We start from the raw sequence: 57,472 nt of genomic DNA, 5'->3' as shown, positions 1-57,472 counted from the left end.
TTTGGCCTTCCACGCCCGGAATCAGGCAGGAAATACCCCGAATCAGCAGCTCGATACGCACGCCGGCCTGGCTGGCTTCATAGAGCTTCAGAATCATGCGTTCATCCTGCAAGGCGTTCAGCTTCAGAATGATGTAAGCGTCTTTGCCAGCTTTGGCTAGCTTTATCTCGCGGTCAATCAAGGCATTCAGCTTTTCGCGCAGCTCGAAAGGCGCAACTAGCAGGTGCTCGAACGACCTAGGTTGCCGGTCGAGAAAATAGCCGAATACCTGTTCTACTTCCGCGGTCAGGCCCGTATCGGCCGTAAACAGGCCATAGTCGGCGTAAATCTGGCTAGTCACCTCGTTGAAGTTGCCGGTGCTGAGGTAGGCGTACTGGCGGTTCTGGCCGTTCTCCACGCGCGTCACCAAAGCTAGCTTGCTGTGCACCTTCAGCTCCGGAATGCCGAAGATGACGTTGGCGCCCGCCTTTTGCAGCTTCTCTGCCCAATGAATGTTCGACTCCTCATCGAAGCGCGCCTTTAGCTCGACCACTACCGTCACCTGCTTGCCGCTTTTCACGGCTTTTAGCAGGGCTTTGGCCACTTCACTTTTCTCAGCTACGCGGTAAAGCGTAATGCTCACGCTAGTTACGGCCGGGTCGTGGGCGGCTTCGGTCAGGAAGCGCGTTACGTAGTCGAAGGACTGGTAAGGCGGATTCAGCAGGTGGTCGCGCTCAGCAATGGCATCCAGCATCTTGCCGCTTAGGCGCGGCAGCGTCGGGTGGGGCAGGGGCAGAAAATCTGGGTATTTCAGCTCGGGCTGACCTAGGCCCGGAAACCCGAAAAAGTCGCGGAAGTTGTGGTAGCGGCTGCCTTCCACCAGCTCCTCTTTGCCGATGCCGGTTTTCTGCATAATGGCTTTCAGCACCTGCTTAGGCATGGCCGGGTCATAGAGCAAACGGGCCGGGTAGCCGGTGGCGCGCTTCTGCAAGCTGCTCTTGATCTTGGCCATCAGGTTGCCCGACACTTCCTCCTGAATGTCCAGCTCAGCGTCGCGGGAGAGCTTAATGGCATTCACCTGCACGCGGCCGTAGTTCGGAAACAGCGTGCGCACGCAGCACCGAATCACGTCGTCCAGAAACATCACGTAATGCTCCTCGCCTTCAGCGGGCAGTTGCACGAAGCGGCTGCCATGGCGCTTGGAGGGCAGCTCCAGGGCCATGATGCGCTCATCGTCTTCGTGCTTTTTCTGCTTCACCGGCTCGCTCAGTAGCAGGGTCAGGTATACCGTCTGGTCCTTCAGGAACAGGTGGTGCAGGTTGTCGTCCAGCACAATCGGCGAAAGCAGATCCTGCACGCGGCTCTGAAAATACTCGTGTACCCATGTGCGCTGCGTATCGGTCAGGTCGTGCTCCGACACCAGATGGATGTGCTGGCGACGCAGCTCGGGCATAATCTGGTTGCGGAAGGTTTCGCCGAATTCCTGCTGCTGCCGCCCGACCTCTTCCAGCAAGTCGTGGAGCTGCTTGCCGGGGTCTTCCCCTAGCTTGGCGCGGGTTTTCTTCTTGAGCTTTTCCAGGCGCCGCAGCGTGGCCACTCGCACCTTGAAATACTCATCGAGGTTGGAAGAGAATATAGCCATGAACTTGATGCGTTCCAGCAGCGGCACTTCCGGGTTCTGCGCTTCCTGCAACACCCGCTCGTTAAATGTGAGCCAGCTCAGCTCGCGGTTCAATAAGCTAGGTTGCGTTTTTTTAGTCGATTCCATTATTGAAATGTTGAATGCTGAATTTTAAGTGTTGAATGATTATATCCTTAATCATCATATTGTTACCTAGGTATTTGGCTTTATACTATTCAATAATTCAGAACTCAACATTCAAAATTTAACACTTCTTCACTGCTTGCGGGGGTAATCGTAGAAGTAGAACTCCGCGTTGGCGCGGTCGACCTCGGCCCAATGGTCACAGCCGAACTTCAGGCACACGATGGCCGCCGTCGGCATTTCGTTGAGTTGGCTCGGTGAGAGCAGGTTGGCAAAGTCGGTGATGGTGTTGTTGTGGCCTAGCAGCAGCACCGAGTCGGCCGCATCGGGCAGGCCGCGCACGATGGCCAGCAGATCCAGAACTTCGGCCCGGTAGATGCCTTCTATCACCTCAATGCGGGCCGGTGGATAGTCTACCTCGTGGGCAACCAGCGCCGCGGTACTCATGGCGCGCACGGCCGGCGAGCTGACCATCAGGTCCAGGTGGATGTTGCGTTTAGCCAGTGCCTGGCCCATCTGGGGGGCGTCGTCGCGGCCCCGGTCGTTGAGGGGGCGCTCCTTATCGGTCAGGTCATCGAAGCTCCAGCTCGACTTAGCGTGGCGCATCAAATACAGCGTTTTCATGAGGTAAGGGGCTAGGGAACAGGGAAGTTTCTTTACTGTCGACTTCTTGAAATGGTTATGTGGAGCAGGTAGTGGCGAAGATTAAGCCAGTCACAAAAAAGCCGCGTCCAGAGCAGTCACAGATTTGAAAAGTAAGTGGCGCCAAAACCAAGGCTGAAAAGTCTGAATAAAAGCAGCCGAAAAGCTAGGTGCCTGGGTCCAGCGGTCAGTTTTATGCGCTATTTTCCCCACTTGTGTAAGCCGCCAAAAGCCTAATAAGCTAGTTTATTGGCTTCGTTTTCCTCGCTCTTGTGCCTAGCATTGCCTATCAATTCAACAGCAACTAACTCTAGTGCTGCTCCTCAATTACTGGTATTCTATGAAACCTATACTCCTGCTGTTTATCCCGCTACTACTTACAACCGGTTGCAAGAAAGAGAAAACCGAACTCGAACGCCTGCCTGTTGCTACGCAAGAAGGCAAGAATTCCGCAGGCTTTCTGCTGGATGGAAAAGCTTGGCTGCCTGCACAGTGCTACGTCTGTTCTGATTCTCCCATCAGAGGTTATTCCATTAATACTAGCAGAGACGGTCGAATTCTAAGCTTAACATTCGTTCGTTTTCCAAAGGACGGTAAGGAAGGGGAAAGTCTCTCGTTCTACCTGCCTCACATTACTAAGCCAGATTATTTCGCTTTAGATAAAGTAGCCGTTCCCCTTGCTCGTACGAACCCAGCTAATGCTACGCTAGGCATACTTAAATCTAGTTCAAGGTACCCTGTTGTTTTCGACACCGGCCCGGATGCAGTCAGCAGCGTGACTATCACCCGCTTTGACACGGTAGCTCATATAGTCTCGGGCACCTTCGACTTGACGGTGCAGGAAGAGAATGGCTCGGAAACGCACCAACTCACTGACGGCCGTTTCGATCTAACATTGCAATGAGCCTAGGTGAGCTCACTTAGTGTCTTTTGTTCTTCTTCCTCCTCCTCTCGAATTTTCAACTCTCATGAAGCTGCCTCTTTTCCTAGCTACTCTACTGCTACTCACCACCAGCTGCAAGAAAGAAAAGACAGAACTCGAACGTCTACCTGCTGCCACGCAAGAAGGCAAGAATTCCGCAGGCTTTCTGCTCGACGGCAAAGCCTGGCTGCCTGTAAGTAGTTACCTGTCTTCGCGCTCTTCTATAGATGCCTATTCTGTCCGAACTACTAGAGATGGACGAATTGTAAGAATTGGTTTTGAGCGCTTCCCTGAGAGAGGCCAAGAGGGAGAAAGTCTCTCCTTGTATATTCCTCATATCACCAAGCCAAGTTACTTTCCCTTGATAAAAACAGCTGATCCACTTGCTCGAAGTAGGCCAGCTTACGCCTCATTTTCCGTGTTAAAATCAGGTTCTAGGCAGCCAACTGATTTCTTCACTGGTCCCAATGCGGTAGGCAGCGTGACCATCACCCGCTTCGATACAGTGGCGCACGTTGTCTCCGGCACCTTCGAACTGACTGTACGGGAAGAAAACGGGCTGGAAACGCATCAGCTCACCGACGGTCGTTTCGATCTGACACTGGAGTGAGCCTGGCCTATGAATGTTTACACGCTTTCCAGCATCATTGTTCGTGAAATTGCTACTTCCTCTCTCCGTCTTGGCACTGCTTACAGCTAGCTGCAAGAAAGAAAAAACCGAGCTCGACCGTTTGCCCCCTGCCACGCAAGCAGGCAAGAATACGTTTGGATTTTTGCTCGATGATAAAGCATGGTTGCCGCGTCGGGGGCCTCTTGGTACAAGTAATTCTATAAACGCGTATTCAATTCGCAGTAACCGAGATGGGCGTATTCTTCATATAGCGTTTAGTCGTGCAAACCAAGAAAACAATGGGGGAGAAAGTATAGAAATATACATCCCTCGCATAAACAAGCCGAACCTATTTCACTTAGACAGACAGGCCGTCCCTCTTGCGCGCACGAATCCAGCTTATGCCGCCTTCGGCATAGTCAAACCCGATTCGCGGTACCCGACCATCTTCTATACCGGTCCGGATGCAGTGGGCAACGTGACCATTACGCGCTTCGACACGGTGGCGCACGTCGTCTCCGGCACCTTCGATCTGATCGTGCGGGAAGAAAGCGGGACCGAAACGCACCAGCTTACCGATGGTCGCTTTGATCTGACACTGGAGTGAGCCGAGCTGTGGAGAATAAAAGTCGAGCCTTCTAACAGGCACAAAAAAGCCCCACCAACTTGGCGGGGCTAGGTTTGCATCGTGCTTCAAAGCTCAGCTACTTACTCCACATCCTGCGGCTGCTGGTTGGGGTAGCGCTTATAGTGAATGGCCGCTACGTGACGCACCAGCAGTGCCCGCAACTCATCGATATTCTCGCGTTCCTGGGCCGAGATGAAGATCACCGGATCGTGCATTTGAGCCATGTAGGTAGCTTTGAGCTGCTCTAGCGTCGGGCGCGGCGTGTGACCTTCCTCGGGGTTCATGCCCTCGAAACCGTCATGGTTTTCGTTGTGCGCTTCCGGGTTGTAGAGGTCGATTTTGTTGAAGACCAGCAGCATCGGCTTGTCGGCGGCCTCGATGTCCTTGAGTGTATCATTCACCACCTCAATCTGCTCCTCGAAGCCAGGGTGAGAAATATCCACGACGTGTACCAGCAGGTCGGCTTCCCGAATCTCATCGAGCGTGCTCTTAAAGCTTTCAATCAGGCGGGTGGGCAGCTTGCGGATAAATCCTACCGTATCGGAGAGCAGGAACGGGATGTTGTCGAGCACCACCTTGCGCACCGTCGAGTCGACGGTGGCGAAAAGCTTGTTTTCGGCAAACACGTCGGAGCGGCTCAGCATATTCATGATGGTGCTCTTGCCCACGTTGGTGTAGCCCACCAGCGCCACGCGCACCACGCCCTCGCGCGACTTACGCTGGGTGTTGCTCTGCTTATCGAGATCTTCTAGCTTTTCTTTCAGAAATGCTATCCGGTCGCGCACCACGCGGCGGTCGGTTTCAATCTCCGTCTCCCCCGGACCGCGCTGCGACACGCCCCCACCACGCTGCCGGCTCAAGTGAGTCCAGAGGCCGGTGAGGCGGGGCAGTAAATATTGATACTGAGCTAGCTCCACCTGCGTGCGCGCCGTCGCTGACTTCGCCCGCCGGGCGAAAATATCGATGATCAGCAGCGAGCGGTCCACAATTTTTACTTCTAGCTCCGCTTCCAGGTTGCGCAGCTGCGAAGGAGAAAGGTCGTCGTCGAAGATGACCATGCTCGTCTTCGAATGCTTCACGTAGGCCCTGATTTCGGCCAATTTACCTTCCCCCACGAAGGTGCGGGTGTCGGGCTTTTCGAGCCGCTGCACAAAGCGCTTCGTGACTTGCGCACCCGCGGTTTCGGCCAGAAAAGCTAGCTCATCGAGGTATTCCTGGGTTTTCTCGTCGGCCTGGCGCTTATCGGGCACGGCTACCAACACGGCGGTTTCCTGCTCGGTGCCGGTTTCGTAGGTGCCGTCGGCGTTGCGCTTGGGCTGCGGAGTTTTGTTTTTGCCGTCGTCCTGGTTGGGGTGGCGAGTGCCACTGCTGTTGAAGCCCCAGTCGTTATTTTTTGCCATGTAGGTTTAATTCTAGGTTGCGAAACGCGCCATTCGGCGGCGAAACAGATTGAGCGTCAAATCCTAGCGAAGCGTCAGTGAATAGGCTACCACCTGCTCAATTTCCTCTTCGGTAAGGGTGTTTTTGAACGCGGGCATCTTGCCCAAACCGTTCGTTACAATGTACACGCGCCCCGTGGTAGTAAGGTTACTCTTTGTTAAATCGTGGGCGCCGTTAGCGCCGAGCTTGCCATTGCTGCCGTGGCAAACAACACAGTTCTGCTGAAACAAGGCTTTGCCTGCCGCCACCGCGTCGTTTTCTAGAGTGTTCATGATGGCACTCTGCGCCGCACCCTTGGCCGCTTCGCCCGTGGGTTCGTCCGATTCGATGTGCGTCGTATCAACAGAGCTGCAACTCAGCAGCAGAAGCGAAACCGTCAGGCTGCCCAGAAAGCTAGCTTGGCGTGATAAAGGAGAGTATTTCATAGGCTCAGACAGAACACCCAAACGGGCCGCAAAGTAACCAAAGAGTCTATTGGTTTTGAGGTTTGCTCCCTGGTCGGACACCTTCGGCGTCCGGCCGGGGAGCAAACCTAGCTCAGCAGGTCAGGATAGCACAGGAGCCGTGGCTATAGCTTTCGGCGGCTTCAAAGTAGATCTATCCTGATCAGCCCGCTCCGGCGACAAAGTAGTTGAGCTGCAATTCGGAGCCGGGTCAAACGCGTAAGCTGAACGGCAACGTGGCTTTGTAGCCGGTGCCCCACGAAAAAGGGATTGATGAGGTTGCGGATTGGGCGCCTATCTGCCAAAAAATTACCTACATATAGGTATTTACAGGAGTGCGCCTAGGGCCTAATATTGCCACAATATAAAGGATACTTGATAACAGACTATTAGCAGCCAGGGAGTTGGTCACGCGTCTGCCTGAACGCTGGAGTGCTTAGAAGCTTATTGATAGCGAGCCTGTAAACTATACAACACGCTGGTACTGATTAATGTGAGCTATAGCACCTGCTAGCTGGTTTCGGCCGGCTAGCAGGTCTTTTATTGCCGAATATCTTCCTTCCTGCGCCACTTCTGCCGCGTACTTAGGCTTGGGCCCTAGGTGCCGGCTCACTACCTGTTTGCACATGCTAAAAAATTACTGTTTAACGGCAGCGGCCCACTGCTTGTGTTGCTTACCCACGTCGTATCCGCCCAGCACTCTTTACCAGCTCACACAGCAACTACGTAGGCCTCAATGAGGTAAGCTGGAACCCAGGGACAATTGCCGATAGCCGCTAAGGCTTCCAGCTGCACCTGCTCTCGCTCGATGGGCACGCCACTAACTCGGCTTACCGCTATACCGGGCCCTGGAACCTAGGTGACCTGGACCAGAAATTCAACGTTTCGCCCCGCTACTTTACGCTGCAAGAAAACGACCGCCCCAAGCTGCTGAGCACGGGAGTGAGCCTACGTGGCCCCGGCCTGATGGTGCGCCTAGGCGAGAAGCAAAGCGTAGCCGTCAGCTCCAGAGTGCGCTCTGCTTTGCAGGGGAATAACATCTCACAGGAGCTGATTCGCAATACGTTAGCTAAATTCGACGTCAAGGGGCGGGCCGCTAACAATACCTTCAACCTGAACCTCAACGCCTTCGCCGAGTGGGACGTGACCTACGCCCGGGTGCTGACCGAGGAAGGGCCACATTTCCTGAAAGCGGGCGTCACGGTGAAGCGGTTGATGGAGGCGGGCTCGGCTTATCTACAAGCCAAAACTGTTGATTATGAGATTATCGACAAGGCGACAGCCGTCAACGACACGACGGTGCGGCTGCACAACCTGGACGCGACCTTTGGCTACTCCAACCCGGATGCCTTCGATGACCTCGACGCGAAAACTGCCGCTAAGTGGCTTACCTCGGGTGGCGCGCCCGGCACCGGCTGGGGCGCTGACTTCGGGGTGGTGTACGAATACCGGCCCGATGCCGAGCAGTACCGCTACCGTGACGCGAAAGGAAAAGAGCACGCCGACCATGGTCGTAATAAATACCATTTCCGGGTTTCGGCGGCCATCACCGATCTAGGTTCTATTCGCTACGATAAGCAGGCTGTGGCTTATAACGCCACTAAAGTCAGGAACCTAGGTGTGAGCGAGTCCGACATAAACGGCGGCAACATCGGCAACTTCTACCAGCGGGTGAGTGATATTGTACGCGCCCAGCAGCAAGCCAAGGAAGACCATTTCAGGGCCGGGCTGCCCACGGCCCTGAATGTGGATGTAGACTACCACGTAGGCTGGAAACTCTACGCCAACGCGGCTGTTAGTCAGGGGCTGCGTGGGCGCTACGCCGTGGGCATGCGCACCTTTTCCTACGTCGCTTTCACGCCCCGCTTTGAAACCCGCTGGCTTGAGCTGGCAGCCCCGTTTTCGCTGATCAACAACTACCGGATACCGGCCTATGGCCTGGCGGCGCGGCTAGGTCCGTTAACCGTTGGCACCAACAACCTGCCTGCGCTTTTCAGCTCCAGCAATCCTTACGGTGCCAACGTCTTCGCGGAGCTTTCCCTGCTGACCTGGGCAAGCAAAAGCCATAAGAACAGGCCGGCCAAACCAGCCCGCGCCCCTAAAGCCCCCAAATCGTAAGCTGACCTAGGTCTTTGTATTACTTGCTCTTAAACTGCTGAATAGCCTGGCGGGTGAATTCCGACAGCACCAGCCGGCCGCTGATGGCGGCACGCTCCACCAGCAGCGCTTCCCAGTGCGCCGTGCCTTCCCAAAGCACTTGCTTCAAGGCAGTTAAAGCGTCGGGATTGTAGCGGGCTAGCTTTTCGGCGAAGACTTGCACGGCGGCATCTAGCTCGGCAGTGGTGTCGAATAGCTCGGCGTACAAGCCCCGGTCTTTGGCCCAGGTAGCCGGGCGGAATTCGGCGGCATCGAGGGCTAGCTGGGCGTAGGCGGCCGGCCCGATCTTTCGCTCCACGGCCGGACCTACCACAAACGGGCCGATGCCCACCACTAACTCGCTGAGCTTCACAGCTGCCTGAGTGCTGGCAAAGCAGTAGTCGGTAGCCGCGGCCACGCCCACGCCGCCGCCAATAGCCTTGCCTTGCACCCTTCCGATGATGATTTTGGGGCAGGTCCGGCAGGCGTTAATCACCTTTGCGAAGCCGGAGAAAAAAGCTAGGCCCTGCGCTTCATCCTGAATAGCAATGAGTTCATCGAAGCTAGCTCCGGCGCAAAATGTCCGCTCGCCTTCGCTGCGCAGGATGATGACTTTCGTTTGCGGGTCCTGACCGGTGGCGGTGATGGAGTTGGCTAGTTCTGTTAATAAGGTGCTCGGGAGAGAGTTGTGCGCTGGATGGAAGAAGGAGACGGTGGTAATACCTAGGTCGTCGGTGGTGGTTTCTACTTTGGGGGTCATGGGGTGCATACGGTTTTAGCCCGCAGAGGGCGCAGTGTTCGCGCAGAAGACGCTGAGGTCCGTTGAACGACTCAGCGTCCTCTGCGCGAACACTGCGCCCTCTGCGGGAAATCTATTCCTGATTCTTTTTCTTCACCATCGTCAAGATAGTAGCTACGGCCACCGTTTCGCCGGTTTCGTCGGATACATCTACGAGCCAGCGCACAATGCCTTTCGCTACATCTTCTTCCGAGCGTTTTTCCTGGGCGATTTTCTCCTTCACCGTCAGCTTCACGCCGATGGTCATGCCGGGGTACACGGGCTTGGTGAAGCGGCACTCGTCGAGGCCGTAGTTCAGCAGCACCGGACCTTTGCGCGGGTCCACGAACATGCCGGCCGCCTTCGAAAGAATGTAGTACCCGTGCGCCACGCGCCCCGTGAACAACGTGCCTTCCAGCGAAGTAGCATCGACGTGGGCGTAGAAATTGTCGCCCGACACCTGCGCGAAGTTGGTGATGTCGGCTTCCGTAACGGTGTGGCGGTGCGTGGTGTACGTCTGCCCGATTTCCAACTCCTCGAAGTAGTGTTGAAACGGGTGTTTATCGCGCTCAAACTGCTTAGCGCCTTGCTGATACACGTCTGTGATGGCCGTAATCATGGTGGGTGAGCCTTGAATGGCCACGCGCTGCATGAAGTGCTCCACGCCACGCACGCCACCTAGCTCTTGGCCGCCGCCCGCGCGGCCCGGACCGCCATGAATCAGCAGGGGCAGGGGCGAGCCGTGGCCGGTGCTTTCCTTGGCTACTTCGTGGTTGAGCACCAGAATGCGGCCGTGGTGCGTGGCAGCCCCGAGCACAAACTCCTGCGCCACCATTGGGTCGTTCGTGGCCACCGAGCAGACGAGCGAGCCTTTGCCTAGGTTAGCGAGCTTAATGGCCTCATCCACATCTTTATATGGCATGAGCGTACTGACCGGCCCAAATGCTTCTACCTCGTGCGTATCGGTGAAGCGAAAAGGCTCAGAGTTGAGCAGCACGATAGGGGAGAAGAAGGCGCCCACTTTGCAGTCGCCGCCAATCACCTGCACGTTTTCCAGGTCGCCGTACACGATGGGCGTGTTCTTGGCGAGTTGCCGCACCTGTTCGCGCACCCGCTTCACTTGATCCATACCCGCGAGGGCGCCCATGCGCACGCCTTCTGCGAGCGGGTGCCCAATGGTGGTTTGCGCCAAGGCTTTGCCAAGGGCAATCTGCACATCTTCCAGCAGGTTTTCGGGCACAATCACGCGGCGGATGGCGGTGCATTTCTGCCCAGCCTTGGTCGTCATTTCCTTGCGCACCTCCTTGATAAACAAGTCGAACTCCGGCGTACCTGGCACCGCATCCGGACCTAGCACGGCTGCGTTCAGCGAATCGGCTTCCAGATTGAACGGCACCGATTCGGCGATGATGCGCGGATGGCCCCGCAGCTTGCGCCCAGTTTCGGCCGAGCCGGTGAACGTCACCACGTCCTGGTACGTGACGTGGTCGAGGATGCCTTGCCCCGAGCCGCACACCAATTGCAGCGCGCCTTCGGGCAGAATGTTGGAGGCAATAACTTCCCGCACTACGGCTTCGGTGAGGTAAGCTGTAGGCACAGCCGGCTTCACGATGGCCGGCATACCGGCCAGCAGGTTCACCGCAATCTTCTCCAACATGCCCCAAATGGGGAAGTTGTAGGCGTTGATATGCACCGCCACGCCTTCTTTCGGCACCATCAGGTGCTGGCCCATAAACGAGCCCGCCTTCGACAACCCAATTGGGTCGCCATCGACGTAGAACGGCTTGTCGGGAAACTTGCGGCGCAGCGAGGCATTGGCGAACAGGTTGCCGATACCGCCTTCAATGTCAATCCAGCTATCCGCCCGCGTGGCACCGCTGCGGTAGCTCAGGGTATAGAAATCTTCCTTTTTCTCGGTGAGGTGCAGGGCCAAGGCTTTGATCATGCGGCCGCGCTCATGGAAGGTCATGCGGCGCAGCGCCGGGTTGCCCACGCGGCGACCGTAGTCGAGCATGGCGGCAAAGTCGAGGCCTTCGCCATCGGCCAGCGCAATGACTTCGCCGGTGGAGGCATCGTAGAGCTCTTGCTTATGGCCTGAGCCAGGCATCCAGCGGCCCAGGGCGTAGTTTTCGAGGGTGGCAGGCATCGTGAGTTGGGTGGGTTTTAAGAGCCTAGGTTAGTGATTCGCGAAGGCTTCTTGCGGAAAGAACGTTTGTGCCGTCCGCACCATGCGGCGCAGCAAGGCGCTGGCGCGGTAACGGTCTTCGCGGTAGTCGTCGTAAAGCTGATCGAGCGTGTTCAGCACGTTTGCCAAACCTAGCTCATCGGCCCAGACGAGCAGACCTTTCGGGTAGTTCACCCCTTTGGTCATGGCTAGCTCCAGGTCTTCTTTGGTAGCAACCTGGAAGGATAGGGCATCCACAGCTTCGTTGATGAGCATGGCCAAGATGCGGTGCAGCACCATGCGACCTAGCTCCGGGTCGCGGGTCGGCTCGGGTGGCGTAGCGCCTTCCCGGTAATCGTAGAAGCCGCGGCCCGACTTGCGTCCCAAGTAACCTGCTTCGAAGAGCCGCTTCTGGGTGAACGACGGCTTGTAGCGCGGGTCGTAGAAGAAGGCCGTAAACACGGATTCCGTCACGCGGTAGTTCACGTCGTGCCCAATGAAATCCATGAGGGCGAACGGCCCCATGCGGAAGCCACCTAGCTCCGTCATGGCCCAATCGATAGTAGCGGCGTCAGCTAGGCCTTCTTCCAGCATGCGAATCGCTTCGCCGTAGAACAGCCGCGCCACGCGGTTGACGATGAAGCCGGGCGTGTCCTGGGCTAGCACGGGCAGTTTGCCCCACTGCTGCATGAGTTGTTTAATTTCGTCGGTTAGGCCAAGGCGTGTCTGCACGGCCGGAATGACCTCCACCAACTGCATCAAGGGCGCTGGGTTGAAGAAGTGAATGCCAATAAAGCGCTCCGGCCGCTGGCAAGCCGCCGCCAGCGACGTAATCAAGAGCGACGAGGTGTTGCTGGCTAGTACGCACTCGGCGCTTACCACGCTTTCTACTTGCTTGAAAACCTGCTGCTTAGTTGCTAGGTCTTCCACAATGGCTTCCAGCACCAATTCGCAACCAGCGAAATCCTGGTAGTCTTTGGTGAACTGCAAGTTGGTCATAGTAGCTCCCACCGCTTCGGCTGTTAGTTTGCCTTTCTCAGCTAGCTTGTTGAGGCTGAGCTGAATACCTTGCTCGGCGCGCACCAAGGCTTCCGCGGTTTGGTCGAGTAGGTGCACCGTGTGGCCCGCCGTGGCAGCTACCTGTGCGATGCCCGCACCCATGGCCCCGCTCCCGATAATTCCGATAATCATTGGCCGGTGAAGCTAGGTTGACGTTTTTCCAAAAAAGCCGCCACTCCTTCGCGGTAGTCGGCGGTGTGGCCCGCGCGGAGCTGGTAGTCGCCTTCGGCGCGGAGCTGCTGCTCCAAGTCGTGGCTGAAGGTGCTGTTCAGGAGCTGCTTGGTGTAAGCTAGGCCTTTGGTGGGCATGGAAGCTAGCTTTTTTGCCAGCGCAGCTACTTCACTGTCAAACTGTTCATCAGCAAACGCCTTGTAGATCATGCCCATCTGAGCGGCTTCGGCGGCGCTTACTTTGTCGCCGGTCATCATAAGAGCCGAGGCGCGCTGCATGCCGACCAGGCGCGGCAGAAAGTAGGTGCCGCCGCTGTCCGGAATCAGCCCGATCTTACTGAAGGCTTGAATGAAAGAAGCCGATTCTTTCGCCACTACGATGTCGCAGGCGAGGGCAATGTTGGCGCCCGCGCCGGCCGCAACGCCGTTCACGGCCGCTATTACCGGTTTTTCTAACTCCCTGATCAGCTTAATGATCGGGTTATAATGCTTTTCCACAATCTCCGAAACTTCCGGGCTGTTTGGGCCGGTTATCTCGGCTAGGTCTTGGCCCGCGCAGAAGGCTTTGCCGGTTCCCGTGAGCACGACGGCGCGCACAGAAGCGTCCTGCTGACAATCACGCAGGTGCTGTTGCAGCGCTAGTGCTAGCGGCTTAGTAACACTATTGAAGACTTCCGGCCGGTTGAGGCACAGGGTGGCAACGCCAGCTTCGAGGGAGAAAAGAAGAGTGGGAGTTTCAGGCATTGAGAGAGGCTGAAAAGAAGAATAAGAAACGTCATGATGAGCTTGCTGAACCGAAGGAAGGCGTAAGCCAAGCATCTCTACCGCTTCGTTGCTACGTTATTGGTTAGCATTGCACGCGAGATGCTTCGGCAAGCTCAGCATGACCGTTCTGATGAGTGCCGTTATTAGTGGCATTTGAAATAATCGAACGGCTCGCGGCAGTCGTTGCACTGGTACAGCGCTTTGCAGGAAGTAGAACCAAACTGGCTGACTAAGTGCGTGTTAGTAGAGTTGCAGAGCGGACACGGCACGGCGGTATCTTGCCCAAACAGCTTCAGCACATGCCCCATAGCTGTGTCATTCTGTGGCGGTGCGATGCCGTAGGCAGCTAGCTTTTCGCGCCCTGCCTGCGACAGCCACTGGGTCGTCCAGGCCGGGCTGAGTTGATTGTGAATGGTGAGCTTGCTGATACCTTCTGCCAGCAGCCGCAGCCGGATTTCGGTGGCAATGGTGTTCATGGCCGGGCAGCCCGAGTACGTGGGCGTGATGGTGATGTGCACCTCATTGTCTGCGATACGCACGCCACGCACGATACCTAGGTCCAGGATGCTGAGCACCGGCACCTCGGGATCCGAAACTTCTTCGAGCAGCTGCCAAATCTTAGCAGTTAGCTGTTGGCTGTTGGCTATTAGCTCGTTCATTATTAGTGTCTCGCAGTCAGGTATATCCAATATCACTTTGCAAACCAGCGGGTTGCAGTAACAGCTAACAGCTCAGGAGAAAGCTACCATTGCATACCGGGATAGGTGCGCTGCATGTATTGCAGCTCCGCCAGAATGTAGCCTAGGTGTTCGGAGTGACGGCCTTGCTTGCCGCCGAGCTGCACGGCTATTTGCTGCGGAACGGGTAGCGTAGCTTCGGCAAATACCTGCGCCACGTAAGCATCCAGGGTGGGCTGCAACGCGGTGTAGTTTGGAATAAGACCTAGGTCTTGCAAAGCTTTTTCAGTGGGCGTAGGCGTCGTAAGCTCGCCAGCATAGCGCCATAGTTTACTGATAGCCTTATCGATACGCTGTCGGCTCTCTTCGGTGCCGTCGCCGAGGCGGATGATCCACTCGGCGCTCCACTTGAGGTGGTACGCGGCTTCCTTCACCGATTTCTCCGCAATGGCGGCTAAGTGCTCATTGGGACTAGTTTGGAGCTGTTGGAGAAAATGGTAGTGAAAGTTATCAAACAAGAACTGACGCACCACCGTGTGCGCGAAGTCGCCATTAGGTTGCTCCACCAGCAGAGGGTTGCGGTAGTCGGTGGCTACGCGCAGGAAAGCTAGGTCGTCTTCAGTACGTCTGCGGCCTTCCAACTCAGCGGCGTATTGGTAGAGGCTGCGCGTTTCTCCCAACAAGTCTAGGGCAATGTTGGCCAAGGCTAGGTCTTGCTCCAGAATCGGCCCGTGTCCGCACCACTCCGACAGCCGGTGGCCCAGCAACAGACTCGTGTCGGCGAGTTGCAGAACGTAGTCAAACAGAAGTTGTCGCACTTCAGGCGAGTAGGCCGGCGCAACGGCTGCGTTAAGAGTAGCTTGCATAAGCATCAGATTTACATATGCTTAATGGAGTCCGGGACTTGGTAGAAAGTCGGATGCCGATACACTTTGTCGTTTGCCGGGTCGAAGAAGGCTGCGGCGTCATCCGGGTTTGAGGCGTGAATGTGCCGGGACTCTACCACCCAAATGCTAACGCCTTCCATGCGGCGCGTGTACACGTCGCGAGCGTTCTGGATAGCCATAGCTGCATCAGCAGCGTGCAGGCTGCCAACGTGCTTGTGGTCAAGGCCTTGCTTGCTGCGAATGAAGACTTCCCACAGCGGCCATTCGGATTGAGACATAAAGTGAGTTAGGCTGTAGAGACGCAATATCTTGCGTCTCGTCGTTGCTGATGTTGTTTATTTAGGCTGTTCCAGGCAGCTCGTTCAACAATGAGACGCAAAATATTGCGTCTCTACATTGTTCCGGTTAGCTAATCCTGGGGCAACTCTGCTTTCCGGGTTGGCCCGCTTTTGTGGATAGGTTCCTGGCGCTGTCGGCGCTTTTCAGCGTGGGCCAAGGCGGCTTCACGCACCCAGGCGCCTTCTTCCCAGGCGTCGACGCGGGCTTGGAGCCGATCGTGGTTGCAGAGGCCGTTGCCGTTTACCACTTGCCAGAACTCTTCCCAATTGACCTCGCCGAAATCATAGCCTTGCTTGGTTTCATTCCATTGCAAAGCTAGGTCGGGCACCGTGAGGCCCAGAAACTCGGCTTGCGGCACCATCATGTCCACAAATTTTTGGCGCAGCTCGTCGTTGGTGAAGCGCTTGATGCGCCACTGCATCGACCTAGCTGTGTTTGGCGATTCGTCGTCTTTGGGGCCAAACATCATCAGCGTGGGCCACCACCAGCGGTTCAGCGCCTCCTGGGCCATGGCTTTTTGCTCGGGTGCACCCTCGCACAGCGTCTGCATGATCTCGAAGCCCTGGCGCTGGTGGAAGCTTTCTTCCTTGCACACGCGCACCATGGCACGGGCGTAGGGGCCGAAAGAGGTACGGCACAGTGGCACCTGGTTCAGGATGGCCGCGCCATCGACCAGCCAACCTACGCAGCCAATGTCGGCCCAACTCAGGGTCGGGTAGTTAAAGATGCTGGAATACTTGGCTTTACCCGCGTGCAAGTCGGCCAGCATTTGGTCGCGGGAAGCACCTAGGGTTTCGGCTGCGCTGTAGAGGTAAAGGCCGTGGCCGGCTTCATCCTGCACTTTGGCCAGCAAGATAGATTTGCGCTTCAGCGACGGCGCCCGCGTAATCCAGTTGCCTTCCGGCAGCATACCCACAATTTCGGAGTGCGCGTGCTGCGAAATCTGCCGGATCAGCGTCTTGCGATACGCGTCCGGCATCCAGTCTTTCGGCTCAATGCGTTGGTCAGCATCAATGCGTTGCTGAAATAGCTCTTCCTGGGTGAGTTCTGCCGTTTCCATGCTGTGTTAACGAATTGCTACTAACAAACGTTAGTTAAAGGTAGGGAAAAGTTCTGGTAAGAGGCGCACACTGAGCGCCTCACCCCCTAGCCCCTCTCCGAAAAGGAGAGGGGCAACTAGCTTTTAGTTTTTAGAGCTAGCTATTTAAACTTAGACTAAATGCTAGTACTAGTTCCCCCTCTCCTTTTCGGAGAGGGGCTAGGGGTGAGGCGCCCGTAAGGTTCTCCTTTACTGGTCAAAATCCACGCACACCTTCTCCGACAGCGGCCTGGCTTGGCACGTAAGCACGTAGCCTTTCGCCACTTCTGTGTCCGACAAAGAGTAGTTCACGTCCATTTCCACCTTCCCTTCCGTCACGCGGGCTCGGCAAGTGCTGCACATACCATTTTTGCAGGAGTAAGGCGCATCGGTGCCGCTTTCCAGCAGCGCATCCAGGATGGTATCGCCGTAGTACGACATTTCCAGCACGCGCGTACTGCCGTCGAGCTGCACCGTTACTTGGCTATGCTTGTCGTCGTGGTTAGCCGGGCGTTGCGCCTGGCGTTCGGCCGACCTTTGCGTGGCGCTAGCCGAGGTAAACAGCTCAAAGTGAATATTTTCCGGCGCTACGCCAGTCTCCAGCAACGCGTCTTTTACCCCAAAAATCATCTCCTCCGGCCCGCAGATGAAGGCCTCATCAATCTCGTGAGGCGGAATGATCTTGTCGAGAAATAACCTAGCTTTTTGCTTGTCTAAGCGGCCGAAGAGCAGATCGGTGTCGCCTTGCTCGCGGCTCAGGACATGGTGCACACTCAGCCGGGCTAAGAACTTGTTCTTCAGCGCCTCAAGCGCTTCCTTGAAGATAATCGAGTTGCGGCCGCGGTTGCCGTAAACCAGCGTAACCTGACTATTGGGCTCGGTCAGCAGCACGGTTTTGATGATAGAAAACACCGGCGTAATGCCGCTGCCCGCCGCAAAAGCCACGTAGTGTTTGGCGTGTTCCGGGTGCAGCTCGGTGTAGAAACGACCCGCCGGCGGCATTACTTCCAGCTCTTCCCCAATACGCAAGCCACTGATTGCCAAAGCAGAAAAGCGACCTTCGGGCACTTTCTTGATAGCCACTTGCCACTCGCCATCCAATGGGCTGCTGCAAATGGAGTACGAGCGGCGTAACTCCTCGCCTTCGTGGTGGCGGCGAAACGTAAGATACTGCCCCTGCGTGAACCGGAACGTGTCGCGCAGCTCGGCGGGCACGTCCAAAGCTAGGGTCACGCAGTCAGGCGTTTCCTTGGCAATGCGCTTGATTCTAACCTTATAAAAGCGGCTCATGCTTTGTTCGTTTTTCGTTGCTCGTTGTTGGTTGGTTGTGCCTGCAAATGGTTGATAAGAACGTTGAGAACAGCTAGCTGACACGAACAACGAACAACCAAAAACGAACAACGAACCTGCTACCTGGCTAACCCATTCAGCAGAATGGTCATGATGTTTTCTTCCAGCTCCTCGGGCGAAACGCCACGGCCGGGGCGGTACCACAGCTCCACCCAGCGCACCGCCGACAGAATCGTGAACAGCGCCACCGACACGTTCACGGGCTGAAACTCGCCGGCCGCAATGCCTTGCTCGATGAGCGCCGCGAAGCCGCGCTCGTAGCGCTTGCGGGCTTCTTTGAATTCAGCCAACTTGTCGCCGGTCAGGTACTTCCAGTCGTTGTTGCCTACCGAAACGGCCGCGCCATCTTCCACCATCAGGTGGATGTGCAACTGAATCAGGGCTTTGAGCTTGTCGACGTAAGTGGCCTCAGTGTTTTCGATTTCCGTGAGGTGCGAGATGTAGGTGTTGGCCACGTAAAAACAGATCGTCTCCAGAATCTCGTCTTTGGAGCTGATGTGATTGTACATGCTGGCCGCTTCCATGCCCACCTGCGCCCCTAGGTCGCGCATCGAGGTGCCGGAAAAACCCCTCTCTTTGAACAACTTAGCTGCCTCATCCAGAATCAGCTGGCGTTTATTCGTTTTGACCTTTTTGACCATTTTCAAAGAAGTTAGGCAATGGGCGTTGTGGAGCACAGACCATTAAGCGCCGCAGATTTTTACCTGCCAATCGCGCCAGGTACTTGCTATATAAGACCAAAACGAGGTTAAATGTATCAGCTTTTACAAAACTAACAAACATTCGTTTAGTAGTAAGAAGTCGGTGAATCCACGCGCTGATAGCAGGCAACAAGCTGGTGTACCTAGGTTTGGGCGAGTAGCTAAAAGCTAGGTAACAGCACACCGTTAGATACTTTGTGCTGCTTTATAGGATTTATTTGTAAACAAAAAGGGTTATTTGTGAAATAAATGCAATTAATTTGTTGTTTAATAATAAACATATAAGCTCAACAAGGGCCTGAGCTACTGCTTTCTGAGGTTTGTTCGGCTTTTCAAACCCGATTAACTTCTGCGGGGCGTCCGGTATTCCTTTTAGCATAATTCAACGAAAGACATTCGCAGGCTGGTTTCTATTATGAAAAATATTCTGGCTATCGGACTCACGATAATTGCTTGGCTGCTAGCGGCTCACGTGGTGCAGCAGCTGTCTGTCATGTGGTTCGATTGGGTGCTGGTGGGGCAGCAGGGCCTAGCTTTCTGGGGGCGCCTGTTGCTGCTGATTATTCCGCACGCGCTAGCTTTTTTCTCTACGGGGTTCGTATCCCTGGCCGTCGCAGTAGCTAGCCCCGATTCTCGCAAAACGCTTCAGGTGCTCTGTCTGCTCAATTTTGCCTTCATGCTCAAGTGCCTGTTCATTGATCCAAAAGTCTGGCAAACCTGGTTGGCGATGGGCTCTTTCCTGGCAGGAACCGTGACCTGCGCCGCGCTCTTGCAGGTGGTTTCCTCTCCTAATGGTGAGCATAGTGATTGAAAATTCAGCCAGCTGAATCTGTAGATGGTAAACAAAACAGGCTCCTTAGAAGGAGCCTGTTTTTGTTAAATGCGCTTAAAAGGAAAGCTAGGGTATAACTTCAAATACCAGGAACTGGGAAATTGCGCTGCTGCTGAAATTATCATCAGATACCAGCACCAGCGAGCGGTGCCCGTTCGACAGCTTCGGGCCGAAGGTGAAGCCCTCGATGTTATCCACGCGGTTGATGCCGGTGGTGGCCACATCCAGCACCAGGCGCTTGCTCACGGTGGTGTAGCTAGTGCCTTGCAGGGTCATGTTCGATACGTCGGTGGCGCCGGTCAGATCAATCTCGTAGATCTTGACTGAGTAGTCGGGCGTAGCGCCCACGGCGTAGGAGCGCTCCATGGCCAGCAGCTTCGTGTCGGATAAAGCCAGCACTTCCACCACGCCGTTCAGGCGGAACTGGTCGCCGGGAATAGGCGCTTTGTGCACAGCCGCCAGCCGATAGGCATATTGCGCAATGGGTTGGCGCGTCGATTTATCGTACTTAATGATGCGGATAGGCGAGCCTTCCACGTTCACATCGGCGCGTGGACCATCCTCATACAAAGGCTCTTCCGAGGCCGTGAAGGTGTACTGTCCGTCGGGCGTGAACGACAGCCCCTCGAAGGAGCCGTTGGAGCGCGTGCCGTTTTCGGTGGCTTTTATCTGGAATATTGGTGGCACCAGATAATCGGCCACAAACGTGCCCTCGGTGGTGGATTCGCGCAGGAAAGGGCTGGTGAGCACCGGCGGGGCAACAGTCACGTTGCGCACGCCTTCGCTCGTCCAGACGATGTGCTTGGTGGCCGCATCGTAGCGAATACCCTCCGGGTCGATGGCGTTGTAGCGGTCGGCGGTGGCGCTGGGATAGTTGCTGCCGTCGGGGCGTTTCAGCGTCGTGACGGAGGTGAACGAGACGTCCGTGAAGCTGTTCTTGTCGAAAGCTAGCTTGGCGGTGTAGTAGCGCACCGGTTGCAGCGCCGAGGCGTCGTCGCACATAATGTAGTACGAATCGTTGTCGGCGCGGTAGTCGATGCCCGAAAAGCCACCGAGTGTGGTGCCGTTGTAGCTCTGCTGAAAGGGCACGATCTTTTCGCCGATAAACCGCAGCGATTTCACCCGAATCGAGAGGTCGAGGCCGGGTAGGGTGTCCTCGTCACAGGCCGTCACAAAGGCCGTGGTGCCGAGGGCGCACAAGGCAGCGGCAAGAGAGAAAAAACGCTTCATAAGGTTTGGTTGGGTTGAGGGTTTGGGAAAGAGAAACAGAAGGACGCGACAAAGAAAGAGAATTGCTGTAGCAGAGCGTATTATGAAAGTGTTACGCGTGCGCGCAGCACCCGAACCTAGGTGCGGCGCGCAGCGAAAGCAAGAATGCGAAGGAAGCGGGATAAGGTAGCACTTATCTTGTATCTTCTTCTAAATGGGCATGATACTTTAATTATGCTTTTACCTTTGCGGCCCGAATAACCTGTGGTTCATGCGCGTCGCTATTGTTATTAATACCTCCTGGAATATCTGGAATTTCCGGCGGAGCCTGGTAAAGGCCCTGCAAGCGGCCGGTCACGAAGTGCTGGCCATTGCCCCGCCCGACGATTACTCGGCCCGCCTCGAAACAGAGCTAGGTTGCCGCTTTGTCCCGATTCGGATGGAGAACAAAGGCACCAACCCGGTGAAGGATGCGCAGCTGACGCGCCGCTTCTACCAGGTGTACCGCCGCGAGCGGCCCGATGTGGTGCTGCAATACACCATCAAGCCCAACATCTACGGCACGCTGGCCGCGCGCATGGCCGGTATTCCGTGCGTGAATAATGTGTCGGGACTCGGTACGGTGTTTCTGATTCAGAACTTCGTGAGCCGGGTGGCTTTGCGCCTGTATCGGTTCGCGTTCCGCTTTCCGCACCGCGTGTTCTTCCAGAACGACGACGACCGGCAACTGTTTCTGCAACACCGCCTTGTGCAACCTAGCATCACCGACCTGCTGCCCGGCTCCGGCATCGATGTGCAGCGGTTCCAGCCCGCCGCTGCGTTTCAGCGCAACCAGCCGTTCACGTTTCTGATGATTGCGCGGGTGCTGTACGAAAAAGGCATTGAAGAATACTTCGAAGCGGCCCGGCTGGTGCGGGAGGCGGTGCCCGGCACGCGGGTGCAGCTGCTGGGCGGCATTGATGAATCGGGCAACATTGGCGTGAAGCGCGTGGTGTTTGAACAGTGGCTGCAAGCCGGCAACATCGAATACCTAGGTACGTCCGACAACGTGGCCGAGCACATCGGCCGCGCCGATTGCGTGGTGCTGCCTTCCTACCGCGAGGGCACGCCCAAAACGCTGCTCGAAGCCGCCGCCATGGGCAAACCCATCGTGACGACCGACGTGCCCGGCTGCCGCGAAACTGTGGTTGACCAGTACAACGGCTTGCTCTGCCAGGTGCGCGACGCCGCCGACCTGGCCGACAAGATGCTGCAAATCCTTCGGCTTCCGGATGAGGCCCTGCACGCGATGGGCAAAGCCAGCCGCCAGCTCGCCGAAACTAAGTTCGACGAGCGGATTGTGCTGGATAAATACCTGCGGGTAGTAGAGGAAGCAACGCAGGCTAGGCGGCCCGTTGCATCTAAGTAACTATTAGTCAGCGCTGCCTATAAAAGCTAGCTTTTTCAATTTCAGCTAATGGAGTTCAAGTATTTCGACCTGCCGGGCGTGGTGGAAATTGCCCCCCGTGTTTTCGGCGACGCCCGTGGTGCCTTCTTTGAGTCGTTCAGCGCCAGGCGCATGGCCGAGGCCGGTATCGTTGGCGAGTGGGTGCAGGATAACCAGTCGCGCTCCGATAGGGGCGTGGTGCGGGGACTGCACTTTCAGAACCCGCCGCACGCGCAGGCCAAGCTCGTGCGCGTAGCGACCGGCCGCGCCCTGGATATCATCGTGGATCTGCGCAAAGCCTCGCCCACGTACGGCCAGCACCTGGCCGTGGAGCTGGATGCCGAGCGCTACAACATGCTGTACGTACCCATCGGCTTCGCGCACGGCTTCACGGCGTTGGAAGACAATACGTTGTTCCTCTACAAGTGCACCGATTACTACGCGCCCCATGCCGAGGGCGGCATCCTCTGGAACGACCCGCAGCTCAACATCAACTGGCGCGTGACCAACCCCACTATTTCGCCAAAAGATCAGGTGCTGCCAACCCTCGCCGAGTTCGACAGCCCGTTTTAGAGTGGGATAAGTGAAAATCGTCTGTCATCCTGACGAAGTTAAACACTAAGCTCTCCTAAACGCGAAAAGCTCTTAACTAACCGTACTGGATAGTTAAGAGCTTTTCGCGTTTAGCTAGGTTGGTCGGGAAAAAGAGGGAGGTCCTTCGTGCCTCAGGATGACAACGATTTTTTACTCAGTTATTCTAGCAAAGCTACTCTTACACCAGCGGCAACAAGGTTTCTAAACCCATGCCGCGGGAGCCTTTGATGAGAATAAGCTGATCGTGAAGGTTTTGGATTTCGAGCCATTGAGCGGCTTCCGCTTTGGTGGCAAAGTAGAGCGCAGCGCTGGTAGCCGCCGCATTCTGCATTTCTTCCCCGACGAGCAAAACGGTATCAATCGGCAATTCAGCCAGGAGGCGACCTAGGTCAGCGTGTTCACGGCTGCTTTCCGGACCCAGCTCAAACATGTCTCCCAGGATTACCACTTTGCCCTGCGCATCCGTAGGCCGGGCGGCAAAGCTCCGTAAGGCTGCCGCCATGCTGCTCGGGTTGGCGTTGTAGGCGTCCAGAATTACACGGTTGCGGGCGGTTTCTACCAGTTGCGAGCGGTTGTTGGTGGGCTCATAAGCGCCTAGCGCAGTGGCAATAGCAGCGGTAGAAACGCCGAAATGAGTACCCACGGCGGCGGCGGCAGCTAGGTTCGGGAAATTGTAGTCGCCGGTGATTTGCGCTTCGGCCACCGTGCCGTCGAACAGACGCAGCACAATACGTGGCGCAGCGTTGAGCAACGTCGCGGGGTAGGTGTCACCTAGGTTCGGGTAGGTAACCTGCCGCGGCACTGGCGCGCCAAGGGTGGGTAGCTTCGGGTCGGTGGTGTTGATGAACGCCGTGCCGTCGTGGGCGGCCAGAAACTGAAACAGCTCGGCTTTGCCCTTCGCCACCCCTTCCTCGCCGCCAAATCCTTCCAGGTGCGCCTTGCCGATGTTGGTAATCAGGCCGTGCGTGGGCTCGGCGAGGCTGCTGAGTAGCGCGATTTCGCCCTGGTGGTTGGCGCCCATTTCCACAATGGCCAGCTCGTGCTCGTCGGGGCGGATGCTGAGCAGCGTGAGCGGCACCCCGATGTGGTTGTTGAGGTTGCCGCGTGTGTACTGCACCCGGTAGCGTTGGCTCAATACACTGTTAACCAGCTCCTTGGTTGTGGTCTTGCCGTTGGAGCCCGTAATCGCCAGCACCGGAATCGTGAGCTGGCGGCGGTGATACTGCGCCAGCTGCTGCAAGGCCACGAGCGGATCGGGTGCGTAGGTATAGCGGCCAGGGTCGGCGGCGGCCAGGTCTGGGTCGTCGACGACGGCGTGGCGGGCGCCCTTTTCCAACGCCTGCGGCGCGAAGTCGCGGCCCCGAAAGCTAGGTCCGTTCAGGGCGAAGAACAAGGTGCCGTCCTGGGCCTGCCGCGAATCGGTGCTGACGGCGGCGCACTGCTGGTAGTGGGCGTAAAGCGCCGCTACATCTTCCATAGAGTAACTAAGTAACTGAGTGACTGAGTAGCTAAATGAGCAAGAGTATACTAAGGCAACGTGTAGCTAAATTCGGGCGGGAGTTGTACCTGGGTTCTGTACTAGCGTGAACCATTTGGGCGTTCCTGTATTTACTAAGCGGAGGTCAGCCGCCGGCCGTCTTTTAGCCGTTCGTTTTCTTACCCTTTATCCCATGCTGCAACGATTACTGTTCCTGGTTTTTTTTCTGTCGCTTGGCCCCAATCTAGCTTCGCAAGCACAATCGGGGCAGCCGTTTGGGTGGCAGTTTCAGGCGGCGGCAAAAGTAGTGCACGGCGCCGATACCTTGCGCAACGCCTGGGCCGGTGGCTTCAACTCGCCGCAATTTTCGACTATTGACCTCAACGGCGACAACCAGCCCGACTTGTACGTATTCGACCGGCTTTCGCAGCGCTCTGTCGCCTACCTTAATGTAGCGGCTGACAACGGACGTGCGTGGAAGTTGGCCCCCGAATATGCCGCTTTATTTCCAGCTGATCTGCAAGGCTGGGCGCTGCTGCGCGACTACGACTGCGACAATCGACCCGATCTGTTCACCGCCGCGCCAGGCGGCAATATCCGGCTGTTCCGGAACGTGGCGAGCGCCAGCGGACAACCCACTTTTCAGCTCGTAAACGAGCAGCTTTCCTTCTTTAATACGCAGAATAACAGTGGCAACATCCTGACGGGTAGCGCCAACATGCCCGACATTCGCGACATCAACGGCGATGGCAAGCTCGACATTATCACTTTCGATTGGATTTCCAGCTCTACTGTGGAGCTGTACCTAAACAACAGCGCGACCTGCGGCGGGCTAAGTTATCGGCAGGAAACGCCCGTGTGGGGGGGGCTGTACGGCTGCACGGCCACCTGCACCGAGTTTCTGTTCGGCAACGTTTCGTGCCGGCCGGGTCAGGTTAACCACACCAGCGGCCGCAACCTGCTGGCCATCGACCTCGACGGCGACGGCGACCAGGACGTGCTGACCGGCCGCGACTACTGCACCGAGCTGGTCAGCCTCACCAACCAGGGCACGGCGCAGCTGGCGAGCATGTCGCCCAGCAGCGTGAATACGAATTTCCCCACGGGTTCCACGCCTATTCGCATCACCAATTTCCCGGCCGCTTACTCCGTGGATGTAACGTTCGATGGCCGCCCCGACTTGGTAGTAGCACCCAACCTGTACGACAACCAAGATACCGTCGACTCGCGCCAGTCGGTGGCTTTCTACGAAAATACCAGCGCCGGCACGAGCCCGAGCTTCGCCTTTCGGCAGTCCGATTTCCTGCAACGCGACATGATTGAGGTCAGCGAAGGAGCCGCGCCGGCCCTGGGCGACCTGGACGGCGACGGGCTGTTGGACATGCTGGTGGGCAGCACGAGCCGGGCCAATGCCAACGGCCGCTACCGTTCCTCGTTGTACTATTATCGCAACGTGGGCACGCGCACCAAGCCAATCTTCAAGCTCATCAGCACCGACTACCTAGGTTTGGCAAGCCGGCACTACGTGGGCCTAAAGCCAGTGCTCGTCGATCTGAACCACGACGGCGCGCTGGACCTGGCTTTTTCCACGGCTATTCAGAATCAAAACAGCATTTTCTACGTGCTGAACACAGCCGCGGCCGGGCAGCCTGCTGCCTTCAACGCTGGTGCGGCCGTGGCCATTACGGGTTTGCCCAACCGCCTCTACGACGCGCCCTGCTTCACGGATGTGGATGGCGACGGCAACGTAGATTTGCTGCTGGGTACTAATAGTAATACGTCCAGCTTTCCGGGTTATTCGCTGCGCTACTATCGCAACACGGGCAGTCAGCCCCTGGGTCAGGCTTTTACGCTGATTAATAACGATTTCGGGCAAATTCGCACGGCCGATACCTTCCAGCCGCGCCCCGTGAACCTGCACCCCACCGTTGCCGATTTCGACGGCGACGGAACCCCCGACCTGCTCACGGCCGACGCGTCGGGCGAGCTGCGCTTGTTCCCGAATTACCGGGCGCAGTCCGGCGCCTTCACGGCCCGCACGGATGTGGTGTATAATCCCGTAATGGCTCAGTACCAGAGTGCTAGGCTAGGTACGGGTCGCTCATCCCCAGCCGCCGCCGACCTCAACGGCGACAACGTGCCGGAGCTGCTGATCGGGCTGGAAACCGGCGGCATCGTAGCCCTGACGGCGCGCGACAAGGTGCTGGCCGCTGCGCCCGCCGCTGCCGCCGCTTTGCCGCTGAGCGTGTACCCGAACCCCGCCACAGCCACCGCTACCATAGAAGCTGCCGAGCCAGTCCGCGCCACGCTGCTCGACATGATGGGGCGGACCGTGCGCGTGCTGTCCACCCTGGCGCGCCAGCACACGCTGGACCTAGGTGGGTTAGCAGCTGGCGTTTACGTGGTGCGCTGCGAAACGCAGAAGGGCGTAACGGCGGTGCAGCGGCTGGTAGTGCGCTAACGTACTACCAGCCGCCCCGCAACCTAGGTCAGGTCAGGAAAGCGTGAAGGGATCGGCATCCTGCAACGCCGGAAAGCGGGACCGGAAAGCCTCTAGGTCATCGCGGCGCAGCAGGCGCGTGATGCTGCTTTCCTGGTTGCCAACTTCAACTAGGTACTCGCCCCGCATGTCCAGCAGGGCCGAATCGCCGGCATAGGAAATGCTGTTGCCATCCACGCCCACGCAGTTGACGCCAACTGTATACGCTAGGTTTTCGATGGCACGGGCGCGGAGCAAGGTCATCCAGGCGGTGCGGCGCACGGCGGGCCAGTTAGCTACGTACAGGAGCAGGTCGTAAGGTGCCTCGGCCGAGTTGCGGCTCCACACCGGAAAGCGCAGGTCGTAGCACACCAGCGGACAGATGCGCCAGCCCCGCCATTCTTCTACGAGGCGCTCAGTGCCAGCACTATAGGTGTGGTGCTCGCCGGCCATCGTAAACAGATGGCGCTTGTTGTAGTAGCTCAGCGAGCCATCGGGGCGCACCCACAGCAGGCGATTGTAGTAGTGGCCGTGCTCATCAACGATGATAATGCTGCCGGTGACAACGGCATCATGGCCGGCGGCGACCTCACGCATCCAGCTGATGGTAGGACCGTCCATTTTTTCCGCCATCTGGGGAGCTTCCATCGTGAAGCCCGTCGTAAACATCTCCGGTAAAATAATCAGATCAGTAGCAATGGAGATCTGGCCGATATAGCGACCCAGCTCCTTGCGATTAGCGGCCGGGTCGTGCCACTGTAAAGCTGCTTGAATAAATGAGACGGTGAAATCAGGCATCTAGGTGTGGTAGTGGACGTGAATTATTCTGGCAACATAGTAAAAATTTGATAAAAAAAACTAAAATAATGCAATAAGTATGAATCGATTTTACATCTGCCACTTGACCGTTGAGTACTAGATAGATATGAACATATGAATTTACGGGATTAGGCCGAGAACAAGCCAGAATGATGGATTCAGACCTAGCTTAGAGCCGCTGAAGCCGCTCAGCGGCGGCCACCAACGTCTCATCGCGCTTGGCAAAGCAGAAGCGAATCAGGCCCTCGCTCTGGCCATGATGATAGAAGGCCGAAACCGGCACCACGGCCACGCCGGCTTCGCGCGCCAGCCGGCGAGCAAACGTAAAGTCGTCTTCGGCGGAGAGCTGATTGTAGCGAGCCAGCTGGAAGTAAGCTCCCGGCGCCGGCAGCAGCTCGAAGCGGGTAGCGCGCATCAGCTCCGCAAACAAGTCGCGCTTATGCTGGTAGAATGCAGGCAGCGCCTGGTAGTGAGCAACATCCGCCAAAACATCGGCCAGCGCGTGCTGGGTGGGGGTGCTGACGCTGAACGTCAGGAACTGGTGCACACGCCGCAGCTCGGCGGTAAGCGCGGGCGGCGCAATGCAATAGCCCACTTTCCAGCCGGTTGCGTGGTAGGTTTTGCCAAAGGACGACAGCACGAAAGCCCGTTCGGCCAATTCCGGCTGTTGCAGCACGCTATGATGAGCTTGCTCGTCGTACACCATGTGCTCATACACTTCGTCGCTGAGCACCAGCGTAGCCGTATCACGCAGTAAGGCAGCCAGCTGACCTAGGTCTTCGGCGGTGAGAACCGCGCCGGTCGGGTTATGCGGCGTATTAAGCATCACCAGCCGGGTGCGGGGCGAAAGAGCCGCGGCGACCTGGTCCCAATCGGGGCGAAAATCGGTGGAGCGCAAAGGCACGTACACCGGCGTGCCGCCCTGCAAGCGGATGGCCGGTCCGTAGAGGTCGTAAGCCGGTTCCAGCACCAGCACCTCATCGCCGGGCCGCACTACTGCCGCCAGTACCGCGTACAGGGCCTCCGTCGCGCCGCTCGTAATAGTAATTTCGGTGCCTGGGTCTGGCGCGGGCACCTTGTAAACCTGTGCCGTCTTCTGACTAATCAGTTCCCGCAGACGCAACAGCCCCGGCATGGGCGCATATTGCTGGTGCCCGCTGATGCGAGCATGACGGGCCAGCGCTTCGGTCAGCGCCTGCGGCGGATCATAATCCGGAAAACCCTGGGCTAGGTTGATGGCGCCGCACTCGGTGGCTAGCTGCGTCATCACGGTAAAAATGCTGGTGCCTACATCGGGAAGTTTCGAGACAAGCGGCGGCAAAGGCATAGGAGGGGCTAGGTATAGGCTGTGCAGATGCGAATGTAGCGCGAAGCGCTGCTTCGCGTATCGACGGACGATTGCATCAGCAAGACCTAGGTGCTGGTCGTTCAGCGATACGCGAAGCAGCGCTTCGCGCTACACATATGCTACAGCGGGTTCTTCAACTTGTCTTTGAAGGCTTTCTGAAACTTCGCCACCTTAGGCTCCGACACATGCTGGATGTAGCCCTGATCCGGGTGCAGGCGGTAAAATCCCTGGTGATAGTCCTCGGCGGGCCAGAACTGCCTGAAGGCCACAACCTGCGTGACGATAGGATCAGGATAGTGCCCGGAAGCATTCACGCGCTTGATCGTGGCTTCGATTTCCTGCTTTTCCTTTGGCGTGCGGTAGAAAGCCACCGAACGATACTGCGGGCCTACGTCGGGACCCTGGCGGTTCAGCTCCGTGGGGTTATGGGCGCCCAGGAAGAACACGTCGAGCAGAGTCTGGTAGCTCACTTGCTTGGGGTCGTAGTACACCTGCACCGATTCGGCGTGCCCTGTGTTTTCGCTGCCCACCTGCTCGTAGCTAGGTTTGGCCACGGTGCCGCCCGAGTAGCCGGATACTGCCGCACGCACCCCGCGCAGCTCCTCAAACGTTTCTTCGCAGCTCCAGAAGCAGCCGCCGGCAAAAGTGGCTACGGCCAGCCCTTGCAGGTTGGTGGGCGCACCGCCAGCCGTGGAGCGAACAACCGTTTGAGCATCAGAGGAGGATTGGGCGCACCCCATGACCAGCAGCAAGCTCAACAGGTATATTTTCAATTTTATCATGTCCGTTGAAAAGGATGAGCAGCGATGTACGAAATTGGAGGCTATCTGGTCGGACCTAGGTCTGTCAGGCATTATTAGCTAGTACAGTTACGTTCCCATTTTGGGTCAACATCGCTGTGTGTTTTACAAACACGAAAGATTGTAAAAAAGATCTTGAAGGGATGATGCTGATTTAGAGTCAATTATTTGTTTGGATAGTCATCAGCAAACCTAGGTTGGTGAGCTGGCTTGTATCCTATTTTGAGCTTTTACGTAAGGCGTTCAAGTTGTAAGCTCCACTGCTTACTGAAATTGGCTGCCCAATCTTCTTATTATTATACTCCGCGCTCCGCCTACACATCTGCTTGCTTGTTTATGTTTTTACGCACCTTATTACAAAGCCCTACTATCCAAATCAGTTTTGACCACAAAAATGATTGGTTATACGCAGAATGGATCGGGGACCAAAACTTGGAATCCGTTCAGGAAGGCTGCTTGCAGATGCTGGATTACATGAAGGCCGAGCGTTGTCATAAAGTCTTAAATGACAACAGCTTGGTAACCAGCATGTGGTCGGATGCCGCCGAGTGGGGCGGACGAACATGGTTTCCGGCCATGATGGAGGCCGGCCTGGAATACTTCGCCTGGGTGTACTCGCCCAATATCTTCAGCCGCCTTTCCACAGATTTAACGATTCAGCACACCACGCGCCCCGTCGTGCTGACCTTCGACAATATCGACACTGCAAAAGCCTGGCTGAAGCAGATGTGATTTCCATTTATCATTTAACAATTAACATCTACCAATTGCCACTGCACAATCGACCTAGGTGCGCAATAGTGCTTGATAACTGTTAAATGGTAACTGTTAACTGAAAACTGATCAATGTAGCGGGCGCTTCTTGACCAGGCCGCCTTTCGTGTCTCGCACGCTGTGCATTACGACAAAGGCTTGGGGGTCAATTCGTTCGATTTCATCAGTGAGGCGTGTGACTTCCAGGCGGGTCGTGACGGTGAAGATAATGTCGAGCGTGTCGAGTTCGTCGGCGCGGGAGCCGTAGCCGCGCTTACCAATGTAGAGCGTGGCGCCACGACCTAGGTCTTCGGTTATCATCTTGCGAATGGCCTCGCTCTTGGGCGAAATAATGGTGACGCCGGTGTATTCCTCAATGCCTTCGATGATGAAGTCCATGGTTTTGGCCGCCGCCAGGTAGGCTAGAATGGAATATAAGGCCGTTTCGATAGACAGCAGCAAGGCCGCCACGCCAAAGATGGCAATGTTGATTACCAGCACGACGTCCCCGATGGAAAGCGGGGTTTTTTTGCTGATAAATACCCCCAGAATCTCGGTGCCATCCAGCACGGCCCCGCCCCGAATCGTGAGGCCGATGCCGGCACCCAGGAAGAATCCGCCGAACACAGCGCTGAGTAGCTTATCGCTGGTAAGCACCGGAAAGTGGCTGATCAGCAGCACCAACGCCAACCCGGAGATGGTCAGCAGCGTGCGTAGCGCAAATGTCCGGCTGATCTGAAAGTAACCGAGCACCACGAACGGGATATTGAAAACCAGCAGCAGCAGCGGCAGCGGCAGCTTCGTGAGCTGGCGTGTGAGCAGGGAAATGCCGGTCACGCCGCCATCAATGAAATCATTCGGCAATAGGAAGCTTTCCAGCCCCAGGGCGGCCGAAAAAACACCGGCTACCAAAAAACAAATCTGAAGAATCTGGCGCCGGGCCCACGCTTTGGGTTCAGTGCTTAAGGTAGGTACTTCGTTGACGGTAGACGCGGGCGGAACAGGAGGTGTCGGTTGGATCAAATGAATGTAGAAAAGCTAGGTGAAGGGCGAAGGCGCCACGGAAAAGCTAGATCTTCTTAAAAACGCATGCACTGCTAATCAGTTGCAACTGGCTCCCCGGCTCCTCTACCAGCGGCAGCACTGGTAGAGCTACGGGCATCGTTCTTGTAAAATATCTATCGGTTTTGTGCAATTGAATGCCGCGCTTATGTGTCTCCGCTCACTACACACCGCATCCTACCTTACGGTTTCCTACGACTACGTCAACAAGTGGCTTTATGCTGACTGGCAGGAACAGCAAAGTCCGGCAACCGTGCAGGCCGGTAGCGAGCTGCTGCTACAGTGTCTGAAGGACAAGGAATGCCACAAGCTCCTGACTGATAACACACGGGTGCTGGGCTCCTTAACAGCTGCAAGTGAGTGGGTTAAATTAAATTTATTTCAACAGCTAGCTGATATTGGGGTAGCTTACATCGCCTGGGTTCACTCGTCTAACTGCTATAGCCGGTACACCGCCGACTTTATCCTACAGCAGGTCGATAGCCCAATTGTGGCTGCGTTCAACGACCTGCCGGCGGCCTACGCTTGGCTCCAGCACTGCGATACGTACCGTTGCCTGAACGCCTCGTAATCGCCCGGTTCTGTGTCATTGTGGGATAAATTTCCCAAGGTGCAACACAAAAGGCGCCTGCTCTGATCAGCAAGGACGCCACAAACGAGCAACCAAAAATTTTTAAGCGGCAAGTCGCGTAAGAGAAAAACCGCCAGCATACCTAAGAGCACTTTTCTCTTCCCCTAAAAGCAGCAGAGGCGCGACTTCCGTCCGCGCCTCTGCTGCTGTATTCTTAGATCAATGGGGTTACTGTATGGCCTCGAAGGTAGCTCGCGGTGCAGCGCCTTCTTTATCAAATAAGCTTAGCGTAGAGCCATCCAGCTTGTAGTAGGTGCTTTGCTCTAAAGCAGTTAGGTAGTGCAGCTCCATGCTCATGGTGTTGCCGTCGCACTTGATCAGCGTCTTAATGACCTTGGTTAAGGCCATCAGGCGAGTGCCCAGGCTGTGCGTAAAAACGCCCACGTAGCGCCGGCTGCCCGCCTTCTGTGCACTACCGCTAGTGGAGCGCAGCAGCCGCGCCGTGGCATCATCTGCCTGAAGGGAAATCGGCACCGTCGCACCGTCCAGCGTCCGTAGCACCCAATGCTGCGCCAGCGGGTTCGACCGGGCCGCTGTGGGTGCGGATTCGGCCTTCGGGCTGTAGCTGCTCAGGAGCAAGCCCAGCGACAGAAACAAGCAGGAGAATAGACGTAGGTAAATAGGCATGGCATCTAAGTAAGAATAAAACAAGCCCCGGTAAAGATGATTTTTAGGTGGCTATAAAGGTTGCAGTGTAACAGTGTGATTAGTGAAAATAATTCTAAGCGTCTGAAAGATAGTGGCTTATTTTCATAAATAAATTGCTAAGTACTCTTGGTTAGTTGATAAGATGGCTAATTGGCGGACGCGTGTAGCTACACTATTCAGGCGGTTTGCTACTTCGTTGGGCGCTTCTAAACTCATAAATATAAAGGATGCCGGCTGGAATACGCGGCTAAATGCCTCCGGCCTTTGAGGAAGAATTAGCTGGTGCGGTTGTGCGGGGTTTGGGCTATTTTGCCAGCGTGAATTTCTGCCCGTTGCTCTCTCGTTTTTCGCTGGTGGCGCTGCTGCTGGCCAGCTTGCCCGTCTGCGCTCAATCGCTGCCGGTGCTGGACCAAAACCCGGCTTCGCTGCGCTGGTACCAATTGCGCACGGCGCATTTTCGGGTGCTTTATCCCACTGGCTTTGAGGCCAGAGCGCAACGCACGGCGCAACGCTTAGAGCAGGTGTACGCCCCGGTGAGCGCCACGCTGGAGCGGCCGCCCCGCCCAATTCCGCTGCTGCTGCAAAATCAGACAACAGTGAACAACGGCTTCGTTACGATTCTGCCGCGCCACTCCGAGTTTTTCACCACGCCGCCCCAAGACCCATTCTTGAGCGGCACCCTCGACTGGCTCGACCTGCTCTCGGTGCACGAGCTCCGGCATGTGGTGCAGTACGATAAGGGGTTGCAGGGCCTGTCCAAAGTTGCTTACCAGCTCTTTGGCTACGGTGGTTTGGGGGTAGCGGGCCTAGGTCTGCCCGACTGGTTTGCCGAGGGTGATGCCGTGGGCACCGAAACCGTCCTGACCCGCAGCGGCCGGGGCCGCATCCCGAACTTCGACCTAGGTTTTCGGGCCAATCTGCTGGCTGGTAAACGGTTCAGCTACCCGAAAGCGGTGGCCGGCTCCTACCGCGACAACGTGCCGAACCATTACGTGCTCGGCTACTTCCTGACGACCAACCTCAAGTGCACCAACGGCGCCAATGCCTGGAGCCCGGTGCTGGACCGCTACTACAACTTTCCAGCGTATCCGTTTTCGTTCTCCAACAGCCTGCGCCAAACCGCGGGCCTGCGGGTAGAGGAGCTGTACCAGCGCACCCTCACCGACCTCGACTCGCTGTGGCGGGCACAGCAGCGCAACCTGCACCTTACCGAAGCCAGCCCGCTGGCGGTGCAGCCGGAGCGGGGCGTTTTCACCGAATACCAATATCCGCAGTACGTGACTGACAGCACGGTATTGGCCGTGAAAACCGGGCTGGGCGATATTTCGCAGCTGGTGCTGCTGAGCCGGCGGGGCAAGGAGAAGCGCGTGTTCGTGCAAGGCTTGGTGAACAATCCGGAGATGCTGTCGGTGGGCGGCGGGAAGGTGTGCTGGCCGGAGTTCCGCTACGACCCGCGCTGGGGGCAGCGGGTGTTCTCCGAAATCCGGCTGCTCGACCTAGGTAGCGGCCACCTCACGCACCTGACCCACCGCACCCGCTACACCGCCGCCGCGCTTTCGCCCGACGGGCGTAGCCTCGTGGCCGTGCGCACCGATTCGGCCTACCAGCACCGGCTGGTGCTGCTGGATGCCAAAACTGGCCAGGTGCGCAAAGTGCTGGCTAACCCCACCAACGACTTCTACCAGCAGCCGCGCTGGCGCGCCGACCTGAACAGCGTGGTGGTAGTAGTGCTAAAACCAGGTGGTAAAACGCTGGAACTCATTGACACGGAAACCGAACAGCACCAACAGTTGCTGCCGGTAGCCAACGAAAACCTGAGCCATCCACAGCCCTGGGGTGACTACGTGTTCTACAATTCGCCGCGCTCAGGTATTGATAACGTGTATGCTCTGGACACCCGCTCGGGCCGACAGTTTCAGGTAACGTCGCGACCGTTGGGTGCCTATCATGCGGCGGTGGCACCGGGTGGGCAGCAGCTGGCTTTCCACGATTTTCGGGCGGAAGGAGCGCGCGTCGTGACGATGCCGCTCGAGCCCAGGCAGTGGACGCCAGTGCCGGCCGCAGCGCCCGCGCCAGTTTCCTACGCCGAGCCGCTGGTGGCCCAGGAGCCGGGCGCGGCGCGGGTGCGGGCCGGCCTGCCCGATTCGGTAGCGCCCAACCTAGGTGCCACCCGCTACCGGCGGTTGCAGCATCCGTTCAACGTGTACAGCTGGGGGCTGGTGCAGGCGCCATCGGGGCAGGCCCTGACCCTGGGCGTACGGTCGCAGGATCTGCTGAACACCACCCAGGCCGTGGTAGGAGCGGGCTACGACCAGACCGAGCGCGTAGGCAACGTATCGGCCAACCTAAGCTATCAGGGCTTGTTTCCGGTCTTCGATGTGATGCTGCAACACGGAGGCCGCCAAACCTCGGCCCCCATCGACCGCAACCTACCCGTCGATAGTGTGCGCACCGACCGTTGGCAGTACACGCGCCTCACGGCCGGAGCGCGGCTGCCCCTCAACCTAACCCGCTCGCGCTATCTGGAAGCCTTGAACCTAGGTACTTACTACAGTGAAGAGCAGGTACGGGGCTACGATCTGCCGGTGCGCTACCGCGATGAGGTGGGCTTTGGGCGCAGCCTGCACGTCGTTACCTACAGTCTGTCGTACGCGCGGCAGTTGCTGCAAAGCAAGCGCGACGTGGCACCGCGCTGGGCGCAGTCGTTGAGCGCGTCGTGGCGCACCACGCCGTTTGCGGCGGGTTTGCAAGCTAGCCAGTGGGCGGTGCAGGGTGGCCTGTATGTGCCGGGGCTGTTGAAGCACCATGCCGTGCGGCTGCGCGGCGGCTACCAGCGCCAAAGCCGCGAGTCATACCAGTTTGGGGCAGCTGTGTTCTACCCGCGTGGGCAAGGCTATGTGAGCTTCGACCGGCTGCGCACGGGCAGCATTGAGTACCGGCTGCCGGTGGCCGATATGCACTGGGCGCTCGGGCGGTGGCTATACGTGCAGCGGGTGAAAGCCGCTGGTTTTCTGGATGTAGCCGATGGGCAGAACCTAGGTCAGCCGACGCAGCACTACCGCACGGCGGGGCTGGATGTCACGTTTGTTTTCAATACCCTGCGTTTGCGCGTGCCATTCGAGGCGGGTACGCGCACCATCTACAACCAGCGCCTGGGCACCTGGGAAGTGCAGCCGTTGGTGCTGGATATCGGGTTTTAGGGCGTGCCGCGGAGCTATTGCCTACTCAGTAGTGGCGCTAGGAAAGCCGGGAATCCAGCTAACCTAGGTTGATACAACCGCTCAACAAAGCAGCACCAGCCGATGAGTAGACAGCTCAACCGTACCAACTGACCTTCTGGATGTTGGCCTAAATAGAAGTAACCGCGCTTGCAACTTCTACTGCGTAAGTGAGTATGAAGTAAGGTTTCCAACTACTACGCCAACCACCAACCCTCCATGAAACCTACCTTATATGCAGCAGTGCTCCTGCTGGTGAGCTTGCTCGGCGGCTGTTCGCCGGCTGTAACCGTACAGCAGAAAGCAGGCGTCGACTTCACTAAATACCGCACCTACGACTGGGGCAAGATGGACGTGAAAGCGGCCAACTCTCAAAATCCCATCTACAAAAGCAGCCTAAACGACGAGTTGATTCAGAATGCCATATCCAGTGAGCTAGGCAAGCGCGGGCTGCGCCGCGCACAAGGCAATGCCAAACCCGATTTATTCCTGGCCTATCACGTCTATATTGAGGAAGCAGAGCGCACCGTCGCTAACCCGCCCGCGACCGGCTATGCCTATCCCTACGCGTTTTCGTATCGGGGTGCTTTCTTTCCCGTCAATTACGGCTACTGGTACGGCCCGCCCATGTATAACACCGGCTACCGCACCGAGACCTACAAGGAAGGCACGCTTATCCTAGATTTCATCGACTCGCGGAGTCGGAACCTAGTGTGGCGCGGCTCCGTAGCCGACGACGTGAACAACCCGGCCAACATCGGTCCGGAGTTCGCCAAAGCGGCCAAGGAGATTCTGGACAAGTTCCCGATCGAGAAGCAGTAAGCAGCCCAGTGAAAAGCTAGCTATAAAAGGAAAAGCCGTCCGGTAGTGGGCGGCTTTTTTGTGTGTCTGGGTAAAGCTCCACGGCAGCGTTCACCCTATATTCATCCGAAATTTTCTTATTCATTCTCTCTTTATTCCTATTGGCTTTTATGCGACGTTTTCGTTGGCTTACCCTAGGTTTGAGCGGGTTACTGGCCCTGCTGATCAGTGCCGGCTTCCAGATTCCCGAGGACGATTTTTTGCAGCGGGCGGCGGCCCAGCTCGCCGGTTTTTACCAGGCGCGTTACCCCGAGAAAAGCTACGTCCACCTCGATAAGCCGGTGTATGCCCTGGGCGAAACGATCTGGTTCAAGGCTTACATGGTCGATGCTTCGCGCCACCTGCCCGATACGCTCAGTACTGTGCTGTACGTGGATTTGCTTTCGCCGCAGAATCGCCTCGTGACGCAGCGCGTGCTCAACTTGCAGCAGGGCACCGCCAACGGCGACTTCATGCTGGATGATACCCTGGCCCAAGGCGTGTACACAGTGCGGGCCTATACCAGCTGGATGCGCAACGCCGCGCCGGGGTTTTTCTTCTCGCGCCGCATTGCCGTGTGGCGCACCGACCCGACTGCTGCGCCGGCCGCGGCCGCAACTCGCCGTAAGAAAACGGCGCCGGAAGTCGCCGCGCCGCCCACCGTCGCCCGCCAGCCTGATGTGCAGTTCTTCCCCGAAGGCGGTACGCTAATCGCCCAGATGGATAACCGTGTGGCCTTCAAAGCTACCGACGCTTACGGCCATGGCATCGACGTGACGGGCATGGTGAAGGATGAACAGGGTGCTGACGTGCTGGCTTTCCGAAGTCAGCACCTAGGTATGGGCAACTTCTTGCTGAACCCCGCGGCCGGCAAGCGCTACCAGGCCACGGTGAAGCTGCCCAACGGTACGGTGGCCGTGTATCCGTTGCCGGCGGTGCAGCCAGAAGGAATGTCACTTAGTGTTAGTGAGATAGGTGATTACCTGAACGTGACGATCCGGCGGCGGACGCTGGCCGGCAACGCGCCACCCGAGGCTATTATGCTGCTGGCGCACGTTCGGGGCGTGCTTGGCTACGCGGGTCGCGGCCAGATCGACGATTCGAAAGCATTTACGGCGCGGGTACCGAAAAGCAAGTTCCCGACGGGCATTGCGCACTTCACCTTGTTTAACGCGCAGGGCGTGGCGTTGGGCGAGCGGCTCGTGTTTGTGCGCAATACCTCTGGCCTTCAACTGAAAATCACGCCTTCAAAACCTAGCTATGCGCCCCGCGAAAAGGTGGACCTGGCCGTAGAAGTGCGCGACGCTAGCGGACAGCCCGTGGCCTCCCAGCTTTCGTTGGCCGTGAATAGCGCGCAGGCGCTTGCCATCAATCCCGACGCGCACAACATCCTCGCCGACCTGCTGCTTACGTCTGATTTGCAGGGCTACGTGGAAAATCCGGCCTATTACTTCCAAGACAATGTGCCCGAGGCGAAACTCGCGCTGGATAACCTGCTGATGACGCAAGGTTGGCGCCGCTTCGTCTGGAAACAGCTGCTGGCGAATACGTTTGACCCCAACCCGTTTCCGCTGGAGCGGATGCTGAGCCTCAGCGGCCAGGTGCTGAACGATGGCAAGCGGCCCATTGCCAAGAGCGACGTCGCCCTGATTATATCCAGCCCGGATCGGGGCTTCGCCAACGCCACTACCGACCCCGACGGACGGTTTTTGTTTAGCGGGTTTAGCGGGCGCGACACCACGCAGGGCATTGTGCAGGCCAAAGGCACCAAGGGCAACCGCAGCCCCGTCGTGAAGCTGGTAGAGCGCGTAGCACCGCTGCCTACCACGCCGCTACCTAGGTTGATCAGTCCGCAGCCCGAAATAGCGGAGTACCTACAAGTCAGCAAGAAGCAGCAGGCCGCCGAGCGCCGGTTTCGCATGGATACCACCAAAACCATCATGCTGGGCAACGTGACGGTGAAAGGTCAGAAAACGACGCAGCAGGACTCGCGCAAGCTCTACACGAACGCCGACGCTACCATCAAGCTCAGCGACATCCCCGCCGCGAGCAGCTACATCAACATCCTGCAAGTGCTGCAAGGCCGGGTGGCCGGCCTGACCATCACCGGCAACGGCTTCGATATGCAGGCCCAGATCCGGGGGCAAGGCTCGCCGCAGTACCTGCTGGATGGCGTGCCGGTTGATAACAGCATCGTCAACTCCCTCTCGCCCACCGATGTGGAGTCGATAGAAGTGCTGAAAGGCGCCTCGGCTGCCATCTATGGTAGCCGGGGTGGGGGCGGCGTTATTGCCATCTATACCAAGCGCGGCAACCCCAAGTACGACTACTCCAAGGACCCCATACCGCCGCGCATGGCCTACGTTCGGCGGGCAGGCTTCTACCGGGCCCGCGAGTTCTACGTGCCCCAGTACGACGGCTCGGCCAAAGCCCCTACGCGCCCCGACTTCCGCAGCACCACGCTCTACTGGAACCCTAGGGTAAGCACCGACGCCAGCGGCACCGCCCACCTGTCCTTCTACTGCTCCGACGCGAGTGGTAGCTTCACAGTGTCTATGGAAGGATTGTCGACGACCGGCACGCCCGGCCTAGGTTCCAGCAGCTTTACGGTGAGATAAGATGTTCCAGTGGTTCGCCTCACCCCCCAGCCCCCTCTCCGAAAAGGAGAGGGGGAGCCATTCGTCTGAAGTGTTGAATGAGAAGGGTTGAAGGTTGAGTTAAAAAGGTCACTTAAAACTGAAAACCTAGGACTTCTCACTTTTTACGTCAGGCTCCCCTTCTCCTTCTCGGAGAGGGGGCTGGGGGGTGAGGCGCCCCACTGGAACGACCCTTCACAAAACAAAAAGAGGCGGCTCCACCGGAGCCGCCTCTTTTCACTTAAAGAGCTATCTGCCTACAAACTAGTAGTTAGAGTCTGTGTTCGTGGTGTTGGTCGTACCTGTTTGGGTAGTACCTGTGTTCGTGGTGCCGCTGGTTGGGATTTGCTCCACGTCCACTTCCGTTTTGCGCACCGTGTCGTGAATGGTTTCTTCACGCTCGGTTACTTCTTTGCCTAGCGTTACTTCTTCCACCACGCGAGCTTCTTTGCCTACTACGGCACGCTCAGCACTTTCCGTGATTTCCACGTTGCCTTCTTTGAAAGCCGCGAAGTCAGCTTCAGTAGCTGGGCGGTTTACGGGGTTGCGTTGCACCGTTACGTGCTCTTCGCGCAAACGTACGCTGGCTTCTACCGGGCGCTCTACAATACGGCTGCGCAGACGAGCACCGCCGGTTTGCTCTACCCGCTTACCTACTTGCAGGTTTTCCTCAATCACCTGAGCCGATACCTGGCCTTCAGCATTGGTTGTAGTACCTGTGTTAGCAGTCAGGTTATTAGCCTGATAGCCAGATTGACTAGCGCGCTCATCTACGTCTACGGCACCGGCGGCGTCCAGAATTTCGGCGGCGCGGTGAGCGTTTTCAGCCGAGCTTACGTGCACCGTCACGATAGAACCCGTGTTGCGAGCTACGTGGGTATAGCGCTGTGCATCATCGTCGTCATCGCCACCAAACAGGCTGCTGAAGAAGCCGCTTACTTTATCACCGCCACGACCGGCAGCGTCGGCAGCACCTTCCGTGAGCGTGCCGCTTGTGTTCTGGTAATCAGATGGGTCGCGGTCGGCGCCCGTTGAGGCAGCGCTGTTGTAATAATTACCGCGGTTGCCGCCTTGCGACGATTGGGCTACATCTACGCTGTCCAGGCTGAAGCCAGCAGCGGCGAGTTGTTGAGCAGCTTGCTGCGCCTCGGCAGCGGTGTCGAAAAATCCTACTACGGTCTGAGCCATGATTTCTGAAGTTTTAAGTTAGGGTTTGGGAGAGTTAAAAAAGGGAGAACTGAAAAAGAGTACTATGAAAAAGCTTGTGAGTTAGACCGGTGCCGGTCCGGTAGGAGCAGTAGCCGGAGCATCATCCGGGGAGATACGCTCCACGCTGATTTCTTCTTTGCGCAGCACGACTTGCTGCGTTTCCAGGGTTTCGACCCGGCGTTTGGTGACGTGCAACTCTTCCACGACCAGCAGTCGTTTCACGAGCACCTCGCGCACCACTGGGATGATGGTCACGTCGCCTTCCTGCCGCACGGTGGGTACCGTGTCGACGTACTGGTTGCGGGCCACGCGCTCCACGCTGACTTCCTCGTGCACGAGCGGTACCACGGCGGCTTCCGGGGCTTCGTTCACCGTTTTGGTAATCCGCACTCGCCCGGTTTCCACCACTTCGCGCCCGATGCGCATGTACTCCTCAATCACGGGAATCGTCACCTTTTCCGGCTCCGTAGGCGAAATACGCTGCGGGTCTGGTGCGGCCTGTTGACCAAAATCCTGGGAGGAATTCATTGATTATAACTTATTATCAAATGGTTGTGTGAGTGCTATACGACCTGCTGAATGGGAGGTTGTAGTGGAGCTAGCCTAGGGTTCGGCCCGAACGGCAATTCGCAAGCAGGGAAATGCCGCCGGAAAATGGGCCTGTTTATGACCCGGTAAATTCCAACCGTACTTATATAGAAGCAGGCAAAGCACAGGTGCTTTTTAGCCTCAACTCAAGCGAAAAATCAACCCCAAACAGGGAGCATAAACCTAGGTTGGAGGGGCGCTTTTTGCCCGGAATTATGTACAAAAAAAGCGCTGCCAAAGCTGGCAGCGCTTTCCAAAAATGAGCGGTTGGCAGACCTAGGCTAGCTGCAACTGCGCCAACTGCTTGCTGATAAAGTCAAGCTCTTCAGCCGACAGCTTCACGTCGATAGCCTTGGCGTTCTGAGTGGCCTGGTCGGCGTTGCGGGCACCTACCAGCGCTACCGTAATGCCGGGCTGCTCGATAGTCCAGCGCAGGACCACCTGCGACAACGTGGCGTTCTTGCTCTCGGCCAGCGGCCGGATCTTGTCGAGGAAGCCGTTGATGCGCGTCAGGTTTTCGCCCGAAAACAACGGATTATTCTTGCGCAGGTCGCCTTCGCCAAACTGGTAGCCGGGCGTGATTTTGCCCGTGAGCAAACCTAGCTGCATGGGGCTGTAGGCCAGAATAGCTTTGTTGTGCTCTAAGCAGTACGGCACTACGTCCTGCTCGATGTCACGCTTCACCATGCTGTAGGGCACCTGGTTGGAAGCTAGCTTCACTACCTTTTCGGCTTCCTGCATCTGTTCCACTGAGTAGTTACTAACGCCTACGGCGCGCACCTTGCCCTGCTCGATCAGCTTGGCCACGGCACCCATCGTGTCGGCAATGGGCGTGGTGATGTCGGGCCAGTGGATCTGGTAGAGGTCGATGTAGTCGGTGCCGAGGCGGCGCAGGCTGTCTTCGCACTCTTTGATGATGCTTTCCGGCGCCGCGTACTTGTACACGTCGAGGTCGTGGCCGCTGTTGTCTTTGGTTTTGAAGCCAAAGTCGCCTTTAGCCAAGTCCCAACGCATTCCGAACTTGGTCAGAACCTGCACTTTGTCGCGCGGTAAGCTCTTGATGGCCTCCCCCACAATTTCTTCGCTCAAGCCTTGCCCGTAGATCGGCGCAGTATCAATCGAAGTGACACCTAGGTCGTAGGCGGCGTGAATGGCGCCCACGGCATCATTCTGCTCGGTACCGCCCCACATCCAGCCGCCGGCTGCCCAGCTGCCAAAGGTGATAACGGAAGTCTTGATGCCGGAGGCGCCTAATTCTTTGTATTCCATAAAAAGTGTTCTGAATGGTATTCTACGCAACCTAGGTTATTGTCCCTTGTTGGCGTTGGCCGAGTTTTTCTGCATGGTTTCGCTGTTGGTATTGCCAACGGCGCTGCCTTTTTTGTTAGGCGTGGTAGGTGCCATCTGGATTTTACCTTTGGGTGGCTGGGTGCTATTGTGGCCTTGGCCGCCTGAGCGCGTCACCTGGCCCGGAGTGGTTTTGGACACGCCTTTGGTGCCGCCGCCGGGCGTGTAGTTGCCTTTGGAAGTAGTTGGAGCAGAGGTGCCGCCGCCGGTGGTGCTGCTGCCGGAGCCGCCAGTGGTGCTGCCAGTATTTTGGCTGCCCGCATTTTGGGCGGCGGCCGTGCTGATGGTAGCAGCCAGAGCGGCTACCAGTACGAGTGCTGTTTTCATAACGAAGAGGGTGAGGAACAGGAAGAATGGTGCTGGGCAGTAGCGCCCGCGCCCACAGGCTTACGGCGAACCGGCAGCGCGCGTTTAAAGGCTAGGCTTACTGCTCCTCAGAGCTGTGCCTAAGATGAATTCGCAAGCTGAACCGTGCGCCCGAACCTAGGTTCTGCCGCTAGCAACCGCACTACAACCGCGCGAGCAAACTTTTCGGGCCGGAAAACGCTTTTGCAGTCAAAACCTATCGTAAGATGAAAGTAGAAATCTGGTCTGATATCATGTGTCCGTTTTGCTACATCGGCAAGCGGAAATTCGAGAATGCGCTCAAGCAATTCGCTGACCGCGAAACGGTGGAAGTGAAATGGCGCAGCTTTGAGCTGGACCCCAACATGCAAGCCGTGCCGGGCCAGAGCATTCACGAGATGCTGGCCGAGCGCAAGGGCGTTTCGGTGGAGGAAGGCAAACGAATGAACGACTACATGGGCAACGTAGCCGCCGAAGTGGGCCTGCACTACGACTTCGACCGCATGATTCCGACGAACACGTTTCTGGCGCACCGCTTCCTGCACCTGGCTTCCGCGCACGGCTTGCAAGATGCGGGCGAAGAGCGGGTATTCGCAGCGTATTTCGCGGAAGGCAAAAACGTGGGTGACCTGGCTACCCTGGCGCAGCTCGGCGCCGAAATTGGCCTGGATGCCGCCGAGGTAACCCGCACCCTCGAAACCGACGCCTACACCCAGCAAGTGCGCTTGGATGAGTACGAAGCCCAGCAGGTAGGCGCCCGTGGTGTGCCGTTTTTCGTGTTCAACGACAAGTACGCCGTGTCGGGGGCGCAGCCGACCGAGCTATTCCTGGAAGTGCTGGAAAAAGTGCGGAGCGAGGAAAAGCCCGTGGTAGTGGCCGGCCAGGCTGGGGCCGCCTGCGACGTCGACGGTAATTGCTAAGCCGCTGATTCTGTTAAAACAAGAAGCGCTACCCCGGCCGGGGTAGCGCTTCTTGTTTTTGCCAGTACTCTGAATAAACACTAATAATTAAGGATAAACTATCAGATCAAACACGAGGTCTACTAAGTGGGTGGGTTAATCAATAATCACTTTCTGGGCCTGCTGCTGGCCATCGGCGGTGCGCAGAATGAGTTGGTAGAGCCCTTGTGCCAAGCTAGGTGCCTGCACCGGAACCTGGTTGGTGCCGGCTCGCAACGATACATCCTTCTGGTGCACCTGGCGACCTAGGCCATCAGTGAGCGTAAGCGTACCCGTTTGGGCCGACTTAGCAGCGTATTCCAGCGTGAAGGCGCCTTGCGTGGGGTTCGGATACACCCGCATGGCGGCATCGGAGTTTTTGGCCGCTGTGGAAGCTAGCACCGCCGTGCCAGCACAGGCGGTAGTTGTCGTCATGGAGCCGCGGCCGGTGCCGTCAAAGTGCTCATCCTTAATAAGGTTGGCCGAGTTAACCATGTTCATGTTGCACACCAGCGTGTTGAAAGAGCCGGTGTTGAGGTACAAGGCGTTGTCGCAATTGACGGCTGTGTTGTTCTGGAAGATCGTACCGAGTACGGCCGGAACCTGCTGGTCGATGTAGTTGCTCAGCGGGTGATACTCTAGGTAGTTGAGGTAGCCTTCAGGGAAAGACGCATCCACGATGGCCGGTACGTTCGGCGAGTGGGCGGTGAGCTTGTTGTTGCGCACTTCCAGGTTCAGCACCGACGAGCCAAAGCTCTGGGGTTGAATATGCTGCACCGTGTGTACTCCGATGAATACCCCGTTGGAACCATCCAGGTTGGCCACGTCGTTGCCGATGATCTGGTTGTTGTACATGGGCAGGAACTCCTGCGGAACACCGGCACTGGAGTTGTCGATTTGCCAAGGCGTCAGGTCGATGGAACCGCTGTTGATGAGCTTGTTATTAACAATGGCAACTTCCAGGGTCGCATTCTGGTAGAGCGTGATGCCGCGGCGGTTGCCTTCCATCACGTTGTCCTTGATCAGCCAGTTGCGCGAGCCCCAGTTGAAGATGGCGTAGTGGCTGCCGGCGCCAGGCACGACATCCCAGGGCTTATCAACAGTCAGGGTGTTACCGTTGCTGCCCGTGATGGTGCGGAACTGGCCCATGCCTTTACCGCTCACGATGGTTACGACCGGCTTGCGCGTCCAGCGATTCCAGTTGCGGCTGTTGTCGCGCAAGGTAGTGGCGGTAGCTTCGCTCACCGAGCCCGCGTCTTCGTCGATGCGCATGCCGTGGCCGCCGCCGCCCTCGGCGATGATGGTTTCGCCGTCGTTGGAGTTCTGAGCCGGACCGTTGATAACTTTGAACAGGTTGTTGACAATGGCAACGTCCTCGGCAAAGTTTACTACCAGTACGTGGTTCGTGATGTTGGTGGGGTAGCGGGCGCTGCCGTCGCGGTACACGCGGTTGTTTTCGAATACGCCGTCGTGAGCTCCGTTCAGGTTGATGCCGTCCACGGCATAAGTCACGTTGTTATTAGCAATTACGAAGTTGCTGCAATCATTCAGCTGCAAGGGGCCGTGAAAACCGGCTTTGTCATCCACGCCCTGAGTGAAGTCGGAGTTGGTAATCACCACTTTGTCCGACTTAGCCCACCAGATCCAGTCACCGCGCTCCAGATCGAAGCGGATGCGCTGCATGAAAATCTCAGTGCCCTGGCCGGTCCAGTTCTGGATCCAGTGGCCCGATTCGTTCACGTTAACCATGCTCAGATCGGCCAGACCCGACTGCTGCTTGTTGTCCCACACCATGCCCCATTTGTCGGGGGCTGGCGTGCCGTAGCCAAACTTGATGATCGTCCGATCTTTGCCGGCACCTTGCAGCGTCACGCGGTTTTGCATGTACAGGCACAAGCCGTACTCCGGGGCTAGCTTGTAGGTTCCCTCCGGCAAATAAACGATGCCGCCGCCATCGGCCCCGGCCTTGTCGATGGCCTCCTGAATGGCAGCCTGGTCGTTCTGCTGGCCGTTGCCGGTTGCGCGCCGGCTAAGCCGCGAGTCGGTTTTTACGTTATAAACGTTGTTATAATAGTTGAGCTTCGTCGCCCACGGCACACCTAGGTTGAAGTAGTCGGTGCCGCCCTGAATGGCAGTTATCGTCTGGGTAATCTTGGTTTCGCCCGTGCCGCCGCCGTGTCCGTTGGTCACGAATACGTCGTAGCGTGTGCCGGGCTGGAGCGACGTAGGCACGGTCACTTTCAGCGTGTAAGCGTCGCTCTGACCTGGATCTACGTTGACCGTGCCCCCGCCGGAACCGCCGTTTTGCGCCACAAAGCGCACCTGCGGATTGGCCCCCGCCAGCTTCAGGTTGCGCCCGAAAATGCGCAAAGAGCCGCCCGGCGTCACTTCCGGCGAATCGAAGTGCATGCCCTGCGCCCGGTTGACATAAACGCTGGCGCTGCGCTGCCCACCGTCCTCTACCCACACCTGGTAGATATCGTGACTAACGTTGGTCGGCACCTGCACAGTGGTCTGGCCCGCACTATGAATCAGAACCGGCATCGGAATGCCTGCGGAAGAAGTGCCAGGGGCCAGGTAGGCTTTGGCGTTCGCCCCGAAATGACCTTGTAGGCTAATGGCGTCGCCGGGCTGCGCGCTCGGGCTGGCGTTGAAAATGGCAGCCTGTGCCACCGCCTGCTGCCGGATGCCTAGGCTGCCCAGCAGCGCCAGCGTCATTACGGCCGATGTATAATTCCTCCCCAGGAACCTGGCTCCGCGGTTGGTGGAAGTTGCATGAACCTGCGCAAGAACAGGCTTGGGCTTTCCTGTTATAAGTCTAGTTACTTTAGATAATGCAAAAGCACGGAAAAACGCAAAGTCGTAGTTGTTCCTCATAGAACGTGGTCTGGAATGTAACACAAGAAAATCGCGAAGCACAAGCACCGGGTAGCTAGGATTAGTATTGAATATATCCTAGGTGGGCCATGGCTGGTGGATAGCAATTAGTCGACCAGTTTAATACAAGAATTAAATTTATAACCGCCTGAGCCTAGGCCCAATGCCTCTGCTGTATATCAAAGATGGGTGTTGCTATTGAGTATTTTATTATATATAAAATACTGATAAACAAGATATTGCAAAAACATATAAAAATTTATATTTATCTTATTATTATATTGTCAAAAGATATAATCCATGAATATACAGGTGGGTTGTTATTAATATTGTTATATATCTTAGCTAGAAATAACAAATGATTTTTGTACACACTTTTATGACTAACTGGGTAATCGTATTCATCCTATATTAATTTGAGTACGACGTGCGACTATAAGCTGAGTGAACCGGGAATAATTAAATAGGCGTACTTGAATTATAGGGAAATTCATGCAAGCTGAACGGCTGTTTGCATAGTTTGTAAGCCGGCCAGGTAGTAAGAAATAAGCAGGCGCCGCTGATAGTCTGCTGGTTACCCAACCTAGGTAGTCGCCGTCGGTGGGCTGCTGCGGCAAGCAGGCGCCAACGGAGCCGGCTACTCAGACCTAGGTTATGGCCGCTCAAGCAGCGGATGTTAGGCGGAACTGCGGCCGACATTATGTGGCAGCCAAAAGCCAGCCTTCCCGTATCTTTACTTTCTACGCTCGCTTATTCTGCCTTCTCCTATGTCGTTACCAATGTCCGCGCCTGGGCAACCCGCCGCGCTGCTACCTGAAGATTACCAGCAGAAAATAAAACAGGTATTTGCCGAAGTCGGTAAGGTGGTGGTGGGCCAGCAATACATGGTCAATCGGCTGCTGATCGGGCTGTTTACGGGCGGTCACATCTTGCTGGAAGGCGTGCCGGGCCTGGCAAAAACACTGACGATCAGTACCTTGTCGAAGGTGCTGTATCTGCCGTTTCAGCGGGTGCAGTTCACGCCCGACCTGTTGCCCTCCGACTTAGTGGGCACCATGATTTACAACCAGACCCAATCGGTGTTTGAAGTCAAGAAAGGGCCGATTTTCTCGAACCTGGTGCTGGCCGATGAAGTGAACCGCTCGCCGGCCAAGGTGCAAAGCGCCCTGCTGGAAGCCATGCAGGAAAAGCAGGTGACCATTGGGGAGACAACCTACCCGCTCGACTTGCCTTTCCTGGTGCTGGCTACCCAAAACCCCGTGGAGCAGGAGGGAACCTACCCGCTGCCCGAAGCGCAGGTCGACCGCTTCATGATGAAGATCTACGTGGACTACCTCAAGAAAACCGACGAGCTGGAGGTGATGCGCCGTATGGCCAACCTGAGCTACGTCGGCGACGTAAGCCCCGTGCTGACGAAGGAAGATATCTTCGGAATCCGCGGCCTAATTAACCAAGTGCAGATTTCGGAGACGCTGGAAAAGTACATCATCGAGTTGGTGTTCGCCACCCGCAAGCCCGCCGACTACGACCTGGCCGAGTTTGCGCAGTACGTGCAGTTTGGCGTGAGTCCAAGGGCTAGCATTGCCCTGCATCGCGCTGCCAAAGCTGTGGCCTTCTTCGACCAACGCGACTATGTGCTGCCCGAAGACATCAAGGAAGTAGCAAAAGATGTGCTCAACCACCGCATCCTGCTCAACTACGAAGCCGAAGCCGACGGCGTCCGCACCGCTGACTTAATCGACGCCATTCTGCGCAAAGTGCCGATTAGCTAGAGCTACTTAGTAGCTGAGCAAAAGTCGTTGTCATCCTGAGCTTGCGAAGAACCTTCCTCAACTAAGCGTAAAGCTTTCTTAAACGCGAAAAGCTCTTAATTATCCGATAAGGTTGATTAAGAGCCTTTTGCGTTTAGCTAGGTTTGTCGCTAATCAGAGGGAGGTCCTTCGCAAGCTCAGGATGACAGGCGGGTTACTCAGCTACTCAGTTGCTTCGATAGAGCCATTTTAACGTCTTGAAAGCTAGGTAGGAAAGCCCGAAGGCCGGCACCGGTAGTTTGCTTGAAAGACCACACCAAGTACGCCGTAGAAGCTAGGTAGGAAAGCGTGTTGGCGGCAGCTGCGCCGCGAATACCGAAAGCTGGAATGAGGAGCCAACAGGCTGGTATCGTTACGCCCAGACCTAGGGTAGTAGCTAGGTTGTTGACACGGTATTGCCCGATGCCACCGAAATACGAGCTGCAAATCATGTTGATAGCCATAATGGCCACGCCGGGCGCCAGCAGCAGAATCACGGGGCGCGACGCGCCGAACTCGGGGCCGAATACTGCCACTAGTACTGCCGGCGGTAAGGCGCACAGCACCAGAACGGCTAGCACCGTAGCGAGCACCGAAAGCCTCGCCACGCGTAAGGTCGACGCCACCTGCGCCTGCTTATCGGTGGCATGTACCAGGTCGACGTACTGAATCAGGGCCGCGCTGCGCGGGATCAGCCAGATGGCCTCCGCCAGCGCCACCCCCACGGAAAGCACGCCCACGGCTCGCGCCCCCGTGTAGTGCGCCACGAAGTAGTAGCTCAGGCGGTAATTAATGAAAGACAGGATGTTGGAGAAATGTGCGCCCCGGCTATTGCTAGCCAGTTCGCGGGTGGTAGCGCGCAAAAGGTGGCCAGCTTCCCAACGGTCGGGCAGGCGGAGCAGCACCAGCCAGCTGAGTATCAGTGGCAGACCGTAAGCTAGGTAGGTGGCATAGTAGTAAGTAGTTACGGCGCGCCAGCTATAGCTTCCGGTAAAGGCTAGCAGCAGCAGGCCGGCCAGAATGGCTACCTGCAAAACCGTGAAGAGATTGTAGACGCCGTCCTTCTTGCGGCCCAGCAGCAGCAGCGTATTAATTGTGAAGAAAGCCTGCACAAGCGAAAGGCCCCACAAGTGACCTAGGTATGGCCAGCTGACTTGCCGTAGCAACCCGACCGCCGCAGTGCCTGCGGTGCAAACGACTGTCGCCCAGACATAAGCAGGCACCAGCAGCGACCAGATGCTGTGCTTCGGGGCCAGGTAAATCAGCGACGAGCCCCCCAGGAACCCGATGAACAGCAGCAGCACCGCGCAATCCGTCACGAACAGGCTCACGGCGCCGCGGCCGGCAGCACCTAGGTAGCGCGCCGTGAGCCACACGATAGCGAAGCTGAGCAGGGCGGTAGCAAGCCGGGTAGCAAAGTTGTGCAGGATACGACGCACCATAGCGCTAAGATGCGACAGAATAAAGGGCATTGCCTAGCACCTGCGCGTACAAGGCGGCAAACTGCTGGCCCACCCGCGCCGGGCTGCAACGCACAATGGCATCGGCGCGCAGCTGGGTTGGGTCGAAATGGGTCGTGTTGGTCAGCACAGCTAGCAGCGCGTCGTGCAGGGCAGTTTCGTCATCCGGGTTGACTAGCAAGCCGAAAGTGCCTTCCGGCTGAAATAGCTCGGGCACGCCACCCGTGCGCGTCGCTACCACCGGTCGGCCGCAGGCCCTAGCTTCGAGCAGCACGCAGCCAAAGGTTTCGGCGCGGCTGAAGGAAACCAAAGCGCGGGCCCGCTGCATCTCAGCGGCTACTACTGCGTGCGGCAGCTTACCGAGAAAGGTAACCGTGCCCGACGTGAGCAGACCTAGCGCGTGGGCTTGCTGGTGCAGCGCCTGCTCATCCGGACCGTAGCCGGCAATGCGCAAGCGCAGGTCCGGGACCGTAGCCCGGAGTTGTGCTACCACCCGCAGCACCCCCGAAATATTCTTCACCGCATCATGAAACGCCGAGATATGAAGTAGGGTAGGAGCATCGGTCGGCAAATTGGGACAAAACAGCTCGGTGTCTACCACGTTGGCAATAACGGTGGTGTAGTCAGTTGTGAACCCTAGCTGCTGCATCGCCCAACCTAGTCCTTTCGATACCGTGTGGAGTGCCCGCGCCCGGCGGACCACCGCCCGCGTCAGCCAGTGTCGCAGCCAACTGATGCCAGCGGCACGTTCGGGCAAATACAAGGTCCAGTGCTCCGTGACAACATACGGAATGTGGTGCTGGAGTTTCAGCCACCACGCAAACAAGCCGGTGCGCAGCAGCACATGCACATGGGCAAGCTCCGGCGGTCCGCCCCAATGCCGCACCAGTTGCTGGTAGCCCTGCCTTAAGCACCAGAAATACAGCAGCAGCTTAAGCACTTTGTCCAGTGGACCTAGCCCTATGGGGCGAGCCCGGTAATAATAGCGCAGCGTAGGCACTGCGTTATCTAGGTCAGCATCGCACACCGTCCAGGTAGGAAGCGGCTCATGAGCCACAGTAGCAAATAGCACGGCCACCTGGGCGTGAGGTGCAATGGCAGCAACGTGCCGGGCCACGAAGTCACCATCCTGGTCGTCGTAGCGGTGGGGGTACCACTTGGGCAACATTAGCACGCGGGACTTGCTCATCGTAGGCGCAAGCTAAGCGTTTCGGGCTATCAGCCGAACACAGCACGGAGGTAAACAAAAAAGGAGCCCCCGCCGAGACTCCTTTTGATAACATAAGAACAAAATAATTCACTTAGCTAGCTTAGTAGTCCGTGTTCTGCGGGTCGAAGTTGGTCCAGCCAGCTAGCCAGTTCTCACTCGAGTTGCCAGAGAAAGCACCGATGTAACCAACTTTCGTGAAGAAAGCATCAGTCAGCTTAGCGCTTGAGAAGTCGCCAGGCACCACCGGAGTAGTTGGTTTATCAGCCGACGTATAGACGATAGGCGACTGGGTGAGTGGCACAAAGCTAGGCGCCATTAGGCTGAACGCATTGGTCAGGCGCACCGCGTCGGCCGTAGCATATTGACGGCTAGCATTTGCACTCGCCTTGAGCCAGGTCAGGGGGCCAACGGCGCTACCCCAAACGGCGGAGTCAGCACTCATCGAGTTGTTAGGCGTTAGGTCGCCAGGGCCACCGCTACCACCGATGAAGATAATGTTGCGTTGTCCACCCACCGAGTTCGAGCCCGTCGGAGTGCCCGCAATGATGTTGTTCTTGAACTGGACACCACCGCTGGCAATGTTTGCGGCTGTCTTGGCATTGTCTACAAGCACTGCGGTTGGATAGCCCATCAGCACCGAGTTCATGATGCTAATGCTGGAGTTACGACGAATATGAGCACCCGCAATATACTGCGTGCTTATGCTGCCAACCCCGGTTGGGTTAATCAATGGACCAACAGCTGTGATGTTCGAGAATACCGGTGCCGTACGTGGCAGTGCGTCGCTAGCTCTATTATCGTTATCAGATTCAAAGGCTTTTGAACCCGATTGGTCAGCTGTTTGTGGATCGCGCAACGACACGGCAAACTGCACTTTGCCTGAGAAACCGTTATCGGTGTCAAAATCATCATCCCAAGTGCGGTGCGCTACTAAGTACTTCGCATTCACCGTGCCGCCAAACCACTCGTAAGCGTCGTCGCCGCTATAAGATACCTGAATGTGGTCGATGGTCGTGCCCGAGCCTATGCCAGCCATTGTAAGGCCGTTAATCTCGCTGCCTGGCGAAAGTGCTACGCCCCCAAACTCGATCCGCACGTACTGCAACGTACCTGAATTATCAGCAGGATCTTGACCGGCATAGCTGGACTGAATACCACCTTCCACGGTAGGCAGTTTACCATCAACTATATTATTCGCGGGAGCCTTACCGGCGAGAACAACTCCGCCCCAGTCACCATAGTTGCGTGCGCCTTTAGATTGGTTGGAGGTAAAGATAATGGGCTTCTGAGCTGTGCCCATAGCCATGATTTTAGCTCCTGGTTTAATAACTAGCGTACCCTTCGTGTCTTTGTCGCCTTTGATAACGGTGCCGGGCTCAATGGTGAGTGTAACGCCTTCTGCTACATACACGAAACCCTTCAGCAAGTAGCGGTTGGAAGCCGACCAAGTCGTATTCGCGGTGATATTCCCCTCTACTGTTGTGGTGGGTAGTTGGCTAACCGGCGTCGTTGGGGTATTGTCACCGCTGCCTACTACGTTAGGGGCAGGTGTAACAGCATCTTTTTGACAGGCGGCGAGGCCTAGCATCAACGAAGCAACCAGAGCCAGGGAGAAGGTATTCTTTTTCATACAAGAGTGAGTGAAACAGGCGAGAGTTAGAAAAGCGACCCTAGGTTATTAGGGCACCGGGACGCTAGCCGTGCGGGGCTCAATGTTGAAGCGCAGACCTAGGGTGTAGTAAGTGCCGCGGCGGTAGCCTTGCAGCGATGGGTCGCTGGACTGATACTTACCGTCGCGGTTGTAGTCCTGCACCAGGTTTACTTTCTGGTTTAGCAGGTCCTGAATGCCCGCGTTGATCGACAAACGGCTCGATACCGTTTTGGCCAGCGACAGGTCGACCGTGTGACGAGGCAGCTCTACTACGTCGGGGTAATCGTTGCTACCGGCAAACACGATGCGCGGGCCGAACACGTTGTAGAGGGCCGTGATCTGCCAGGTATTTTCGGGCGTTTGGTAGTAGAAACCGGCGTTGAAGGTGTACGGCGACTGGCCTTGCAGGGCCCGGTTGCCGTTCCAGGATACGAAGTTGTCGCCGAGCTTCACTTCGCTCTTAATCAATGCACCGTTAAACACCGCCGAGATATTCTTGAAGGCGCCCGTGCCAAAAGCATCATCCAGAAAGCCTAGACTCTTTTTTACGTCTACCTCTACTCCGTATGCGTTGGCGCTGGGAGCATTCAGGAAGGTATAGACTAAGTTGGTGGTCAGTACCACCGAGTTTTCAATCGGATTTTTGAAGTTTTTGTAGAAAGCTCCCACGTGAATGAGCTCACCGGTCGAAGGATAGAACTCGTAACGCAGGTCGAAATTATCGATGGTAGCGACCTTCAGCGGCGTATTAGGATTCACGTACAGCGAACCTAGGTTCAGGACGTTGAAATCGAAGTCGTAGTAGTAGAAGGGCGCGGCTTCGCGGAACTCAGGGCGGTTGAGGCTGCGGCCGTAGGAAGCGCGAACCAGGCTGCGCTCCGTGAAGTTGTAGCTTAGGTTAGCCGAAGGCAGTACGAAGTTGGTCGGTACATCTAGGTTAACTGGTACGCCGTTGATGCCGGTGGCAATCTTCTGAACGTTGCGCTCATAGCGAGCGCCAGTGAGCAACTTCAACTTGCTCGTGAAGGGAATATTGAAGCTCAGGTAAGCGGCTTCTAGTTCGTTGGAAGCTCCGTAGCGATAGGTCGAGTTTACGTCCTCGTCGACGCGAAAACCATTTTTGGCAATGTTCTCGGGAGCGAAGATGTTGCCTACGTCCTCGTTGAGTAGACGTGGGTCGCTGCCCTGGTTTAAGGAGTAACCAAAGGCGCGAGCGTTGAAGTGACGACGACGATACTCTAGGTACGTACCAGCTCCTATTTCTACGTCCCGTTCGGCCACGTTCACCTTGTGCTTCACATTGGCGTTGATCGTGAAGATGTGCTCGTCGAGATTCTGGTACAAGCGACCCGCGTTGTTCACATCGACACCACCCGCAGCTGGGGTCAGTGCAGTTTGTGTTTCGGGTGTGCCATCGGTGCTAGCCGGAGTTACAGAGTACGAGAGACGGCGCAGATCGGGCTCATTCCGGTTGGAGTAGCCATAGCCACCTACCCAGTCAAAGTGTGTTTTTTCCTTGTTGAAGCTGTGCGTACCCGCAAACTGGCCGGAGTAAGTTGTGCGGCCTTGATAACCCATCAAGTAGCTGCGGCGCGTTAGAGCACCCTCATTCGAAAAACCTTGACGTGTTACCTGCTGGTTGCGCGACTGTTGGTTGAACAAGTTGCGGAATTCCAGTCGGTCACCATTGTCCAGTACGTAGCTGAAGTTTTGGATGGCACCCAAGCGAATGTTTTGGGTCGACTGGTCGTCTTTGAATTGGTCGGTGCGGGCACCCGATACATCGGACAGGCTGCGGTCGATGTTGAAGCGGGTGAATGTGTTGGTGTAGTTCAGCGACGACACGCTCCCGATTTCTCGGTCCCCAATCTTGATTTGGTCGAAATACGACAAGTTCAAGCGCATGTCGGGCATGGCCTTCATCCGGTACATGCCGAAGGTATTCTCCAACTGCTTGGCGTAGAAATCACGTTCGTACTGCTGGTAGGCGGTAGTCAGCGTCGGGAAGCCGCGGGGGTACTCGCGCTTACGAGCACCGAAGCCAAAAGCATCACCAGCTTGAGCTTTATCGGTATAGAAGTCGTTGCCGGTGGTGCCATCGCGGTAACCGGCAACGTAGTTGATGTTCAGCACGCGCTCATTGTACACCGGCTTGCGCAGGTACACCTTCACCAAGCCACCGGCAAAGTCGCCGGGCAACTCGGGCGATGGATCTTTAAATATCAGTACCCGATCGAGTAGGGAGCTAGGTATAATGTCGAAGGAAAACGATTTGCGGTCCGTTTCTGAGCTAGGTGCCGTCACGTCGTTGAGCCACACATTATTATACCGGTCGCTGAGGCCCCGCACCTGGATAAAGCGGTTGTCGACGATTGTCACGCCAGGTATGCGGCGCACTACTTCGCCGGCATCGCGGTCCTGGGTTTTTACGATCTGCTCCGACGAAACGCCGCTGACGACCACATTGGCCTGCCGAATTTCGTTGATAACGGACACTTCCGTATTCGTGCGCCGTACGCCGGTCACGACTACGTCGTTAAGCTGTTTGCTGTCGGTTTTGAGCGTGGAGTTCAGGACCGTAGTTTTACCGGCCGTCACAACAACTTGCGGCAGCGTGCGGTTCTGGTACGAAACTGACGATATGATAACCGTATACTGACCCGCAGGCACATCGGTGATGGTGTAGTTGCCATCCGGATCCGTTTGCTGACCAAGCGTCGTTCCATCGAGCCGCACCGTACTGCCTACAATGGCCTCCTGCGTGCTCGCATCCGTAACTTTTCCCTTAATAATGCCTTTCTGAGCAAACCCTTGAGCAGCAGTAAAAAGACAAAGGAAAAATAAGACAAAAGCGGTTTTGAAGTAGATGTTTCCCATATCGGCAACAAAAGTACCGCAAGCCCATTAGCTCATTATTTCCCCTGTGTTATGTAATCATTACCTGCCTCACTCCGCTTTTAACTGCTACTCTGCTATGACGCTTAAGTAAGAGGTAGTTGTTGCTTTGTTGCTTCTATGGCTTTGTAACTGTCTCATCTCCTGTCAGTACCTAGCTTGTTGAGTCCAGTTCTTAGATTGGGCTTCTTTTTGCTCATTTTCGTTTCTTTAGTCATTGCCCCATGCTCCAATCCATGACTGGCTACGGTATCGCTCATCGCGAAACCGACCATTATTCGGCTACGGTCGAAATCAAATCTCTGAACTCGAAAACATTGGATTTAAGCTTGCGCCTGCCTCGCTTCCTACAGGATCGTGAGCTTGAAATTCGCAACCTGATTACCAAAAGTCTGGTGCGGGGGAAAGTCAATCTGAGCTTCGATTTTGTGCGCCCGCGCAATACTGCTCGTGCCGGGGCTGCCATCAACCAGGAAGTGCTGCTTGCCACTTATCGCGAGCTGGAAAAAGCAGCCGACTTAGTGGGAGCTCCCAAAGAACAGCTGTTTGCTCTAGCTCTAGGGCTGCCGGGTGTGGTGCAGTCTCCGGCTGAAATGCCAACTGCTGATGTTGAGGAGGAAGTATCCTGGGAAGAACTGCTCCCACTGCTCCAAGAGGCTCTGGAGCGGGTAAATCAGTTCCGGCAGGATGAAGGACAAACGCTAACCACTGAGATTCTGAGCTATGTGAACACCATCCGGACACAGCTAGCCGAAACTAGCCGCCACGACCCCGCGCGCATTGAGCAAGTAAGACAGCGTTTGCAACAGCACTTGGGGGAACTTACCACCAGCGAACAGTTCAACCCCAGCCGCTTTGAGCAAGAACTCCTTTACTATATAGAGAAGCTGGACATCGCCGAGGAAAAGGTACGGCTGGCTAGTCATTTAAACTACTTCGCCGAAACTACCCAACTACCGGAGTCAGCTGGCAAGAAGTTGGCATTCATTGCCCAGGAAATTGGCCGCGAGATTAACACCATCGGGTCCAAAGCGAATGATTCAACTATTCAACACCTCGTGGTCGGAATGAAGGAGGAGTTGGAAAAGATAAAAGAACAGATTAACAATATTCTATGACCTCTCAAACCAAATCGAAATAGTTCAAGGTTTAAAATTTGAACTATTGTAAGATAATGTTTGATATTAGTAATCTTTTATATAATTCATGTTTTAGAATAAAACTAAGCCATTGACAATGTATTAATTTTGTGTAGTAGAGATATTTACTGTAAATCAATTAGTTATAGTAGTATTAACCATTTCCTATTTTATCATTGAAGTAATTTTTGGTATAGTGCTTGTAAGTAGTATTTTTGTACGTAAATTGTGTTATCCAAACAAAGGCACTTGGCTGCGTCTGGAAACTGTTCAAAAATGAAATATCACCTTTCTCCGGTTAGTGCTATGAAAAAAGTATTACTACTTCCCGCTTTGTTTTTGATGCTATCGTTGATGGCATTTCGCTCTGAAATTGAGCTCATTAAGAAGCGCGTTCTGAGCGAGCGAGTAGAAATCCTGATTCCTAAAGGATTTGAGGTGATGAGTGAGCAGCAGATGGATTTCAACTACGCGAAAGCGCAGAGCCGTCCGAGCGTTATCTACACCAATAGCAATGAAGCTAGCATTGCTTTCACGTACACGGAGACGGCCGCTGACCAGGACATGATCCAGATGTACGCCGATAACTTCTACAAGACCTACACCAAGCAGTTCAAAGGTGCCAAGTGGTTCTCCAACGGTGTGAAAGAAATCAACGGCCGCAAAGTGGGCTACATGGAGCTAATGAAGCCTGAGCTAGGTCACGAAGTGTACAACC

General features: G+C 56.4%; 47 protein-coding genes (2 of these 47 running past the window's edge). 17 read left to right on the top strand and 30 right to left on the bottom strand.

Annotated features, from left to right (window positions below; genetic code table 11):
• Together ppk1 and IEX74_RS03860 are read right to left on the bottom strand one after the other, a co-directional pair.
• On the bottom strand, positions 1-1,747 hold the 5' portion of the coding sequence (ppk1, locus tag IEX74_RS03865; protein WP_188811091.1) for a polyphosphate kinase 1. It extends 350 nt beyond the left edge of the window; only the first 1,747 of its 2,097 coding nucleotides appear in the window; the start codon lies at positions 1,745-1,747; the stop codon falls past the left edge of the window.
• A gap of 129 nt (positions 1,748-1,876) precedes the next feature.
• Positions 1,877-2,368 carry a SixA phosphatase family protein gene (locus IEX74_RS03860; RefSeq protein WP_188811089.1) on the bottom strand — a complete coding sequence of 164 codons (492 nt, stop codon included), beginning with the start codon at positions 2,366-2,368 and terminating at the stop codon, positions 1,877-1,879.
• Positions 2,369-2,726: 358 nt separating this feature from the next.
• On the opposite strand from IEX74_RS03860, the gene IEX74_RS03855 reads away from it, so the two are divergent.
• The 3 genes from IEX74_RS03855 to IEX74_RS23580 all read left to right on the top strand — a co-directional run bounded on the left by IEX74_RS03855 (position 2,727) and on the right by IEX74_RS23580 (position 4,525).
• Positions 2,727-3,290 (top strand): Riean_0653 family protein, encoded by a 564-nt coding sequence (locus IEX74_RS03855; protein ID WP_188811087.1) that lies wholly within the window; start codon positions 2,727-2,729, stop codon positions 3,288-3,290.
• Between the two features lie 64 nt (positions 3,291-3,354).
• A complete protein-coding gene (locus tag IEX74_RS03850; RefSeq protein WP_188811085.1) occupies positions 3,355-3,918 on the top strand; it encodes a Riean_0653 family protein in 564 nt (187 codons plus the stop codon).
• Between the two features lie 13 nt (positions 3,919-3,931).
• A complete protein-coding gene (locus IEX74_RS23580) occupies positions 3,932-4,525 on the top strand; it encodes a Riean_0653 family protein (protein ID WP_505678181.1) in 594 nt (197 codons plus the stop codon).
• 101 nt (positions 4,526-4,626) lie between these two features.
• Here IEX74_RS23580 and hflX read toward each other — a convergent pair whose 3' ends face one another.
• Both hflX and IEX74_RS03840 read right to left on the bottom strand, forming a co-directional pair.
• The gene (gene hflX / locus IEX74_RS03845) at positions 4,627-5,946 is read right to left on the bottom strand and encodes a GTPase HflX (RefSeq protein WP_188811083.1); all 1,320 of its coding nucleotides are present in this window, start codon (positions 5,944-5,946) and stop codon (positions 4,627-4,629) included.
• A 63-nt stretch (positions 5,947-6,009) separates the two neighbouring features.
• On the bottom strand, positions 6,010-6,411 hold the full coding sequence (locus IEX74_RS03840) for a c-type cytochrome (protein WP_188811081.1): 402 nt from the start codon (positions 6,409-6,411) through the stop codon (positions 6,010-6,012).
• Positions 6,412-7,218: 807 nt separating this feature from the next.
• Between IEX74_RS03840 and IEX74_RS03835 the strand changes: the two genes are divergently transcribed.
• Positions 7,219-8,547, top strand: a complete 1,329-nt coding sequence (locus tag IEX74_RS03835) for a DUF5723 family protein (protein WP_308421109.1) — start codon at positions 7,219-7,221, stop codon at positions 8,545-8,547.
• 19 nt (positions 8,548-8,566) lie between these two features.
• Here IEX74_RS03835 and IEX74_RS03830 read toward each other — a convergent pair whose 3' ends face one another.
• From IEX74_RS03830 to IEX74_RS03785, 10 genes are all read right to left on the bottom strand, one after another.
• Entirely contained in the window at positions 8,567-9,325 is a 759-nt protein-coding gene (locus tag IEX74_RS03830) for an enoyl-CoA hydratase/isomerase family protein (protein ID WP_188811077.1), read from the bottom strand.
• A gap of 112 nt (positions 9,326-9,437) precedes the next feature.
• On the bottom strand, positions 9,438-11,489 hold the full coding sequence (gene paaZ / locus IEX74_RS03825; protein WP_188811075.1) for a phenylacetic acid degradation bifunctional protein PaaZ: 2,052 nt from the start codon (positions 11,487-11,489) through the stop codon (positions 9,438-9,440).
• 30 nt (positions 11,490-11,519) lie between these two features.
• Entirely contained in the window at positions 11,520-12,698 is a 1,179-nt protein-coding gene (locus IEX74_RS03820) for a 3-hydroxyacyl-CoA dehydrogenase NAD-binding domain-containing protein (protein ID WP_188811073.1), read from the bottom strand.
• Positions 12,695-13,480: an enoyl-CoA hydratase-related protein gene (locus IEX74_RS03815; RefSeq protein ID WP_188811071.1), complete on the bottom strand. Its 786-nt coding sequence runs from the start codon at positions 13,478-13,480 to the stop codon at positions 12,695-12,697. The genes IEX74_RS03820 and IEX74_RS03815 overlap by 4 nt, the downstream gene beginning before the upstream one ends.
• A gap of 164 nt (positions 13,481-13,644) precedes the next feature.
• On the bottom strand, positions 13,645-14,160 hold the full coding sequence (paaD, locus tag IEX74_RS03810) for a 1,2-phenylacetyl-CoA epoxidase subunit PaaD (RefSeq protein ID WP_188811069.1): 516 nt from the start codon (positions 14,158-14,160) through the stop codon (positions 13,645-13,647).
• An 83-nt stretch (positions 14,161-14,243) separates the two neighbouring features.
• The gene (paaC, locus tag IEX74_RS03805) at positions 14,244-15,044 is read right to left on the bottom strand and encodes a 1,2-phenylacetyl-CoA epoxidase subunit PaaC (RefSeq protein WP_188811067.1); all 801 of its coding nucleotides are present in this window, start codon (positions 15,042-15,044) and stop codon (positions 14,244-14,246) included.
• An 11-nt stretch (positions 15,045-15,055) separates the two neighbouring features.
• On the bottom strand, positions 15,056-15,343 hold the full coding sequence (paaB, locus tag IEX74_RS03800; RefSeq protein WP_188811065.1) for a 1,2-phenylacetyl-CoA epoxidase subunit PaaB: 288 nt from the start codon (positions 15,341-15,343) through the stop codon (positions 15,056-15,058).
• A 131-nt stretch (positions 15,344-15,474) separates the two neighbouring features.
• Positions 15,475-16,464: a 1,2-phenylacetyl-CoA epoxidase subunit PaaA gene (gene paaA, locus IEX74_RS03795; RefSeq protein WP_188811063.1), complete on the bottom strand. Its 990-nt coding sequence runs from the start codon at positions 16,462-16,464 to the stop codon at positions 15,475-15,477.
• A 228-nt stretch (positions 16,465-16,692) separates the two neighbouring features.
• Positions 16,693-17,772, bottom strand: a complete 1,080-nt coding sequence (paaE, locus tag IEX74_RS03790; protein WP_188811061.1) for a 1,2-phenylacetyl-CoA epoxidase subunit PaaE — start codon at positions 17,770-17,772, stop codon at positions 16,693-16,695.
• A 119-nt stretch (positions 17,773-17,891) separates the two neighbouring features.
• Positions 17,892-18,473, bottom strand: a complete 582-nt coding sequence (locus IEX74_RS03785) for a TetR/AcrR family transcriptional regulator (protein WP_188811059.1) — start codon at positions 18,471-18,473, stop codon at positions 17,892-17,894.
• Between the two features lie 475 nt (positions 18,474-18,948).
• On the opposite strand from IEX74_RS03785, the gene IEX74_RS03780 reads away from it, so the two are divergent.
• Positions 18,949-19,344, top strand: coding sequence for a hypothetical protein (locus IEX74_RS03780; RefSeq protein ID WP_188811056.1), 396 nt, complete (start codon positions 18,949-18,951; stop codon positions 19,342-19,344).
• Between the two features lie 87 nt (positions 19,345-19,431).
• Here IEX74_RS03780 and IEX74_RS03775 read toward each other — a convergent pair whose 3' ends face one another.
• Positions 19,432-20,595 (bottom strand): esterase-like activity of phytase family protein, encoded by a 1,164-nt coding sequence (locus IEX74_RS03775; protein ID WP_188811054.1) that lies wholly within the window; start codon positions 20,593-20,595, stop codon positions 19,432-19,434.
• Positions 20,596-20,845: 250 nt separating this feature from the next.
• Here IEX74_RS03775 and IEX74_RS03770 point away from each other — a divergent pair, with 250 nt between their 5' ends.
• Positions 20,846-21,982, top strand: coding sequence for a glycosyltransferase family 4 protein (locus IEX74_RS03770; RefSeq protein ID WP_188811052.1), 1,137 nt, complete (start codon positions 20,846-20,848; stop codon positions 21,980-21,982).
• A 48-nt stretch (positions 21,983-22,030) separates the two neighbouring features.
• Positions 22,031-22,573 (top strand): dTDP-4-dehydrorhamnose 3,5-epimerase, encoded by a 543-nt coding sequence (gene rfbC, locus IEX74_RS03765; RefSeq protein WP_188811050.1) that lies wholly within the window; start codon positions 22,031-22,033, stop codon positions 22,571-22,573.
• Positions 22,574-22,772: 199 nt separating this feature from the next.
• On the opposite strand, the gene IEX74_RS03760 is transcribed toward rfbC, so the two are convergent.
• Entirely contained in the window at positions 22,773-24,071 is a 1,299-nt protein-coding gene (locus IEX74_RS03760; RefSeq protein ID WP_188811048.1) for a UDP-N-acetylmuramoyl-tripeptide--D-alanyl-D-alanine ligase, read from the bottom strand.
• A gap of 193 nt (positions 24,072-24,264) precedes the next feature.
• On the opposite strand from IEX74_RS03760, the gene IEX74_RS03755 reads away from it, so the two are divergent.
• Entirely contained in the window at positions 24,265-26,532 is a 2,268-nt protein-coding gene (locus IEX74_RS03755; protein WP_188811046.1) for a T9SS type A sorting domain-containing protein, read from the top strand.
• Between the two features lie 33 nt (positions 26,533-26,565).
• On the opposite strand, the gene IEX74_RS03750 is transcribed toward IEX74_RS03755, so the two are convergent.
• The 3 genes from IEX74_RS03750 to msrA all read right to left on the bottom strand — a co-directional run bounded on the left by IEX74_RS03750 (position 26,566) and on the right by msrA (position 29,499).
• Complete coding sequence (locus tag IEX74_RS03750; protein ID WP_188811044.1) at positions 26,566-27,348, bottom strand: amidohydrolase; 783 nt, start codon at positions 27,346-27,348, stop codon at positions 26,566-26,568.
• A 190-nt stretch (positions 27,349-27,538) separates the two neighbouring features.
• Entirely contained in the window at positions 27,539-28,696 is a 1,158-nt protein-coding gene (locus IEX74_RS03745) for a methionine aminotransferase (protein ID WP_188811041.1), read from the bottom strand.
• A 140-nt stretch (positions 28,697-28,836) separates the two neighbouring features.
• The gene (msrA, locus tag IEX74_RS03740; RefSeq protein WP_188811039.1) at positions 28,837-29,499 is read right to left on the bottom strand and encodes a peptide-methionine (S)-S-oxide reductase MsrA; all 663 of its coding nucleotides are present in this window, start codon (positions 29,497-29,499) and stop codon (positions 28,837-28,839) included.
• Positions 29,500-29,991: 492 nt separating this feature from the next.
• Here msrA and IEX74_RS03735 point away from each other — a divergent pair, with 492 nt between their 5' ends.
• Positions 29,992-30,249 carry a hypothetical protein gene (locus IEX74_RS03735; protein WP_229755103.1) on the top strand — a complete coding sequence of 86 codons (258 nt, stop codon included), beginning with the start codon at positions 29,992-29,994 and terminating at the stop codon, positions 30,247-30,249.
• Between the two features lie 111 nt (positions 30,250-30,360).
• Here IEX74_RS03735 and IEX74_RS03730 read toward each other — a convergent pair whose 3' ends face one another.
• A complete protein-coding gene (locus IEX74_RS03730; RefSeq protein ID WP_188811035.1) occupies positions 30,361-31,293 on the bottom strand; it encodes a YitT family protein in 933 nt (310 codons plus the stop codon).
• A gap of 187 nt (positions 31,294-31,480) precedes the next feature.
• Between IEX74_RS03730 and IEX74_RS03725 the strand changes: the two genes are divergently transcribed.
• Positions 31,481-31,903, top strand: a complete 423-nt coding sequence (locus tag IEX74_RS03725; protein WP_188811033.1) for a hypothetical protein — start codon at positions 31,481-31,483, stop codon at positions 31,901-31,903.
• A 228-nt stretch (positions 31,904-32,131) separates the two neighbouring features.
• Here the strand turns inward: IEX74_RS03725 and IEX74_RS03720 are convergent, their stop codons facing one another.
• Positions 32,132-32,590 carry an META domain-containing protein gene (locus IEX74_RS03720; protein ID WP_188811031.1) on the bottom strand — a complete coding sequence of 153 codons (459 nt, stop codon included), beginning with the start codon at positions 32,588-32,590 and terminating at the stop codon, positions 32,132-32,134.
• Between the two features lie 272 nt (positions 32,591-32,862).
• On the opposite strand from IEX74_RS03720, the gene IEX74_RS03715 reads away from it, so the two are divergent.
• From IEX74_RS03715 to IEX74_RS03705, 3 genes are all read left to right on the top strand, one after another.
• Entirely contained in the window at positions 32,863-35,811 is a 2,949-nt protein-coding gene (locus IEX74_RS03715; protein WP_229755102.1) for a TolB-like translocation protein, read from the top strand.
• A gap of 237 nt (positions 35,812-36,048) precedes the next feature.
• Positions 36,049-36,651 carry a DUF4136 domain-containing protein gene (locus tag IEX74_RS03710; RefSeq protein ID WP_188811029.1) on the top strand — a complete coding sequence of 201 codons (603 nt, stop codon included), beginning with the start codon at positions 36,049-36,051 and terminating at the stop codon, positions 36,649-36,651.
• Positions 36,652-36,800: 149 nt separating this feature from the next.
• Entirely contained in the window at positions 36,801-39,287 is a 2,487-nt protein-coding gene (locus tag IEX74_RS03705; RefSeq protein WP_188811027.1) for a TonB-dependent receptor plug domain-containing protein, read from the top strand.
• 282 nt (positions 39,288-39,569) lie between these two features.
• Here the strand turns inward: IEX74_RS03705 and IEX74_RS03700 are convergent, their stop codons facing one another.
• From IEX74_RS03700 to IEX74_RS03685, 4 genes are all read right to left on the bottom strand, one after another.
• Positions 39,570-40,493 carry a YsnF/AvaK domain-containing protein gene (locus IEX74_RS03700; protein WP_188811025.1) on the bottom strand — a complete coding sequence of 308 codons (924 nt, stop codon included), beginning with the start codon at positions 40,491-40,493 and terminating at the stop codon, positions 39,570-39,572.
• A gap of 81 nt (positions 40,494-40,574) precedes the next feature.
• Positions 40,575-41,042, bottom strand: a complete 468-nt coding sequence (locus IEX74_RS03695) for a YsnF/AvaK domain-containing protein (RefSeq protein ID WP_188811023.1) — start codon at positions 41,040-41,042, stop codon at positions 40,575-40,577.
• Between the two features lie 336 nt (positions 41,043-41,378).
• Positions 41,379-42,371 (bottom strand): aldo/keto reductase, encoded by a 993-nt coding sequence (locus IEX74_RS03690; protein ID WP_188811021.1) that lies wholly within the window; start codon positions 42,369-42,371, stop codon positions 41,379-41,381.
• 36 nt (positions 42,372-42,407) lie between these two features.
• A complete protein-coding gene (locus IEX74_RS03685; RefSeq protein ID WP_188811019.1) occupies positions 42,408-42,776 on the bottom strand; it encodes a hypothetical protein in 369 nt (122 codons plus the stop codon).
• Between the two features lie 245 nt (positions 42,777-43,021).
• On the opposite strand from IEX74_RS03685, the gene IEX74_RS03680 reads away from it, so the two are divergent.
• Positions 43,022-43,714, top strand: a complete 693-nt coding sequence (locus IEX74_RS03680) for a DsbA family oxidoreductase (protein ID WP_188811017.1) — start codon at positions 43,022-43,024, stop codon at positions 43,712-43,714.
• Between the two features lie 135 nt (positions 43,715-43,849).
• On the opposite strand, the gene IEX74_RS03675 is transcribed toward IEX74_RS03680, so the two are convergent.
• The gene (locus IEX74_RS03675; RefSeq protein ID WP_188811015.1) at positions 43,850-46,450 is read right to left on the bottom strand and encodes a T9SS type A sorting domain-containing protein; all 2,601 of its coding nucleotides are present in this window, start codon (positions 46,448-46,450) and stop codon (positions 43,850-43,852) included.
• A 926-nt stretch (positions 46,451-47,376) separates the two neighbouring features.
• Here IEX74_RS03675 and IEX74_RS03670 point away from each other — a divergent pair.
• Positions 47,377-48,381 (top strand): AAA family ATPase, encoded by a 1,005-nt coding sequence (locus tag IEX74_RS03670; protein WP_373285522.1) that lies wholly within the window; start codon positions 47,377-47,379, stop codon positions 48,379-48,381.
• 197 nt (positions 48,382-48,578) lie between these two features.
• Here IEX74_RS03670 and IEX74_RS03665 read toward each other — a convergent pair whose 3' ends face one another.
• The 4 genes from IEX74_RS03665 to IEX74_RS03650 form a co-directional block, all read right to left on the bottom strand.
• Positions 48,579-49,841, bottom strand: coding sequence for a lipopolysaccharide biosynthesis protein (locus IEX74_RS03665; protein WP_188811013.1), 1,263 nt, complete (start codon positions 49,839-49,841; stop codon positions 48,579-48,581).
• A 4-nt stretch (positions 49,842-49,845) separates the two neighbouring features.
• Positions 49,846-51,048: a glycosyltransferase gene (locus tag IEX74_RS03660; RefSeq protein WP_188811011.1), complete on the bottom strand. Its 1,203-nt coding sequence runs from the start codon at positions 51,046-51,048 to the stop codon at positions 49,846-49,848.
• A gap of 121 nt (positions 51,049-51,169) precedes the next feature.
• Positions 51,170-52,699, bottom strand: coding sequence for a beta-helix domain-containing protein (locus IEX74_RS03655; RefSeq protein WP_188811009.1), 1,530 nt, complete (start codon positions 52,697-52,699; stop codon positions 51,170-51,172).
• Positions 52,700-52,747: 48 nt separating this feature from the next.
• Positions 52,748-55,597, bottom strand: coding sequence for a TonB-dependent receptor (locus IEX74_RS03650; protein WP_188811007.1), 2,850 nt, complete (start codon positions 55,595-55,597; stop codon positions 52,748-52,750).
• Positions 55,598-55,839: 242 nt separating this feature from the next.
• On the opposite strand from IEX74_RS03650, the gene IEX74_RS03645 reads away from it, so the two are divergent.
• Positions 55,840-56,733 (top strand): YicC/YloC family endoribonuclease, encoded by an 894-nt coding sequence (locus IEX74_RS03645; protein WP_188811005.1) that lies wholly within the window; start codon positions 55,840-55,842, stop codon positions 56,731-56,733.
• A 327-nt stretch (positions 56,734-57,060) separates the two neighbouring features.
• Positions 57,061-57,472: the 5' portion of a hypothetical protein gene (locus tag IEX74_RS03640; protein ID WP_188811003.1), read on the top strand. It continues 131 nt past the right edge of the window; the window shows 412 of its 543 coding nt (coding positions 1-412); its start codon is at positions 57,061-57,063; the stop codon falls past the right edge of the window.

The sequence above is a fragment of the Hymenobacter cavernae genome, assembly GCF_014641455.1.
In the GTDB taxonomy this organism is placed as follows: domain Bacteria; phylum Bacteroidota; class Bacteroidia; order Cytophagales; family Hymenobacteraceae; genus Hymenobacter; species Hymenobacter cavernae.
The sequence above is the reverse complement of the archived record's forward strand: the minus strand, read 5'-3'. Positions and strand labels throughout refer to the sequence as shown.

Coding starts and splice junctions, on each gene's coding strand:
- IEX74_RS03720 (WP_188811031.1), bottom strand. CDS start 32,590: ATGCCTATTTACCTACGTCTATTCTCCTGCTTGTTTCTGTCGCTGGGC.
- IEX74_RS23580 (WP_505678181.1), top strand. CDS start 3,932: ATGTTTACACGCTTTCCAGCATCATTGTTCGTGAAATTGCTACTTCCT.
- IEX74_RS03855 (WP_188811087.1), top strand. CDS start 2,727: ATGAAACCTATACTCCTGCTGTTTATCCCGCTACTACTTACAACCGGT.
- IEX74_RS03685 (WP_188811019.1), bottom strand. CDS start 42,776: ATGAAAACAGCACTCGTACTGGTAGCCGCTCTGGCTGCTACCATCAGC.
- IEX74_RS03830 (WP_188811077.1), bottom strand. CDS start 9,325: ATGACCCCCAAAGTAGAAACCACCACCGACGACCTAGGTATTACCACC.
- IEX74_RS03815 (WP_188811071.1), bottom strand. CDS start 13,480: ATGCCTGAAACTCCCACTCTTCTTTTCTCCCTCGAAGCTGGCGTTGCC.
- msrA (WP_188811039.1), bottom strand. CDS start 29,499: ATGATAAAATTGAAAATATACCTGTTGAGCTTGCTGCTGGTCATGGGG.
- paaB (WP_188811065.1), bottom strand. CDS start 15,343: ATGTCTCAATCCGAATGGCCGCTGTGGGAAGTCTTCATTCGCAGCAAG.
- IEX74_RS03680 (WP_188811017.1), top strand. CDS start 43,022: ATGAAAGTAGAAATCTGGTCTGATATCATGTGTCCGTTTTGCTACATC.
- IEX74_RS03695 (WP_188811023.1), bottom strand. CDS start 41,042: ATGAATTCCTCCCAGGATTTTGGTCAACAGGCCGCACCAGACCCGCAG.
- IEX74_RS03750 (WP_188811044.1), bottom strand. CDS start 27,348: ATGCCTGATTTCACCGTCTCATTTATTCAAGCAGCTTTACAGTGGCAC.
- IEX74_RS03710 (WP_188811029.1), top strand. CDS start 36,049: ATGAAACCTACCTTATATGCAGCAGTGCTCCTGCTGGTGAGCTTGCTC.
- IEX74_RS03645 (WP_188811005.1), top strand. CDS start 55,840: ATGCTCCAATCCATGACTGGCTACGGTATCGCTCATCGCGAAACCGAC.
- IEX74_RS03775 (WP_188811054.1), bottom strand. CDS start 20,595: ATGAAGCGTTTTTTCTCTCTTGCCGCTGCCTTGTGCGCCCTCGGCACC.
- hflX (WP_188811083.1), bottom strand. CDS start 5,946: ATGGCAAAAAATAACGACTGGGGCTTCAACAGCAGTGGCACTCGCCAC.
- IEX74_RS03655 (WP_188811009.1), bottom strand. CDS start 52,699: ATGAAAAAGAATACCTTCTCCCTGGCTCTGGTTGCTTCGTTGATGCTA.
- IEX74_RS03690 (WP_188811021.1), bottom strand. CDS start 42,371: ATGGAATACAAAGAATTAGGCGCCTCCGGCATCAAGACTTCCGTTATC.
- IEX74_RS03770 (WP_188811052.1), top strand. CDS start 20,846: ATGCGCGTCGCTATTGTTATTAATACCTCCTGGAATATCTGGAATTTC.
- paaA (WP_188811063.1), bottom strand. CDS start 16,464: ATGGAAACGGCAGAACTCACCCAGGAAGAGCTATTTCAGCAACGCATT.
- IEX74_RS03660 (WP_188811011.1), bottom strand. CDS start 51,048: ATGAGCAAGTCCCGCGTGCTAATGTTGCCCAAGTGGTACCCCCACCGC.
- IEX74_RS03715 (WP_229755102.1), top strand. CDS start 32,863: ATGCCTCCGGCCTTTGAGGAAGAATTAGCTGGTGCGGTTGTGCGGGGT.
- IEX74_RS03650 (WP_188811007.1), bottom strand. CDS start 55,597: ATGGGAAACATCTACTTCAAAACCGCTTTTGTCTTATTTTTCCTTTGT.
- IEX74_RS03760 (WP_188811048.1), bottom strand. CDS start 24,071: ATGGAAGATGTAGCGGCGCTTTACGCCCACTACCAGCAGTGCGCCGCC.
- IEX74_RS03675 (WP_188811015.1), bottom strand. CDS start 46,450: ATGACGCTGGCGCTGCTGGGCAGCCTAGGCATCCGGCAGCAGGCGGTG.
- IEX74_RS03670 (WP_373285522.1), top strand. CDS start 47,377: ATGTCGTTACCAATGTCCGCGCCTGGGCAACCCGCCGCGCTGCTACCT.
- rfbC (WP_188811050.1), top strand. CDS start 22,031: ATGGAGTTCAAGTATTTCGACCTGCCGGGCGTGGTGGAAATTGCCCCC.
- IEX74_RS03840 (WP_188811081.1), bottom strand. CDS start 6,411: ATGAAATACTCTCCTTTATCACGCCAAGCTAGCTTTCTGGGCAGCCTG.
- paaE (WP_188811061.1), bottom strand. CDS start 17,772: ATGAGCCGCTTTTATAAGGTTAGAATCAAGCGCATTGCCAAGGAAACG.
- IEX74_RS03705 (WP_188811027.1), top strand. CDS start 36,801: ATGCGACGTTTTCGTTGGCTTACCCTAGGTTTGAGCGGGTTACTGGCC.
- IEX74_RS03700 (WP_188811025.1), bottom strand. CDS start 40,493: ATGGCTCAGACCGTAGTAGGATTTTTCGACACCGCTGCCGAGGCGCAG.
- IEX74_RS03850 (WP_188811085.1), top strand. CDS start 3,355: ATGAAGCTGCCTCTTTTCCTAGCTACTCTACTGCTACTCACCACCAGC.
- IEX74_RS03665 (WP_188811013.1), bottom strand. CDS start 49,841: ATGGTGCGTCGTATCCTGCACAACTTTGCTACCCGGCTTGCTACCGCC.
- paaZ (WP_188811075.1), bottom strand. CDS start 11,489: ATGCCTGCCACCCTCGAAAACTACGCCCTGGGCCGCTGGATGCCTGGC.
- paaD (WP_188811069.1), bottom strand. CDS start 14,160: ATGAACGAGCTAATAGCCAACAGCCAACAGCTAACTGCTAAGATTTGG.
- IEX74_RS03735 (WP_229755103.1), top strand. CDS start 29,992: ATGAAGGCCGAGCGTTGTCATAAAGTCTTAAATGACAACAGCTTGGTA.
- IEX74_RS03785 (WP_188811059.1), bottom strand. CDS start 18,473: ATGGTCAAAAAGGTCAAAACGAATAAACGCCAGCTGATTCTGGATGAG.
- IEX74_RS03860 (WP_188811089.1), bottom strand. CDS start 2,368: ATGAAAACGCTGTATTTGATGCGCCACGCTAAGTCGAGCTGGAGCTTC.
- paaC (WP_188811067.1), bottom strand. CDS start 15,044: ATGCAAGCTACTCTTAACGCAGCCGTTGCGCCGGCCTACTCGCCTGAA.
- IEX74_RS03780 (WP_188811056.1), top strand. CDS start 18,949: ATGAAAAATATTCTGGCTATCGGACTCACGATAATTGCTTGGCTGCTA.
- IEX74_RS03755 (WP_188811046.1), top strand. CDS start 24,265: ATGCTGCAACGATTACTGTTCCTGGTTTTTTTTCTGTCGCTTGGCCCC.
- IEX74_RS03745 (WP_188811041.1), bottom strand. CDS start 28,696: ATGCCTTTGCCGCCGCTTGTCTCGAAACTTCCCGATGTAGGCACCAGC.
- IEX74_RS03820 (WP_188811073.1), bottom strand. CDS start 12,698: ATGATTATCGGAATTATCGGGAGCGGGGCCATGGGTGCGGGCATCGCA.
- IEX74_RS03725 (WP_188811033.1), top strand. CDS start 31,481: ATGTGTCTCCGCTCACTACACACCGCATCCTACCTTACGGTTTCCTAC.